Raw genomic sequence first — 57,671 nt, forward strand, 5'->3', positions numbered from 1 at the left:
GTACTTCCCCACCCAGCCGCGTAGCGTACCGGGATTGATATTTAATTCATTAGCTACATCATCCAGGCTCTTCGTCTGTTCCTGCACATACTTTACTGCTTCACGTTTAAATGTCTCGTTGTACCGCTGTCTTGTCTCACTCATGCCCGACACCTCTTTGTTTTAATAGATTCATTATCTGTGTGACACTAAGAGATGTCCACTTTTTATTCTAGGTCCAAAAACCCTGTTATCTATCACGGTCGGTACATCCACTCGCCCCCATCGCATCTCGTAAGCCGGTTTCACCCCGTTATCTCACTTTTTGAGCACATTGCCGACTCTGTAACGGGGTAAAACCCGGTTATCTCTCTCGGGCGGTACATCCAACCGTCCCCATCGCATTCCGTAAGACGGTTTTACCCCGTTATCTCACTTTTTGAGCACATCACCGACTCTGTAACGGGGTAAAACCCAGCTATCTCTCTCGGGCGGCGTCATCAATCGTCCCATCGCATTCCTTAAGCCGGTTTTACCCCGTTATCTCACTTTTCGAGCACATTGCCGACTCCGTAACGGGGTAAAACCCTGTTATCTCTCTCGCGTGGTACAGATAACGTAGACCATATGACACAGATGCAGGTTGCTATATAGAATAGCAATGTGATCGCCAGAATCAACCTAGCAAAGCAGCTCATTGAACTTCCCGCCTCCATACGGACTGCCGCTTCGCGCCGGCATGCTTGGAACAACGCAGCGCAACGCAGCCACCGCCTGACTTCCACCATAAAAAAAGGCTTCAGCGCATGCGCTGAAGCCTTCCTTTCATTTATAACAGATCGCGAATCGCATCTTCCATATCCATCGGATCTGTTGTTGGTTCATACCGTTCGACGATATTACCTTCTCGATCGATCAGAAACTTGGTGAAGTTCCACTTGATCGAATCATCATGCAAGTAATGCGGATACTTCTCTTCCAGAATCTTATTCAACAGCTTAGCATGAAAATGATCTTCATCAAAGCCCTTGAACGGAGCAGCGTTCACCAGTTCTTTGAAGACTGGATGAGCTTCCGGTCCACGAACGTCGGTCTTCTCTGTAATCGTGAAAGTTACGCCATAATTAAGCTCGCAGAACTTCCCGACCTCAGTATTGCTTCCTGGTTCTTGTTCGCCGAATTGGTTGCATGGAAAGCCGATGATTTCCATGCCCTGCTCTTTATAACGTGTATACAGACGCTGCAAGTCCGCGTACTGCGGAGTGAAACCGCACTTGCTCGCTGTGTTGGTAATGATCAACACTTTTCCTTTATACCGCTCAAGTGAAAACTGTTCTCCAGTCAAAGTGGTTACATCGTAATTGTAAATTGACATCGTATGATCCCCTCCCGAAATCTCAACCATTTCCATCAACATCTATCGTAACACGCCAATTTACAATGATCAAATATACGAAACTAACTTTTCAACACCGAGTGTGCACGTTCATTCAGCTTCTGTGGACGCCTATTCACACGAATCTGCGGTATCGCAATCCCAATCAACACAATAGTGATCCCTATCCACCGCAGCACAGATACCTCCTCCTGAAGCACCAATACCGACACGATCACTGCCGCAGGCAATTCGGCTGCCCCAAGAATCGTACTCATGCCAGGCCCTATCTTCGGGATACCTATCGCAAAGAAGACGACTGGAATCACGATTCCTAGCAGTGCCAGTAGAACTCCATATTTCCACAGACCATCGGTAATCGATCCATCGTATAAGAATGCAGGTGAGAACGTCAGCATCACGATCGTCAACGCTCCCGTAACAATCAGGAAGCTCTTCGAGAGTACCGGCACAGTTGTACCTACTTTTCCACTCACAAAGATATATAGTGCAAATGTAATAGCGGACAGCGCCCCAAACAATATCCCTTTTGCCGTCCATCCGCCCCCACTCTGCTCAAGCACACCTCCCGCAAGAATCGTACCTACGAGCAGCACAGCCACTGATATCAGCTTCGCCTTACTCGGAAATTTTCGTTCCACGACAGCTTCTAATATAATTCCTATCCAAGTAAATTGGAACAACAACAGAACCGCCAACGAAGCAGGAAGCTGTTCAACGGCATATCCGTAAAATATACTCGTCAAGCTCATCGGTATTCCCGCCAACAGCAGCGCACCCGCTTGCTTCCAACCGACGCGCACTCGTGAGAAGAGCAGCATGAGCACTAGCAAGAAGCTCCACCCAAAAAAGTATTGCCCGCCTAATATTTGTTGTATCGTATAGCCGTCCGCGATACCCAGCTTAACAATTGTAGATAGCGTGCCGTAGCTGCACGCACCAAGAAACACAAGACTTGAGTACTTTAACATGTTTATCGATGTTGCCTCCTTATTCTTCATTCAAAAAATGCCAACAAAAAACCCCCTGCCGATAACTCGGACAAGGGGCGAACGAAACCAAAGACTTTGCTTTGTTAAAATTCCGCCTTCATGCGATAGCAGAGAACGCTGACGCTGAAGTTTAGTCAATATGAATGCTTTACCTACAACATTGTATTTAGAATCACGGCAATAGTCAACCGCTTGTACGAGAAATGAAGGTCATGCGATCACTCCAGAACAGACTCAATCTTCTTACCTACGTCTGTCAATGCTTTCTCCGCTTGTTCACCAACCGTCATCACTGTCAGCGTCTCGCCGCATTTTGCCTCCAGACTCAGCAGTCCAATTATACTTTTCGCATTAATGGTTTGATTCTCTTTAATCAGCAATACTTCACAAGAGTATGATGATGCTAGCTGTACCAGGGCCCCAGCGGGTGTCGCATGAATCCCACGCGGATTCTTCACCGTGTAGTCTCTTTGACATACATGCATTGCCATTCCCTCCAGTTGTCAATCCTTTACATTACTACTACCACTCTAACATTTCTATCATCTATTCAAAATGAAAAACAACCCAAAATGTACCTGTTCACACATTCTCCATAATAATCGAGATGTCAGATGTACATAAAAAAACAAAGGTTTCAGCCTGATAAGCTGAAACCCTTGATAATAATGGTGCAGTCAAGAGGACTCGAACCTCCACGTCATCGCTGACACTAGAACCTGAATCTAGCGCGTCTGCCAATTCCGCCATGACTGCAAATATTTAAGTTGTTCCACCATCGTGTGGTGCTTAGTTATTATATGACGTTCAGCTACAGAAGTCAAGCCTTGAATATACATTCAAAGCTTTATTCGATTACCCCGCGCCAGAACACCTCCTGAGTCACGGGGTAAATACTTGTACGGAATTCGAACCTACATACTTACATCATTCGACTTAAGAAATGCTTCAAAAATCTTTCCGCCTCAACCTCCAAGCATACACTGCACGTTGGCGCCCCCTCAAGAACTTCTCTCGTTCTGCCGAGCTCGTCTCCTTCGGTATCGATCGTCACATTCAAAGGCAGTTCCTTCACGAAGCTAGGATCGATAGCAACTCCAATCGCAAGCGGATCATGAAGCGCACAGCCACCGATCCCCGGATGTGTACTCTCATAGAAACGAATATAGAACTCGGTCATATCCGCAAAATATCCTCCAACCGCTGGATCGTGCTCGCGCCATTTACTCACTTCGGTCAATGGGAGCAGTGTCTTCATCGTTACATCGAGCCCAACCATCGTAAGTGGAAGATTAGCCCGCATGACGTTATCGGCTGCTTCCGGGTCGCAATAAATATTAGCTTCAGCCGCAGGAGTCACATTGCCTCGAGTGCGTACAGCACCGCCCATAATGACGATCTTGCCGACTAGGCTCGCAAATTCCGGATCTTTCTGAAGCGCGAGCGCTAGGTTAGTCAGCGGCCCCACCATAACAAGCGTTACCTGATGAGGATGCAGATGAACTTGCTCAATGATATAGTCAACAGCATGCTGTTCGGCCGGCCGTCCCGTCGTCTCACAAACAGGAGCGTTACCTAGTCCATGCTCGCCATGAATATGGCGTGGATGATTGAACTTTTTGCGCTCTAACGGATGCTCCGCACCCTTAAAAACAGGAATATTATAATGTCCAAGCTTCTCCAATACGATTAATGTATTGCGTGCTGCTTCATCTACTGTGATGTTGCCGTAGCATGTCGTGATCCCCAACATATTCAATTCAGGCGAGCGCATCGCGTAAGCTATGGCTAACGCATCGTCTACACCTGTATCTACGTCCAATATCGTTAACTTCGATTCGTTATGCACGATATCACACCTTCTCGAATATAGTATGTGTCTCTATCAGTTTACATTTTCTATTTCCTAGTGACAACATACTATTACGACGCAATATCGCCATAACGAGTATCGTTCGATAATGCGCAAAAAAGAACAAGGGTTTCAGCCTGATAAGCTGAAACCCTTGATAGTTGGTGCGGATAAGAGGACTCGAACCTCCACGACCTTGCGGCCACTAGAACCTGAATCTAGCGCGTCTGCCAATTCCGCCATATCCGCATATATGATATTGATTACTTAAAGTGTGCCGCTATCATTTCGATATCGTTCAATCAGTGGCGACAAGAAATATAATATCATGTGCACCACTCAACGTCAACACCTATTTCAAAAAAAGTTTATGCAGATCGAGCGGCCTCATGAACGAGACCCGCATCGATCGTATCATAACTCAAAACACTGCGACGCCTCCATTAAAACTCAATCCAACAGACCTTCTGGAAGCTGACGCGGCTCGTCAGCTGGTTGGTAGCCGTACTGCCGCTTTAATTTGACAATACGTCTACTCTTCTTACGGATCATAACCGTCTGCTCATCCCATGCTACCACGATTCCATAAACATCATTGCTCTCTAATATGTCGCGGACGACACGCACTTCGGTGTCCTCCTGGCGATAACGATCCAACAGCTCATCTGATATCAACTCATCACCTCATTATTCGATCATGATTGTATAGTTATTATAATCTGCATCCATTGAATTGAAACTTACTCCATCAAAAGACCCGAGGATATTCAACTCCCCGGGTCTTTCGGTGTTTTTATCCAGCCAAGCCCTATTCTTGATTCGATTGCGAGCCATTAATGACCTACATGCTCTTTTGAATCGTTCTTTTCAAACCAATAATCCAACACTTTAGCGGACATCACGCGCTTATCAATGTAATCAGCCTGCTGCGCAGAAAACAGCTGACGCCATGGAACATTCAGTTCGGTGCACAGCTTTACTACAGTCAAGAGCTCTGACCAAGCTACATACCTTTTGTACCAGAAAAATTGTGGATGCTCTATCATATAGGGGTAAAGATCGTCGAATTCGGTATGCTTGCAATCCAGTGCCCGTTCAAAATGCACCCTAGCCTCCAATACCTTCCCCTGCATGAATTGAGCCGTCGGTTCATGAACCATCTTCGTCGCCCCCTCTCACAGCTTACCTTTATTATATGCCAAACGAACCGAAGGAGAAATGAAAAGATTTTATATTTCAACTGCAACTATTATTAAAATTCAGCGTTTTATTAATATAGACTCCGACAAACAACGTACAACTATCATATATACAGGAATTTGCACCTATAGAGCTGATTATGGTAATTGTTTATCAGTCATCTGGAAGGGTAATATATATTATGCTCGTCGCGAGACGCACGAAGGAGGAATGAGCGATGCAACTTCCCAAACTCAGAGGCCTCCGGTTAATCGTTATAGGCGGATTGCTAGGTGTCATCTTCGTTAGCTGCGCATCCGTTAAAGACCAAACGCCTCCAATATCCACGTCTACCGCTTTATCACCGCAGTCTGAACTGCCTCAGTCCGAACAATCAAAGTCGAACAAGCCTAAGTCCGATCAAATGTCCATTTCGTCTGATCAAGCATCCGAAGGCCAGCAATCCAACAATCCAGAGCCTGCAGAATATCCGTTTGATCGGAATGATATTCGTTTGAAAAGCATATCGTTGACCAACAGCGCCGATGAAGTAACGACGATATGGGGAGATCCCCTATCCAAAATAACGATGGATGATAATGAACCGATCCAAGTGCTGGAGTATGATGGATTTTCCATCGGCTGTGATCGAACAGGTCATGTCGCCTTTGTGGAAGTATCCGGCGACGGCGTTTCAACAGGCTTTCAAGGTCTGAAGATCGGTGATATGGATTATAATGCAAGAGCAGCTCTTGGCAACCCTGATGAAGACTCTGGTTATGTATGGCGATATATTGAGGACGATGTTCTATTAAGACTAGATCTAGATCCAAAGACAAGTATTGTTCAATCTGTTAAACTGTTTCCCTACGAACAGAAGAGTGTTTATACAAGTTGATTGATACCTGATTGCGGAATATAAGCATACTAAAAAGCCTTGGTGCATGAAATCGCTCATGACCAAGGCTTTTATATTTTTCGCCTATTAAACAACATTTTTCCTCTTTCGATAGACCCAAACACTATATAATACCGCCACCAATATAATTGCCGCCATCGCAGGTAGTGCATATGCCCTCTGCTCTCGGAGCCAGTGTACAGTCGTTTCCCAATGGATGCCAACCACGTGTCCTACGGTTAGAAAGGTACCTACCCAGAGTAGGTTTCCTATCATTGCAACTGAGAAATAGATAGAAAATTTCATGCGAGACATCCCGGCCAAGTAAAATATAATATGACGAAACCCTGGGATGAAATAACCGAATATGATGCTATATGGACCATACTTCTGAAACCATCGTTCTGCGGCTTGAATTCGGGCAGGGGTAAGCATGATCTTCGATCCGAATCGATCGATCAACGGCTTCCCAACCTTTCGTCCAACGAAGTAGCTAATGATCATACCGATCATACTTCCTAACGCACATACGGCGAACGCATGCGGATACTTTAGCGGACCATCAACGGTCATACTTCCTACTACTACCATTACCGTTTCATCTGGAATAGGTAACCCAACTAGTCCCAATGCCATCAAAAAAAACAGAGCAAAATACCCATAATGCGATATTGCCCACATCATCTCGTTCATGTTGACTCTCCTCCACAACCCCATGCAGAAACATGTCTCAGTAACTACTATATAATAACTTGGCAGATGACAGGTTACAGCTATTGTAACATAATGATGGGAGTCATGTCCTTCTGTTTAGATGCATACAGTCTAATAGTGCCGTACAAGCCCAATAAGCTGATCTGATCGACTCCATGACGGCATCGGAAGGAGCAGAATAAGATGAAATCATGGCTGCGCGTGCTGCAGGTTGCATTTACTTATATTGGAACAGTTGTAGGAGCAGGCTTCGCTACAGGACAAGAAATCATACAGTTCTTTACCCGATACGGTCGAGTTGCTGTTATTACGATTCTGATCGCTACCTTTCTGTTTATATGGTTAGGTACCAAGTTAATGATACTCGCCCATCGCTTAAGAGCGAGATCTTATGAGGATGTAAATGTCGCGTTATTTGGACAACGAGCTGGTCAGTACGTCAGTTTTTTTACATTGATCGTGCTCACCTGCGTAAACAGCGTTATGCTGGCGGGAGCGGGAGCCGTGTTTAATGAGCATTTGAATATGAATTATCAAACCGGCTTGCTCATTACCTTGGTCGCTTCTTACTGGATCATCAACCGCGGTATGAATGCGATTCTGCAGCTTAATTCTATCGTCGTACCGACAATGCTGGTTTTCACATCCTTCATCATGTGGGACACCTTTCATCAACCCAATACACTGCAAGGCATCACTATGATTACGGACAAGCCGATATATGCCGCAATTGTCTCTGCTTGTTTATATGGCGCTTTCAATTTGGCAATGGCTCAAGCTGTGCTTGTACCGCTCGGAACTTCAATGCCTGATGAACGCACCATCCGCAGGGGTGGCATATTAGGCGGAATATTAATCGGCTGCATGTTGATTGCTGGTCACATGGCGCTATCCGTTCAGATGCCGGGCATTACACAATTCGATATACCAATGGGGCAGATCGCATATGGGTTAGGTTTCACCGTTCAGATCATCTATATTTTGTTAATATTTTCAGAAATATTTTCGACATTTGTGGCTGATATATATGGTGTAACCTTGCAATTGAAGCATCGATTATCACTTTCTCCGAAGCTGATCACAGCAGGCATCATGTTATTCTGCTTCGTAATGAGCCAATTCGGCTTCAAACCGCTTGTTTCGTTCCTATACCCGCTGTTCGGCTTGCTAAGCGTCATATGGATGGTGCTGCTCATTCGCAAGAGGATCGATCATGATTCCATTACACCTCCCCCACAGGAAGGCAACAGTCAGATACCATCGCATAAGTCGAATTGGAACCTTAGTCTGCTCCCACGTAAGAAGGATGAGAAGCTCTCCGCAAAGAGACCACTGAAATAATCTTCAGAGGCACATCTGCTTTCTGTGAGGGAACGTTTTACTCTATTGTTAGAAAAAAACATCTCCGATCTCACCTGTACAGTGAGAATGGAGATGTTTTCTATTGATCGGATTCAATTATAGTTCAATGATATGAACATCACCCAATACTTGGCTTGCTGCTGCAACCATATGCGGATGGCAAGTCGTCCAGATAACCTGCCGCTGCTCCAGCATATCAGGAAGAACTTGCAGCATCTGATGTAAACGTTCAGGATCAAAGTTTACGAAGATGTCATCCCATACAAACGGCAGTGACACTCGTTCCGACATCACATCTGATAAGGCAAGACGCATAGCCAGATACACTTGCTCCATCGTTCCGCGGCTTAATGCAGCGGAGTCGATGATACGTCCGTCTTCGTGCTGAACTGCCAATTGCTGCGTTCCGAGCGGGGACAGCACTCGATTATAGCGCCCTGCTGTCATGCGAGAGATATACTGTCCTGCGCGCTTATAGACATATGGCTGCTTCTCTTGCTCATATTTCTTGCGAGCAGATGCAATGATCGTCTTCGCAAGTGAATGAACCACATAGCGGCTCGCTTGCTGATGGAGCTCAGCCTCCAATTCGGATGCGCGCTGCATCCACTGCTCCTGCTCCGCTTCTTGACGGAGCCGCTCCTCCTCTTGCCGGAGCCTGCCGGTCTGCTGTTCCGCGTCGCGTATGCTGCGGTCCAGCTCATCCAGCCACTCGTTCAGCTCGCGACAGCGCTGTTCAAGCGCCGCTCTGTCATGCTGGACGAGCAGCGCCTCAAGCGGCGCGAAGCTCTCGCGCTCGCCGCCGCGATAGCATGCGGCGGCAAGGTCGCGCTGCAGCAGCAGGCAGGCCGCGTAGCGCTCGGCCTGCTGCGCGAGCCGCGCAAACGCGGGCGCGTCCTGCGCGCCGGCGCTCTGCCAGAGGCGGGCGAGCTCGGCGCGCAGCGCAGCACTGCGCTGCTCGAGGCGGCGCTGCTCCTGCTCCAGCGCCTCGAGCTCGCGAGCGCGCTGCTGCAGCTCCGCCGCGCGCGCCTCCTCGCGCTCGATGAGCGCGAGCAGCCGCTGCAGGCGCGCTTCCGCGGGCAGGCCGCCGGCTTGCTGTGCGGCGGCTGCCTCGGCGGCGCCTTGCGCTAGCGCAGGCAGCCGCGCCGGCGCTGGCGCGTGCGCGTGCGGCTCAGCCGCGTGGAGCACGCGCACGCATGCCTCGCGGTACGCGTCGAGCTCCGCGCGCAGCCGCCCAGCGCGGGCCTCGAGCCGCGCATGCTTGCGCGCAAGCTCGCTCGCCTGCTCCACGCGGCGGGCGTGCTCAAGCGCGCCCTGCGGGCTCCACGCAGCCGGGAGGCCGCGCGTCTCGAGCCAGCGCTGCCATGCTGTAAGCTGCGTCTCGCGCGCATCCCGCGCGCGGCGCGCTTCCTCATCAGCCGCAGCGGCGCGACGCTCGGCGAGCGTGCACGCCTCGTGTGCCGCCCGCTCTCGCTGCGCCAGCCGCTCGCGCTCTCTCGCCCACGCGCTCACCGCTTCCAGCGCCTCATCCAGGCGCTGAAAGCTCACATCCGCTCGCTCTGCGCCGCCAGCTCCTGCGCGGCTCACGCGCGTATAGGTTCCCGTCTCAGCCGAACGGGAACACTCGCTGCACCGCTCTAACACCGGAGCCAGCTCCCGCTCCAGTGCGCGCAGCATCTCCGCTAACCGCAGCTCCGCACCGCCAACCGTCGAGACGGTGCCCCGCTTACTCCTGCCGCTTCCTGATCTTCTGCTGCTCCACCATAACCAGCCCGCAGACACCGCGCCAAGCAGCGCTACTCCTGCTGCACCCAACACTTCTCCTGCGATACCCAAACCAATCGCACCCAAGATCCCGATGCCACCGATGATGTATGGCGCATATGGACTTATGACCGGTTTCACGCTTGCCTCAACATCTGGGGCAGAATAGTCAAGCCCAGATAATAATTTATTTACGTCATCCCATGAACGGAACAGTTTACTGACACTTGCATCATCAGGAGCATATCCGCTTCCCGATACTCCTGCCCTAGCATGCTGAGCTAGAGAATCCATAGCTTCTGACTTCGTCTCTTCCGCTAATCTGAGCTCGCTGGACGCACGTCGCAGCTCGTCATCCGTTCGAACGGCAAACGCGTCTACATGCTCCAGCTCCTTGCTGTATTCGCGTACGTTTTCCACTATTGTCTGCGACATATCACTAGCGGCAAGCTCCGTCGGTGTCCATTCTGGTCCGCTCTGACGCGCTAGCCGCTGCAGCTCGCTCTCCGCTGCCTCCAGCTCAACTTCCACTTCGTGCAGGTCATCGCGCCAATGCTGCACGGTCTCAGCAAGAGCGATCAGCCTTCTCGATTCAGAGGCGCATCGGAGCAGCTCTTGTGCAGGCTGATCTTCCGCAAGCTGCGCTTGCACCTCAGCCCGCTTCACCTCCAGCTCCTCCAACATATGAGCCGTCTCCTTCAGCTGATGCTGCAGCGCTTGCTCGTTCTCTTTCCATTGCGGCTCCCAATGTGACAGGTCAGGCAGCTCCTGCAGCTCGCTCCTTACCGCAACCAGCTTCACCCATACATCGCTAACGTGAAGCGCACGCTCCATCATCGCCAGCTGACCGCGATCCTCATCACGCTTGGTCAACAGCTGTTCAAGCCGTGAACGCTCCTGTTTCCATTCGGTCTCAGCATCTTGCAACCTGCTTGCCAGCCTCGCTTGTTCTCTCTTGCCTCGCTCCGCTTCCTGCAGCCCTTTCAGCGTTTCATGCAGCAGCTGTGTTCGACCGCGCGGCTTATACAGCTTGTCCATCTCTGCTTGCAGCTTGCGTTCGCTGCCTGCTATCGATCTACCCGCATCAAAGCCTGCATCATACAGCATAGATCGCAATTCTTCACCCTGCAGGGTGTGCAGCGCATGCAGCTCGTCAAGCGTCACAGCGAACAGCTTGTTATATAGATCAGCGTGAAGGCCGCCTAATAGCTCCTGTTCAAGCTCCAATTGACTGCGCTCCCGCATATTTCCGAATGGGTCCACATGCTGAATCCGTACAAACGGTCCATTGCTGCGATCTCGACGTTCAATGATCCATCTTCCGCCGTCGCGATCCTTCGCAGTCAGTCGCCCGGATATCGCTCCCCCGTTCAGCGGCTCATAGCGTTCCATAGCCGTACCGCGCTTTGACCAACCGTACAGCATCGAACAAATATAAGAGAAGATCGTACTCTTCCCCGCCTCATTCGGTCCTACAATAATCGTCATACCCTGTTCTGGCAGATCAAGCACACGTTGATGAAACGAACCGTAGGCTTGCAGCTCCATTCGCTCAATTCTCATGATGACGGCTCTCCTTCCAGCATGTCCACAACGAGACAGAGCGCTTCATTCAGCAGCATGTCAAACTCTTCCGGTGTAAGCTGCTCCGTCCAACGTGAGAGCTGCCGCTGCTGCATAAGCGGCTGCAGCGCTTCTTCCATCCATTGCTTACGTATGGCTTCATCTGTCATGGCATGCTCGGTCAGTCTGATTGCTTCCCCGATAAAATGGTCCGCGTCTCGCCAAGCATCGAGATCGGCTGCCGAACGGCTGTCGATACGCACGGATACAGGCCATACTGCGCGTTCCCCCTGTTCGCTCTGCAGCTGCTCCGCTTCACGCCACATCTCGATTAACTCCTCCTGCAGCGCACCGCTAATGAGCTCCTTATGCAATGCACTGCGTCCCGTTAACGTGACCCTTACGAGCTGAAGCTGTACATCCGTCTCTTCTCGCCACTGGTCAATCGCCTCCCAGAGCTTATCGATCAGCTGCTGCCGCGTATCGATGTCGTCAAGCCGTAACGTCTCTTCTCGCCATCGAATGACATCCAGTCTATGAAATTGAATCGTTGAGCTTCCGTCTTCCTCTACATCCACCACATACGCGCCTTTTTCTCCTGTCTCTTTAATATGCCGACCTTGGAGATTGCCGGGATACACGATCCACGGCTGCTCATGAATGACTTCGCGCTTATGAATATGACCGAGAGCCCAATAATCGTACCCTTTTTCGATCAACTGCTGCTTGGAGCAAGGTGCGTAGGGATCATGATCCTGCCTTCCGTCTACCGTGCCGTGAAGCATCCCTATACGATAGAGACGAGAAGAACGATTAGAGCTGGCTGAATTATGAGCACCATGCTCTGATGCTGATAAATCGTCCAGCTCCACGCTATGTTCCGGTATTGCAGGATACTTCATCGCCAGGTTATCATATACAGCTTGCTTGCCGTACGACATACCGCTGACGACTGCTGCAGGCTCACCTGCTCGATTGAAGACGATGTGGCTTTCAGGCTTGTCCTTTCCCATAACCGTGACGCCGGCAGGCCATTCCCAATCCAAATTCCCGCTCATCGGATCATGATTTCCATGGATAATGAATACGCTCACGCCTTCCTGAACCAGCTTAGCTGCGCCTTGCTGCAGCCGCCATTGCGACCTAAGTGATCTTGCATCCGAATCATGCAAATCTCCGCACAGCAGGAGCGCGTCCGCACGGGTATCCAGCGTCAACTGGACCAGCGCGTCCCAGGCCTCCATACCCGATTGAATCACTTGTTCCCGCAGCCGATCAGGCATCGGCACAAGCCCTTTGAAGGGGCTGTCCAGATGCAGATCCGCCGCATGAACGAAACGAAATGTCCTTGCCATTCGATCCCTCCTGATCCTTTGATGTTACAGTCCAGCCCGTTGCTTATGTATGTATATAGCCAGCTTAGAAGAGTAAAGGGCTGTCACCGCTATTACGCAAGAGACAACCCTGTTCCTATTACGAATGAGATTCATGCTCTCGATACTTCAGATATGCTAGCTTGAGCTCGTTAACTATGCGGCTAAGCGAGTACGCCTGCTTCGCCTTGGCAGAAGCCGCGCGTCCCAATTCATAGCGAAATGCAGGATCCATCATGACCCGTTCCAGCGCTTTACTTAACTCGATCGGGTCGTCTGCAGGTACGAGAAGTCCATTCACTCCGTCCTCGATCTGTTCCGGAATTCCGCCTACATTTGTACCTACCAGCGCTAGATTGCATAATGCAGCTTCCGCAAACACAGAACCAAATGACTCCGCTCGCGAAGGCAGCACGAAAATGTCCGAAAATGGCATGAATTCTTCTGGATGCAGCATGTAACCATAGAAGATGGTTTCATTGTAGATGCCTAGACGCTGTGCCAACGCTTCAAGCTCCTCACGAATCGGACCATCCCCGATAATATGCAGCACATAGGCGTGACCACGGCGCTTCAATTCCGCACATGCCTTCAGCAGGATATCTATCCCTTTCGCTGGAACAAGTCTGCACACTGTAATAAGCTGCGGCACTTCATTCTCATGCGCGATCGGCTTAAAACGCTTCTCGTCATAGCCGTTTGGCAAGACGCTGATTCGATCCACATGTTGAAGATACGGTTTCATATACTGCTTGAATGCTTCAGATACCGTCATTATTTCATCCACCGATGCCTCTAGTTCTCTGTACAACGATGTTAGAAAGCGATGCTCTAGACCGCCTTCCTCAATCTTACCGTTCAAGATTAGCTCACGCTCATAACTGGAATGAATCGTCATGATGACTGGTGTGTTAGGATATAGGCGTTTCATCGCAAGTGCAACAATCGGGTGATGCGCATGTATGAGATCATACGTCTTGGTAAGACGCAATTTTGTCCACCATATATAATCACGAAAAGTTTGGATATATTTTTGTACAATTGCCGATTGCCCATATTCAGTCCAATCAAAGGTCTTGAACTGAATATCTTCACTGCCCTTTCCCCGAATGCGCTTAGGCAGTGAGAACAAGTCCATCTCCCAATGGGGAGGCTGAAACCGATCCATAAGATAGGGAATCATGGAGGACACCCCGCCCGGCTGTTCTGGCGGGAAAAACAAAGCTTGCAACAGTTTCAAGACTGTCCCTCCTTTATATTCACTTCTCGCCCACCACTGATAATGATATATTAGATTACATCTCTTTCATTATTATACTACACTCTGCTCTTCTTTCTCATCTTTGAGCGAATTATCGAGCAATGATAGCTAACTTAGTTCAAGAAGAAGTTGACGATGTTGGTTTAGTTGGACGATTCAGCGGTGAAGAATGGATTGACTTTATTCATCATTCCCGCCTGAAACCTGAAGTAGACGCGAAATGCATTCGCAAGTGGGTTGGAGTGGATGAAGCGATGTATCATTCGAAGCAGTGAGTGAAAGAGGCTGCCCTCGCACAGACGATGTCTGGAGCAAGGACAGCCATTATCATTATTGAATATCTCGTTTATTAAATATGAATATAGCGGCAAGCAGCATAACCATCATATATATGCAGTATATGAGGACAGCTAATCCAAGGGAAGCACCTGTGTATGGCAGTCCATACCCATCAATAAAGTAAGGCTTCCAATCCAAGTTAGGGAAGATAAGCAGCATATACCACGACTTCTTACTCCAAAAGACAACGACCGCCGCAATAATCGATTGCGTAATAATCGGTACCGTTATCGAAAGTCCGATACTTCTTGTTAACACCGCCATCAAGAAAGCCAGCAAACTATAGAAGAACAGGCTGGGCAGGCTGAATATAAGGTCACGAATGACTTCCCCAAATGTAGCACTGTTCTCACCGCTGAACAGGATCAGCCCTGTGATCCAAGCAACAATCACAGTGATTACATATACGACAATTGTGATCATGATTAGATTAACGAGCTTCGACATCATGATCGTCGTTCGACTAGCAGGACGAATAAGCAGCTGCTTGATCGTGCCATCCTTGAATTCATCTGTTATTGTCTGAGCTGAGATAGAGATCATAAAGTACAATGTAATCGCTGAGATGACACTCGCCATAACGTTCATGAAATCGAGAGAACCGAACTCGGAACCGGATTCCATCATAAACAGCCGCATAACCGTTCCGATTCCCACTACCATTAGGATTAGAAAGATAACATAGTACGGAACTTGGCGCTTCGTATATGTCTTCATCCATTCATTACGCACTAGACCTGAGAAATAACTCATACGATTTGACCTCCTTTCGTCATCGACAAGAACGCGTCTTCAAGCGATTCTGCCACCTGACGAACTTCGTATATTTTCAGGCCATGCTGAACCATCAAGCTGACCAATTCGGGAATCTCCTCTTGCTGAAGCGTAACCGTCACTGAGCCCGCTTGCTGATTGGTGGAGTATTGACATTGACGCTCTTGAAGCAGTCGTTCCGCATCTTCCAGCTGAGCAACACGGAACTGTACAGCTTTGCCAGTGGCTTGGTTCACATCCGCATTCGGATCCAATACCCGCTCACCGACGAAGCGACCATTTTGAATGACGACAACTCGATCGCACATCAATTCAACTTCGGACAACATATGGCTGGATACTAGTATCGAGATATTCTCAACCTTCGCAAGCCGACGCAAATAGTCGCGCAGTTCACGAATACCCGCAGGGTCTAAGCCGTTGCTTGGCTCATCCAACAGCAGAATCGAAGGATTATGCAGCAATGCTTGAGCAACGCCTAACCGTTGACGCATCCCGAGCGAGTAGTTCTTTACTTTTTTGTCTAATACTTGAGTTAATTCAACCAGCTTTACGATCTCATCTATGCGTTCCTGCGTCACTTTCGTGCCGCTCATTCTTGCAAAATGAATCAGATTCTGTCTCCCGGTCATGTATTTATACAGCTCAGGATTCTCTACGATCGCACCGACATGCGCCATAGCTTTGGCGCGATCCGTCTTCACATTATGGCCCTCAATGATAACGTCCCCCGCCGTTATAGACATTAGGCCGACCATCATACGGATTGTCGTCGTTTTGCCAGCACCATTAGGACCTAGAAATCCATACACCTCACCACGGCGTACACTGAATGACAGATTATCGACAATGGTCTTACTGCCGATCTTCTTGGTGACATTCCGCAGTTCTACTACTGCATCACTCATTGGCTTACCCCTCTCTCTAACCACAAATATCTAATTGCTATCTATCTAAATATATATAGTAAACGATTGATGCTAGCAAGTGGCTTACATTTTCGTCACATATTAGCTGAAATTGCATTTCCATTGCGTAATGACTGCTTTTTTAGGTAAAATTAATGACACTTCTACATCTATACACCTCTTTAAGGAGTCAAAAGCAATGTCACAACTCAATAATCCACTGCCTCCGGCATATGAACAACAGATGCAATCGATGCTGCAAGAAGAAGCAGATGCCTTCCTTGCAAGTTATTATGCGCCGCGCGCTTACGGTTTACGTATTCATTCACGAAAATGGCCGACACATCCTATCGCTCGCGAGCGAACAAAAATCCTGTTTCAGCTGCGATCGATTCCATGGTGCGAGGAAGGCTATTATTACGAAGCGAACTCACGCCCCGGCAAGCATCCTTATCATGCTGCTGGCTTCTATTATATTCAAGAGCCTTCAGCCATGTCTGCTGTAGCGCTGCTTGATCCGCAGCCAGGTGAATGTGTACTGGATCTTGCCGGTGCCCCCGGCGGTAAATCAACACAGATCGCAGGTAAACTTCAAGGCGAAGGCCTATTAATCGCCAATGAAATTCATCGGGAACGTTCCCGAATACTAGCTGAAAATGTAGAGCGTATGGGCTGGAGCAACGTCATCGTCACGAATTCGGATCCGGATACGCTCGCTGAACGTTTTCCGGAAGCGTTCGACTGCATCATGCTCGATGCGCCTTGCTCAGGAGAAGGCATGTTTCGCAAGGATCCGGATGCGATCGCCGAATGGTCGCCAGAACACGTCGCCTTATGCGCGGCGCGCCAATGGGACATCATTCAGGCGGCAGTCCGCATGCTTCGTCCCGGCGGGCGAATCGGCTATTCCACCTGCACCTTCAACGAAGAAGAGAATGAGCGCATCATCGAGCGCTGGCTAGAAAATTATCCTGCGTTCCAAGTCGAACGCATGGAACGCATCTGGCCGCACCGTCACGAGGGAGAAGGTCATTTTGTCGCCGTATTGCGGCTCACGCATACGGACGGCGACCTTCTCGGTCTTGATGCTGCGGCCAATGACGCCTCGCTCCCGCTCGCAAGTCAAGAGCGGAAGCGAGACAAGAAGCGTGCTGGCGGTCGACCATCCCAGGTCGAGCGTACGCACGCAATGAACGCGAAGGAGGCGTATGCGCTCTTCGCGAGCTGGGCGCAAGAGGCGCTGCCTGCGTGGGAGCCCCCGCCAGGGGAGCCGATCCTGTTCGGCGATGAGCTGTACTGGCTCCCCGCCTCCCCGGCTGGCAGCGCGCTGCGCATGCGGCACGAGCGCCTGAACGGGCTGCGGGTTCCCCGTCCCGGCTTGCATCTTGCGCATATGCGCAAGATGCGTGTCGAGCCCGCCCACGCACTTGCGTTAAGCCTGAGCGCTCCCTCCGACGCGGCAGTGGCGTTAGACTTAGATTCACAGTCCAGCGATGTGTCGACCTACTTGAGCGGCAACACCCTGCAATTGCCTGAGAAGATCTCGAAGGCTAAGGGCTGGGTACTTGTTACAGTGGACGGCTTGCCGCTTGGCTGGGGTAAAGCTTCCGATGGCATCCTGAAGAATCACTACCCTAAAGGATTGCGTTTGCAATCTCTTTAATACACCGCAGCCTCACCAGAGAGCATAAGTAATCTATTCCCTGGTGAGGCTGTTGGATTATGTGCGGACAGTCAGCCTGTTATCCTGCCTATCTATTAGCCATTCTATTAATTGTCCAATCACTCTCCTATCATCCATCATATTCTATGAATATAGTATGAAAGGAGATGATATATTGGTACGAATTCTCGATTATGCTGCTGTTCAGCCATTGAGCAGATTTAATTTATCTGAATCATTTATTATCAAACAAACACCAGAAAGGTCGCTTCTAGCAACGATTCGAATAAGAATACCTTCTTCGGATGCTCAACCTAATCGCGTTGAGTTAGTCGCAACTGTTGGAGTTCGAGGGATTACGGGTATCGCTCAAATTCTATTCCGAATCTTCCGTGATGAGAAGGAGATCTTTAATACGGTACAAGGTATTGAATCAGCTGATTCTGAACAAAACTACGCTGTCACATTTCAAGGGATTGACAAGAATGTAAGATCAGGATGTCATGTTTACACCGTAACCGCTGAGAATCTAACTCCAAATACTCGAGCAGATGTCGTCGGGCCGATTTCATTTAGTGGACTAGCTGTTGAAACGAGAACCTAATCTGAATACATCACAAAGACCGCTATTTCTATGGATACAAACAGAAATAGCGGTCTCTTTGTTGTTATTCGATTGGTCGACTAACGCAGTGGATTGTTTAGGCTAATACCCAAATCCTGATCATACCGGGCAAATGTCCAATTCGAGTCAAGGCTGCTGCATATGATACTCTATACCGAATGACGGACGTATTCGATGCAACCGCCAGTGCCCAGAAACTACGTGTAACCGATTCGGTGTGGACCGACTACTTGCAAAGGGAGGAATAAATGATGAACGCTATTGACGGTAGACACCACCACTTCCATAACCAATTAGGTATTATTTTGGTATTGTTCATCCTGTTGGTAATCATAAGCGTAGTGTTCTGCTGCTGATTCCAACATAAGAACGCTGCCACGTACAAGAAGGGGACTATGTCCCCTTCTTTCCTTGTGACAACCTATTTTTTTGAAAGAATATATTTCTGAAGTGCAGCATGTACCCCATCTTCATTGTTGCTTAAGGTAACATCATCAGCCGCCGCTTTGACATCAAGCGGTGAATTGTCCATAGCAACCCCGATTCCCGCATACTGAATCATGGTTACATCATTATAATAGTTGCCTATTGCCAATATATTCTCACGTGGAACTTGCTGCTGCTCTGCTAAGTTCATCAGCGCATTCCCTTTCGTTGCTTCGGGATGCATGACGTCGATGAAATAATCGCCCGAGCGAATAAAATGCAGCTTGTGATCCCAAAGATTCATCTCTGCCTCTATTTCGTCTATCTTATCCTTTTCACCCGACATGGTTAGCTTCAGTGCCGGCTCCTGCAATTGATCCCAGCCTGGAAACAGCTTCGGCTTAATCAAAAATTGAGAGTAGATGTGCAGTACTTCGCTCGTCAGCACTTCCAGGCTGTCCACATACAGATCAAAGGCTGTATTCACATCAAAGTGAATCTGATGCTTGCGGCAATAATCCATATATCTGTCTAAATCTTGTCCCTGCAGTTCAAACAGATTAAGCTCTTTTCTGCTCTTGGATGCGACTGTAGCAGCACCGTTATGTGTAATGACAATGCCTTCAAGACCTAATTCGTCCAGATACGGCAGCGTGCTGGACGGACTGCGCCCTGTGCACAGCACAATTTCAACTCCGGCTTCTGCAACTTGACGAATCGTATCTGCATTTCGCTTGGACAGAGTGTGATCATCATGCAGCAGCGTTCCGTCCATATCAATGGCAACAATCTGTATACTCATTTATAATTTCCTCCGTAGCTTACTTTTCCAAATCATTATTGATCGCCTCTTAGGCCAGATAACTCATCTGAGGTTAACTCCCGCCATTCACCAAGCTTCAATTCGGGATCTAATCGCAAGGATCCCATCGTTAATCTCTTCAGATATACTACCTTCTTGCCAACCGCTTCAAACATTCGCTTAACCTGATGGAATTTGCCTTCGGTTATCGTCACCTCAATGTGAGAGATGCCATCCACATCCGAAGCGGCATCGTATTCAAGTATAACGAGCTTGGCCGGTTGAGTGTGGTACCCGTCGTCCAACACAACTCCTTGCTGGAACGCTGCAATGTCAGCCTCATCTACTCTTCCACTGACACGAGCGTAATAAGTCTTCGGCACATGCTTCCGCGGAGATAAGAGCTCATGCGCGAGCTTACCATCATTAGATAATAAGAGCAGTCCCTCTGTATCCTTATCCAATCTTCCTACCGGAAACGGTTCAAACACCTGCATGTCCGCAGGAAGCAAGTCAATTACCGTTCGTTCTCGCGTATCCTCTGTTGCCGATATGACACCTGGCGGCTTATGAAGCATGATATATACGAACTCTCGGTATTGAATCGTTTGCCCATCCAAATTCACGATGTCGATATCGGGATCAATTTGCTTGCCGCTATCCTTTATGACAGCTCCGTTAACGGTAATCAGTCCGATTTTGGCCCACTTTTTGATTTCGGAACGAGTTCCGCAGCCCATATGACCAAGTAGTTTATCCAACCTAATCTTCGCCATCGTTTACGTCCACCTCCAAGCAGCTGGGTATTCATTTTTCAAGATGTGATCTAAGCGCTTCGCGAAGCCTAACGGACTCCCTTCAAGCATAACTAGCACATAGCCCTTTACTGCTTGGCTAGCATGTTCAATTCCCAGATCTTCTCGATATGACAGCGTATCCCCTCGCAGGTAAGGAATGACATCAGGATCTGACGCACTGAAATGGTACTCTCTCGCCGCATCACCTTGGCGGAGCCCCATCGCAAACGCATGTGCTGGTTCAAAGCGTCCGTTCATGCACGTGCCCAGAAACCAACCTGGTCTTATCACTTTAAGCTTAGTCAATATTTCATGCGATACAGGACAGGAGTATAAATAGTCCTTAATCGCAACATTAGGCATAGTTGGTACATGGCTCATATTGTGCTCGCAAAATGTAGAAAAAGCATCTATCTGATCCTGATCCGGTGAACGCAATCCCTTCGGACGTACCTTGGTCTTCATCATGCGTGAATCCTGCTTCTTCATGTCCCGCTTACTCTTCACCCCGATGAATGGAGCAGATGGCTCGATAGGAGTCGGTGGCAGCTGTGAATGATTAGCTTGAACCGGTTCGCCAAGCCGTTCCATCACAGCAACATAGTGCCCCTCACCTCGTACAAGATGAGGCCATATACGAGCTGTACCTGCTACGGCTTCAATCGCCGAGGGTGAAGCTTCCCATTGATGCTCATGTATACAATCCCGAGCCCAATCCTCACGCCCTGAAGCAAATCCGTGATTCAGATCAATCGGAACTACTCGGTAATCTTTATGCTTGGTCAAGAAACGAGCGATAGAGGCTTCATTCTCCTCCGGTGAGAACGTGCAGGTCGAATATACAAGTCTGCCGCCAGGCTTCACTAACTGAGCTGCACTGTCCAGAATCTCCTGCTGCATCGCTGCATATGTCAATACAGGCTCTCGTTCCCAGGCACGCACCATATCGGGATCCTTGCGAAACATACCTTCTCCGGAGCAAGGTGCGTCTACTAGCACCTTATCGAACCACTGCGGCAATGCTTCCGCAATGCGCTCCGGACGCTCGTTAAGCACAATTGCGCGTGTAACGCCATAAAGCTCCATATTGCGAGCAAGCACCTTTGTGCGGTCAGGATGAATATCATTGGTGACTAATACCCCCGATTTCCCTATCCCTGCCGCGATCTGTACAGACTTGCCTCCTGGAGCCGCGCATAGATCAAGAACACGGTCCCCTTCCTGCAAATTCATCAAATTTACGGGTGCCATAGCACTCGGTTCTTGGATATAATAGAATCCGGCGTGATAGAATGGGTTCTTGCCGGGCCTAGCTTCCGGCGGTGTGTAATATCCATCCTTCGTCCAAGGGATTCGTTCGGTTAGTTCAGGCATCAAGACTGCAAGTTTGTCCATATCCAGCTTGATCGTATTGATGCGCAGCCCTGATGCGGGCTCTTCATTATAGCTGTTAATAAAGGCGGAATAATGTTCCCCCATTCGGTATTTCATCGCTTCCACAAATGCAGTCGGTAGCGCAATCATGCTTTCATCCTTCCATTTATGCGATTAGCCTATCTATGCCATACCGTAACAGCATATCATGATTTACCGCTGGAATAAAAGTTTGAAGGAGAGCGTGCAAGTAATATCGTCACATCATCATATTCATACGGCAATTCCGACTTATTCTATCGCAGCTCATACATACAACGAATGTACATATTCAGAAAGGGGGAGCCGCATGCTCACAATTGAACATCTGTCACATACTTTTCAGAACGGGGCGGAAATGACGAAGGTACTTCACGATCTAAGCTTTCGTGTTGAACAAGGCGACATGGTCGCTCTATTAGGAAGCTCCGGATCAGGGAAGTCAACGCTGCTTAACCTGATGGCAGGCTTGATGAAGCCTACTGAAGGTCGCATATACATAGCAGGCCACAATATCGTAGAAATGAATGAAAATCAGCTTGCTGAATTTCGCCGCTCTCATATAGGCTTCATATTTCAGTCCTATGAGCTCATTCCCAATCTCACAGTTCGAGAAAATATCGAGCTTCCGCTCGTATTCCAAGGCGTATCGCCTAGAGAAAGAAAAGAAAAAGCACTCAAGCTCCTGGAACAAGTTGGGCTTCCTGATAAAGCTGAGATGTTCACCTCCCAGCTCTCAGGCGGTCAGCAGCAAAGAGTCAGTATCGCACGATCGCTTATAACGGAGCCTTCCATTATATTTGCGGACGAGCCTACCGGAAACTTAGATACGAAGACTGAGCAGGAAATTATCGCAATTCTAAAGCATTTGAATAAGACGATGGGTACGACCTTTATCATCGTCACACATGAGCATGAGGTTGCTGCTCATACGGAACGTGTGATCACGTTAAGAGACGGTTATCTCGTCGAGGAAGGCGCACCTGAACCTTCAGACGCACCTATCGAAGATGCAATACTAGTCACTACAGGAGGCGAATCTTCATGAGATTCCTCGATTATATGCGCTTCTCCGGTGACCAGCTGCGACGCAGAAAGGTCGTCACAGCTCTATGCGCCATGGGCATCTCCATCGGATGCTCGGCCATCATCGTCGCTTTAAGTTTGGGTGAATCTGCTCAATCGTACGCGGAGAAGCAGATGAACTCCTTTTTCAAAGTCGATGAAATAACGGTCACGCCCGCTTCCGCTATCAGTAAGGAAAATGCGGACCCTGATCTTGTCAAGCGCGGGATGCTTACAAAGCAAAAACTTGAAGTCATTCGCAGCTTGCCGCATGTGACAGCCGCTGCTCCATTCGAGCGATTAGACTATATGAACATTTACACTGGCGATAACAAGAACGGTTTCGTAGAAGTTATTGCAACTGATCTGAATGAGTTGCCGGCATTCGGTCATCAATTTAATCAGGGCGGTCCATCCGATGTGCCGTATACCGGTATTGCATCCTACGGCGCAACGTTCGGACTTGTTAATCCTGAAGCGATGGAGGCGTTGCAGCGCAAGATGGATCAGGATCCGTTCAATGACGAGTACTACCAGCAGTGGCGGCAGCTTAGATCCTTTCCTACCCCAATCTATCAGAAGCAGCTTCGTCTTGAACCTATGTCAATGACTTCGGACGGCAAGCGATTGTCCGCGAATATTCGAATAACATCTGTGCTGCAGAAGCCGCCAAATGTTACGGATGACATGGCTCGTGAAGATAAGAAGCTGTACGTGTCTGAGGAGACCGCGCTAATGCTGGTTGATCAATTGAAGCTTCAGCGTGAAGGCGATACTGCAAAGACCGAAAAAGGTACATATAATACGGTCCTCGTTAAAGTCGATGATCAGAAGAATGTGAAACAAGTAGAAGATCAAATCCATAATTTAATGCTGGATACAAGCAATAATCTGTATCAACAGGAACGACTTCAGGATGAATTCTCGATCATTCGGACGGTTGCATTAGGTGTAGGATTGTTCATACTCTTTATCGCTTCGATCTCTATCGTAGTCGCCATGACGATGTCAACTTATCAGCGCAGACGTCAAATTGGCATTATGAAGGTTCTCGGTGCTAATCTGAGGCAGATTCGAAACATGTTTATAATAGAAGCCGCCTTGCTTGGACTGCTTGGTGGTCTTATTGGCGTCATGTTCTCCTATTGGATCGTTTGGGGGATAAACGGAGCGGCTGCTATGGCAACTTCCTCCGGTGAGAGCTTTATATTTATTCCAATGTACGTTATTCCGGTCGGACTATTTTTTGCAGTGCTTACAGGAGTGCTATCTGGTATCTATCCTGCCATCACTGCATCCCGAACAGACGCATTGACCGCCATCAAACGTGATTAGCAGCGGAAACAATCAGGGAGGTTATAGAAAGATGAAGAAGAAGATCAAGTGGATGGCCGTCATCGTTATCCTTGGCGCAATCAGCTATGGACTATATCAATTCGGCAACCCATCCAAATCCGATATGGCAGCAAATACTGCGGAAGAGCAGATTACATTTCCAGTTACACAGGAAACCTTAATCAATACGATTGAAATTAAGGGCAAGTCCAGCTACGAGCAGGAAACGATCGTGTACGCTCCTTTCACGGGCAAGGTAAAGCAATGGAATGTGAAGGATGCGCAGCAGGTAAAGAAGGGTGAACTCCTGTTCAATCTAGACCCTTCAGACTTACAGAAAGAAATAGCCCAGAGCGAAGCTTCCTTGAAGAAGATGAAGCTGGAGGATCAATTGAGCGAATTCCAAGCTTCGATCGGGGAAGAAGGGGAAGTTAGCGCCACAACAGAAGCGGAGTCCAAGAAGCAATTCATCGATAAAGAAGCGGCAAAGCTCCAGCGCGAGCTTAATCAGGTAAACCTGTCGATCCAAGAGCAAGAGATCTCAGACAAGCGCAGCAAGGTTGAAACGGCTATTTACTATGCTCCGACAGATGGTATTTTTCTATATGACGATGCCGCAAACTTACCGCAATATGTACAGGAGAATGCCCGCATCGGCAAAATTGTGGACACGAAGAAGCTGCAGCTTGTCAGTCTAGTCGGAGAACAGGATATATTCATGATTAAGCCGGGCATGCCAGTTGATGTCAAGATCAATGCGCTCAAGGACGTCCCTCTGAAAGGTACGGTCACAAAAGTATCCAAGTTCGCGAAGCCAGGAACCGATCAAGCGGCGAATCAAGCCGCGCAATTTGAAGTGATTATCAGCTTAGAGGCTAACGAGAATATGATTGCTGGCTTGAGTCTGACCGGGCTCGTAGAAACGTCGCGCATCGAAAATGCCATTGTCGTACCCACTATCGCGGTTATGAAGGACCAGGAAGGCTCATATGTTATGCTCAAGCTGCCTGACGGCTCAACGGAGCGCCGCTCCATTAAAACCGGAATGGAAACACCGGAAAAGACTGAAGTGTTGACAGGCCTACAGCCAGGAGACACGGTTGTACTGCAATAGGCACAAAAAAGGTACAGACGCCCTAGTAAACATATAGGGAGTCTGTACCTTTCTTCTTGTTTCCTTTATTCCACTGTCTTAGGCTCTGACTTAGCCTTACCAATTAACTGCATCAGATCTTCCTCTAAACGCTTCAAGCCGATCATATCGTTCTGCTCCCAGAGCGCAATGAATCGACTCTGGAATTGAATCGCTTCGGAGATCTTATGATGGTAGTACAGCTCTTGAATGAAGGTCAAGCAGTTCTGAACGATCTTCGACTTATCTTCAAAGCTCCGCTGCGCGTCCAATATCTCATGGCGGATGCTTGTCATTTCGTTATCAAGAATAAACGCTGCTTCCGCAGCCTTCTTCAACCGCTCTTTCACATCCTCCGGCAAGCTGTCCTTGTACTTGTAATTCAGGGAATGCTCAATGGTTGCCCAGAAATTCATGGCCAGCGTACGGATTTGAATTTCAGCCAAGACGATCTTCTGCCCTACCGCCGTCTGGACCGGATATTCAACGATCATATGGAAGCTTCGGTAGCCGCTTTCCTTGAAATTCGTGATGTAGTCTTTCTCATACAGCACGTTCATATCTTTGCGCTCACGAATCAATTGGGCAACATAGCGAATATCCTCGACGAATTGGCACATGATACGAATTCCAGCTATATCCTCAATGCCAGTGTCTATATTCTCGAGCGGCACGTTCAGCCGCTTCGCTTTCTCCAGAATGCTAGATATCCGCTTCACTCGTCCAGTTACGAATTCGATTGGCGCATATTCTTCACGCTTCTTCAATTCGGTGCGCATCGTTTTGAATTTGACCTTCAGCTCTTCGATGGCCTGCTCATAAGGCAACAAAAATTTTCCCCAGTCTATTCCGTCCATATGAATGCCTCCTGTCCGTCCCAACCGTTCATCGCCGTACCGGCTCACGGTACTGTGTACATATTATTTATGGTCTCTTCCTACCGCTTCCGAGATATGCTTGTATCCGTCTTTCTGCAGCAGTCGCTTAAGGCCTGCTGCCAGTTCGCGGTTCACTTCAGGTCCGCGATAGATCAGAGAGGTATATATTTCAACTAAGCTTGCGCCCGCACATATATGTCCATAAGCATCCTCAGCACTAAAGACGCCGCCGGATCCAATGATCGGCAGCTGGCCTTCTGTCATGCGATAGATCTGCTTAATCACTGCTCTAGAGCGTTCCGTCAACGGTTTACCGCTCAAGCCGCCGTTCTCAAGACGATGCGGGTGAGTAGCTCCCATACGCGATAATGTCGTATTAGTCGCGATAATTCCGGATACCCCGCTGCCCTTAATCGTCGCTACCATATGCTCCAGCTCTTCTTCCGTCACATCAGGCGCAACCTTTACCAGTATGGCTTTGCTCTTCCCGTTTAAATCATTCTGAGCTTGCATTTCCTTAACCGCAGCTTGCAGCAGCGTGCGGAGCTCATCACCATGCTGCAAATTGCGCAGGTTCGGCGTATTAGGAGAGCTGATGTTAATGACGAATAAATCCGCTTCATGATACAGCTCACGTATACACTTCAAGTAGTCCTCTTGCGCTTGCTCATTAGGTGTTACCTTGTTCTTGCCGATATTGACAAACACAGGTATCGGACGCTGCTTCAGCTGCGATAATCGTTCACGCATTCTCACAGCGCCTTCATTATTAAATCCCATTCGATTAATGAGTGCATCATCCGGAGGCAAACGGAACAAACGCGGCTTATCATTGCCAGGCTGTCCTACCGGCGTTACGGTACCTACCTCCATGAATCCGAAGCCCACAGATGAGAAGCCTTCAACAGCTTCTGCATTCTTATCCAACCCAGCAGCTAAGCCAATTGGAGTATGGAAATGCAATCCGAATAGATCACTCGCGAGCATAGCATCTTCTTGTACACCATACATGCTGCGCAGCATGGCAAGGGTACCAGGCAGTTTAGCGGCTGAAGCCATCCCGCCTATAACGAGATGATGGGCCCGCTCCGGATCCAGTTTAAAAAATAAAGGTTTGCCAATATTGCGGTATAACAACGATTCCACTCCGTTCTTGATTGTCGATGTTATCTATTCTAACATAGAAACCATTTTTAAGTTAGAGGTAGCTGCTAAGTCCCCCGCTTAACATTTACCCTATGGAACAGTTTACTGTGTTCATGCTGAAAAGAAAAGAGTTTACCTCGTGCTCTATGTACTAGTCATATCGCCCAAAAGCGTATACAATACTCTGTATAATATATATTCGGTAAAGAAAGGTGATTAGCTATGACAACTAAGCGTATGCCCCCTACTAGACCTACGAAACAGGATGAATCTCTTAATAAGAAAGCTATGATCTGGGTCGGTTCCATCGTTCTGTTGCTCATCGTTGTCATTTCGGTGTTAATTATTGTTAATGGTTAAGCACTACCCGTACTTATATATAGTCATAAAAGTGGGTGTTCCTAAGTCTTTTGACTTTTGGGACACCCACTTTGCTATCTACAAGGTCCGGTAGCGGACACACGAACCACTATTTGTAGCAAACACCACTAATTCGCCATACTAGCGGACCGTAGAGCCGTTATTTGACCTGAATAAGCCGTTTAGTGCTAGTTTTGAAGCAAATAGCGTCATCTGTGTCCGCAATACCTCAAAAAGCACCCTGAAATCATGAAATAGTGGCGCCTGTGTCCGTTCAACCGCGGGTCATACGGCCTTACTGTCACTGTATGTGCTATCGGACAAAAAAACCGCTAATCCAGCCTTATCGACTAACTAGGTGAGCGGTTTCTTAAATTCACCCCAACCATTTATATACTTTATTCGGATTCCCTTGCCCTGGTGTTAAAGGAACTTGATATCGATCTTCTTTCGTCGGCTTATGCTCCTTAACCGGAAGTTTGCCATTCGTAATTTGAACCTCGGTGCCTATGGGCACCATATCAAACAATTCCTCGATATCTTCCTTCGACATACGCACACAGCCCAATGATTCGTTCTTGCCTACACTATCCGGCTCATTCGTACCGTGAATGGCATATAACGTATCGGAAAGCGTCATCCCTCGGCTTCCGAATGAACCATTCGCTCTTCCATTCGGATTCACAACCTTCTCCGTTATGATGAAACTTCCTTCCGGCGTACGATCTCCACCTAAGCCAACTGTATAATTGCGTATGATCTGATCGCCGCTAATGACTGCAAGCCGCATGGTCTGCTTGTCTACAACGATGCGCAGAGCCTCTTGAAAAGGCGAATCTACCGTTTCAGGCGATTGGAACAGCTCATCCTCTGCGAGCTTAGCATCAGTTGGAGAGCCTGCGGCCTTCCACGCCACTACAGCTTGCTCGTACAGCGGTATTAATTCTGGATCAACGCCTGCAATCGCGTTGTTGGGGTATGCACCAGCCAACTCTCCCAGCTTAGGCGGCGGAGTTGTGCCCATACGAACGGCAGCAACGACAATGGACCGTGCGAGCAGCTGCCGCTGCTCTTGCTGCGCCCAGTTTGCCGCTAAGGTGCTTACCTTGCTCTGCTCCGCTTCACAATAGCAATCCTTCGTATTGATCGCTTGTACCTCAGCTTCGCTCGACTTGTCCGACGGCTCAACTACATACCATGGTTTAGGTTGAAGTGTCCATAGCTTCCAAGAATCTTCCTCAGGCTGCGATACCACATATGAAGGCTTGTCCGAAGCCGTAGTGCGCTTGACAGCGCTTAACAGCGATGCGGCAAGCTCTTTCTCCTGCTCACCGCTCAGATATATGCCTGCTTCAGGTGCCGATTCAGTCGTGGCGACCGGAACACTTGGCTCGATGTCCGGCGAAGCAGGCGGCTCGTTCGGAGCATGAGCCTGTTCACTTGGCACCGAGGTTAACAGCCCGGCGATCAGCAGCAGCAGCAACGATGCGCGCACGATCCAACGTCTGCGCATCGACTTCTGCTCGCGCAGGCGCTTGGCCTCCTGCTTCATCATCAGCCTCTCGGTTGCCGCTTCTATAGGAAGCGGTACATTTTCAAAAGCCTTGTATATGTCTCCGGCTTGATTATAACAATAATGAGCTTTGCTCATCTCACCCGCACGTTCATACTGCTTCCCCAACAGATACCATGCCATTCGGTTGTCGGGATGAGCTTCAATATACTTTTTCATATAGGCTTGATCTTGCTCGGTAAACTGAGATTTACCCGCTTGCTTCGACATGAGTATCCCCCTATCCCGAAGGCAGCTAGCAGCCAAACTGCACCCTTCATGTTATGTATCGGCATTTAAGGGTCGATGTTCAATACCATCTTTAACAAACTGCTTCCCATAAACGCACAAAAACTCTGCCGAAGCAGAGTTTTTTATTAATAACCGATTAGGTTGGAGTGCAGTAAATTAGTTGAATGGTTTATCCGCAATCTTGATCGAGTCTGTAGGACAACCATCGCATGCATCCTGCATGTCTTCATGCAGATCTTCCGGAATTTCTGTCACACCTTGGTTGTTGTCGCCTTCATAAATAACTTCCGCGATACCTTCATCATCATAATCATAAATATCGGGTGCAGTCGCTCCACAAGCCCCGCAGGCAATGCATGTATCTTTTTCAACCCAAGTATATTTCGCCATTATTAGTTTCCCTCCTGAATAAGTACAACTACATCTCTGTCTAACGATATCAATATAATACAAACAGTGGTGGAATTCAAACCCTAACCATACTTTTTTATAAAATGAATATTACCTTAGTCCTCTTGCTTAGCTTCCCACTCCCGCAAAAAATCAGTCTGCAGCGAAGTTCCTCGCCGTTGATGGTTGCGGAGCAACGAGGAGGAGTCCTCACCGACCATCCCGAGCGTAATTAATGCATTCTCCCCGAATTTGTCTCGGATCTGATCCATGATCTCATTTAATTTCTCTTTCTTCGGTGCTTTCTCGTATGAAAATAAATCCAGCTGAACAGCCGCTTCATCCTTCTGTACCAGGTTCTGTCCTGTTATACCCAGCAGCCTAATCGGCTTCCCAGCTTCCCAATGCTTAAGATAGAGCTTCCATGCCTCTTCCACAAACACACTGCTGTCATCACTTGGCGCATCTAACGTATGCGAGCGCGTAAAGGTCTTCATCTCCGGTGTTCGCAGCGTCAGTTGAATGGTGTAGGCCATCATTTGCTGCTTGCGCATCCGCCTCGTCACCTGATCCGCCAGATTCAGCAGCACGCGCCGAACATCCTCCGGCGTATCCACATCACGCGGCAGCGTGGTGGTATGACCTATCGATTTGCTCGGTTCCCGTTCCGGGTTCACGGGATCGTCATTCCATCCGTTCGCCGCCTGTCTCATCGCATCGCCATAGATGCCAAATGCGTTGCGGAGCCGTTCTTCGTCCGCATGGGCAAGCTCGCCGATCGTGCGAATGCCCATGCGTTCCAGCTTGCCCGCCGTCTTCTGCCCGACGCCGAACAGCTCATGGCACGGCCGCTTCCATAGCAGGGCTGGCACATCGCGGATTCGCAAGACCGTGATGCCATTCGGCTTCTTCATATCCGAAGCCATCTTCGCAAGCAGCTTATTCGGCGCAACTCCAACCGAACATGGCAGTGACAGCTCCTCACGAATTCTGCGCTGCAGTTCCTCCGCTATTTCCATCGGTGTGCCGAACGACTTAGAGCCTGTGATATCCATATAACACTCGTCAATCGATACCGCCTCCACCAATGGTGTATACGAATGAGTGATATCTAGAAAGGCGCGCGAATATTTGCGATATAGATGAAAGTCCGGTCTGATTAAGATAATTCCCGGACAGAGTCGCTCGGCTTGTCTTACCGTCATACCGGTTCGGACCCCCCGCTTCCGGGCAGCGTAAGAGCAGGTGACGATAATCCCTTTACGAAGTTCAATGCTGCCGGCAACCGCGGTAGGCTTCCCTTTATATTGTTCAGGATCTTCAGCTTCATGAACAGAACAATAGAAAGCATTCATATCGACGTGTAGTATTACCCTTCCCTTGGTTGGATAATAGCTGTTAACATCTCGCTGGTCCTTGTCCATGACCTACCCTCCCTTTCCTCGACTTGCGCCGGCTCTCACCTCTTAATTGTAGCGAAATGAAAGACATTTGTGTGTATTTGTCCTCAACATTACTAAAAGTTTTAACCTTTCTTCCGATTAGTCTATACATCCCGTTTGCGAGTGCTATAATATGAAAATAATTGCCATGTACGTTTTTTATACAGATTCAGGCTGCGCATTCCCTTTAGTCATGCACCACGTCAACACGTTTCATCAGTATGCTAAATCGATAACGCCATCATCATGGCAATCCGTTTCATCAGAGTGCTGAATCGATTAAGCCACTATCGTGACAATCCGTTTCATCAGAGGAGGGTATATTATGTCTACTTCAATAGCTATTTTCGACACCACGTTAAGAGATGGTACTCAAAGTGAAGGCATTAGCCTTTCTGCTGACGATAAGATTAAGATCGCCCGCAAGCTCGATACGCTTGGCGTTCATTATATTGAAGGCGGCATTCCAGGAAGCAACGGCAAGGACATTGAGTTCTTCAAACGAGTCAAGAACTACAATTGGAATGCGAAGCTAACCGCATTCGGCAGCACCCGACGCAAGCAATCCTTGGCTGAGCATGATGTCAGCCTGAATCGGATCATTGAAGCTAATGTGCCTGCTGCTACTCTTGTCGGCAAGTCGTGGGACTTTCACGTCCACACTGCGCTGCAAACGACACTGGAAGAAAACCTTTCGATGATCTATGATTCTATCGCCTACTTAAAGCAAGCAGGTCTCGAGGTTATGTTGGATGCCGAACATTTCTTCGACGGCTATAAACATAATAGCGAGTATGCGATGTCTGTCCTTGCTAAAGCAAAGGAAGCAGGCGCCGATTGGATCGTCATGTGCGATACGAACGGCGGCACTATGCCACATGAGATTCGCTCCATCGTACAATCTATCGCTGAATCCGTTGATGTAAAGCTCGGCATTCATACGCACAATGACTGTGAGCTCGCCGTCGCTAACGCATTAGTCGCCATTGAAGTCGGTGCTCGCCAAGTGCAGGGAACGATTAACGGCTATGGCGAACGCTGCGGCAATACGAATCTATGCTCTGTCATTCCGACGCTTCAGCTTAAGCTTGGATATGACTGCCTGCCTGCGCAGAAGCTAAGCCAGCTTACAGGAGTCGCGCGCTATGTCAGCGAGATCGCCAACGTCCATATGCCTGTGAACCAACCATTTGTCGGCAATGCGGCTTTCGCGCATAAAGGCGGCATTCATGTGTCCGCTATTCTCAAGGACTCGCGTACCTATGAGCATATTCAGCCCGAGCTCGTAGGCAACAAACAGCGAGTGCTTGTCTCTGAGCTAGCGGGTCAGAGCAACGTGCTGTCTAAGGCGCAGCAGCTTGGCTATGAGCTTGATCCGAGCAATCCGCAGACGCGCAGCATCATCGATCGGATTAAGGAGCTCGAGCATCAGGGCTATCAATTTGAAGGCGCCGATGCTTCACTTGAGCTGCTGCTTCGCCAAGCAACAGGTGTCGATCAAGAGCCATTCTCCTTCGCTTCCTTCAAGATCATGGCTGAGAAATCACTCGACCGTGCCGGTGGCTCTGAAGCCATCGTGAAGCTGACAATCGACGATGAACAGCTACACACCGCCGCAGAAGGAAACGGCCCTGTCAACGCGCTCGATAACGCTTTGCGCAAAGCGTTGGAGCGTCATTATCCGTCCATTCATGACATGCACCTTACAGACTACAAGGTGCGCGTACTGGACGAAAATGATACGACAGCCGCCAAAGTTCGCGTCCTGATCGAATCAACGGATTTCAACAATACGTGGAGTACCGTGGGCGTATCGTCCAATGTCATTGATGCGAGCTGGGAAGCGCTCCTCGACAGCTTCCGTTATGCGCTTATCGGCAAGGAGAAGCTGACTCCCCCTTCCGAACGTAAAGAGAACTTCGGCATTGCGAATCACTGATTCGTCTAAGCTTACCTTATCACATAATTAAGAGTACCTGCTCCATTACTCGGAGCAAGCGGTCACCTGACCCTTGCTCGAGTGAAGCAGGTACTTTTTTGTTTGGCTTCTTATTTCAGGTGCGATCTCCAATATTCCCAAGCCTGTAAATAGTCATTCAGATCATGCGGATGAACTCGCGCACATATCCCTATTCGACAGTATAGCTGAAAGATAACCTCGTCAATAAGTCTTGACCTGTCAACCGGCTTGTGTGCGAGCAATTCATAAGCGCTAAATAACGTATCCATATTCAACTCGTCCGGTGAGGAACAATAGGCATAGGTGAAGTCATATATCAATGGACCGGCCATCGGAGATGGGTCGATGACACCCACTAATTCGGATTCACGATACACAAAATTGTGAACCCCCGTATCGCCATGCAGCAAATATTTGCGATCAACTTGAGAGATGTTTTCTACCAATGCATTGACTTTGTTAGTGTCCTCGATCGACAAGATATCTCCTACATTATTCCTCGCACCTTCCAGACTCCGCTCATTGAATTCACGGCAAGAATCACGCGGCATCGTTAACCTTCCTATTTTATCCATGCAGGCAGCGGTTTCATAATGATTCAGAAGCTCTGTTACTAAGCGAGACATCCATTTTCCTTTGGAGCCGCGATTATAATGTGTTGTACCTTCTATATAGGAATACACGATAAAAGTCTTAGCGGGATCTGTATAGATAAGCTTCGGCAAAAGAGGACTCTCGATCGTAGCTTGATGAAATTGTTCAACAAAACCGATGCTTTCGGTATGATCCATCTTCAATACATACTTAGGTTCTTCGTTTACAGCTAATGTGTAGACAAGTCCATCAGTAGTTCCATTCAATTTAGCCATCACTTCAGCCTTATCGTCAATCACTCCGCTTTCATGCAGCCTTCCTATGATGTCGTTAACATTGTGTTTATGTAATGTCACTGAATTATACCTCCTATGAAATTCCATATACACATTATAGGACAGAGAACCACAGGAATACGAAGCATCATTTATTTATACTCAAATATTCTAAATACCGCCAACCAAGTCATTACCGATGAACCAGTCACTGTGTCTTAGTAGGTAATGGACTCAGGAGACGCTATTTGTGAAAATTACAGTGTAATTCGCGACTTTGCGGACTCAGAAGACCTTATTTGCTTCAAAATGAGCAATTACCAGTAGATTTCGCTCAAATAGCGGAACCACGGTCCTTTAGGATTACTAATAGGTATCATTCTACTGGAATAACGGCCTGTGTGTCCATTTCATATAAACGTAACTCGCATTGCCAGATTATCAAGTGAACACCTATTTGTATCACTATTTACCCTGCAAGAGCTTTATAAGATGGAACAAAAAGATTGTTTTCGTGAGTCATCAAGCATTGGCTTCGGTTTTGAGCCTTTTTTTATACCATAATTTTCTTGTCAGCAAAAAAAGCCTGCGGCGCGCCACAGGCTTGATTAAAAAAAGAGCATCAATCTTCAATTAGCGTAACAGACAACCCTACTTCAAACATGCGGCTCCAAGGGATATAGCAGTCATCGATTTGTATCCTGTACGGCGGGGCATCCAAATGCTGGACAGCAAACCGCTCCAGCTCCCGACGCACCAGCTCGGCAACCTTGCCCCGCTGACCATCGATCGAGAAGTAGTCATACCCCATTGCTGGAAGCACTTCCGTCGTTACTTTTCGCCGTACCTCTGAACAATATCCGCCATCCTCCAGATAGCGGTGCGCCAGGAAATTCCGGTGGGATTGGGTATTGCCGTAGACTGCAAAAAGCATGGCCTGAGCGAGAACTGTTCCTAGCGTATTAGAGCTCGTGTTCCAACCGGCATAGCCTGCCAATTCATACAGCAGCCCTTGCTGACGGAGAAGCTTGATCAGCTGCAAATCGCCGCCATTAGCAAAAGCCACGTCAGCGATGGCACACGGCTTTCCGTACTCCCGAACCAAATACCCCGCCGCTTCAGTCAGTTCTGTCAGATTCCGCAAAACCTGATAGTCCGCCCCCGCTTCCCACTGGCTGACCGACTCGAGCATCAGTCCGCCTGCCGCATTGATGCATAATACAAAATCCGCATCCTGCCAAGATTCACAAAGCAGTCCACCGGCTGCCAGGATTTGATATTTAACACTTTCGTGCAGCATTCGGTCTTCGTATAAAGGAATTATGTAAGGAGCATTTATCCCAGCATATCGCAAAGCGACGAGCGGACGGCGACCTTTGAAGCGGTTGATCATGCGCGCTAACAGCGTGCACCCGACTTCATCCGCCCCCGGATACATATAAGCTTCCAATTCAACATGGTTGCTCCGAACATGCTGCCGTATCGCTTGTTGATCCAGAGCTGTCCAGCCATAAGGCGCCGAATCGTCCTGCGGAATGATGAGAAAATCGATCGTCCCATCCCGCAAAAGCTCGACAGTTCTCCGATTGGCCGCCAAATTGACGGCACGCCGGTCCAGGTAGTCTTTCAAAATCTCCTGCGGCAGACGAGCCTTGATAGCAGCCAACTGTGCTTGTTCTTCCTCCGTAGCCCCCCCCAATTCAAGCCGGTGCCGCAAATAACCGCTTTGAAAAATATCTCCGCCCCACTGCTCGTAATAGTCAGGCTCTTCATCGCTGCTTGGATAGCTGGGACAACGCATAATTAAATGAAATGCATACACCTTTATTGATGGATTAATCTCTTTTAGCCTGCGTAATTGGTCAAGCCTCGCCATACACGAATCCTCATCCATGTAATGCAAGCGAGATGGCACAATGCCGCCATAAAGGAGAGTATCCAAGGAGAGTATGGCGCCCTCTGCATCTTTCGCCTTCGCCATTAGCCACTCCCAGAGAGCCTCCACCTGGCCCGGCTGTTTTTTGAAACCCATCAGATCCCGATCCGGTCTTATTAATTTTACGTCCGTCCCTTTGGCTAGTTCCGCCGGAAAATCAAAATTACACGGCCGTTCATCTAACGGAATATATAATATATTCTTCATCGGCGATTCTCCTTGTGACAGATTTGGGATGCTTCAGCCCTTTATAGCTCCAGCAATACCTTCCATGTAATACTTTTGGGTGAACAAAAAAACGACAATAATCGGAACAACGGAGATGACCGTCCCAGCCGCGATCCACCCAAAGTTGTATGAAAACTGACCGTTCAAATAACTCAGGGCAGAAGCCAGAGGATACATCTGTGGATCATTCAAAACGATAATTGGCCAGAGGAAGTTATTCCACATCCCCATAAACACCAACAAGCCAATAACAGCAATGGCAGGCTTTACAATCGGCAGTGTCAGTTGCAGCCAAATCCGGAATTCTGAAGCTCCATCCACCTTACCTGAATCGCGGATTTCGAGCGGCACACCCATAAACGCTTGACGCATCAGAAAGATATTAAAAACCGACACAGCAGACGGTAAAACAACCGACATGTATGTCCCCATAATCCCGAGGGCATTTATCGTCAGATAATTCACTACCAGACCCGCAGCTGCTGGAATAACCATGGTTGCCACAAGCAAGGTAAATAACATGTCTCTGCCTTTAAAGCGGAACACGGCCAACGGATACGCTGTCAGACAGGAGAAGAAGATGTTAAGAACCACGCCAAGCACGGAAATGATGACGGTATTCCATATATATCGGGGAAAGTCCATGTAATTCCACACATTCACGTAGTTTTCAAAGTCAATGGACGTTGGAAAAATAACAGGCGGATTGGTAAACACATTCTTCCCCGGCATAAGTGATACGCTGAACAGCCAAAGGAACGGCCCCATCATGAAGATGGCGAACATAAGAAGAGAGACATACATCAGCAACAGCTTTATGACCTTCGTCAGTTTGATTTTTCTCATCATGACATCCATTAATATGGATTGACACCACCCTTCTTGTTAAATCTGAAGACAAGGATGCTCAGCAGTCCGATTAGGACACTCACAATCAAACCCAAAGCAGCAGAATATCCAAAGTTGAACTTTTGGAAGCCCTGCTGGTAAATGTACAAGCTCGATGTCAAAGTCGCGGTTCCCGGTCCGCCTTTCGTCAGTACAAACACTTCGTCGAATACGCGAATCGCCCCCATCAACGAAATGAGCGTACAGAAGAATACGTAAGGCTTGAGCAGCGGAATAGTAATTTTAGTTATGGTTTGTAATCGACTAGCCCCATCGATGCGGGCGGCTTCCACCAGATCGCTTGGAATAGACTGAAGCCCCGCCAAGTAAATCATCATATAGTAGCCAAGTCCTTGCCACAGCGTTATGAACATGACAGTCCATAACGCCGTATCTGGATTAGATAGCCAGTTCACCTTTTCATCTATGAGCCCGATGGATTCAAATAAATAGTTGACGACTCCATTCGGACTTAACAACCAGCCCCAGATGATAGCAACTGCGACCATCGAGGTTACGACGGGAATGTAATACGCTGTTCGGAATAATTTAATTCCATACACTTTGCTGTTTACTAGAATAGCCATTAAAATGGACAGGATTTGAATGAAAGGAACAATAATTACATATTTCAAAGAATTCCACAGCGAAGTAATGAAGTTTTCGTCGTTAAAAGCCCGTTTAAAGTTATCCAGCCCAACATAAGTCGTATCCCCTATGACGGAATAATCTGTTAAAGCAAGCGGCACGCTGTAAATGATAGGCCAAAAAACGAACATAGCAAGCAATAACAACCCGGGGGCCATGAATAACCAGGCCATCAAAGCTTCGGAGCGTTTCCACCTGGCGAATTTGGATGTTTGGTTCAAGATGACAACACCGCCTTAATAGATTTGTAGAGCTGATAAAAGCACAAAGATCTGCTGTCTAACTCAAAAAGCGCTTTCAAATTAAAGTTTACTAGGATATTACATCATGATTAATAACTGGAATTGCAACAAAGTAGAATTATTATAACACCATTTGGAGATTGCATCCATCTGATTTAATGCAAAAGAAAAATATATCCTCCAAACTCAATAAATCGACAAAAAAATACCTTTTTTGTTAAAAAACATCATAGATTTTTCTTCTACAATGCACTAAAATCAATCTCTAGTCAGACTGTAAGCGTTATCAAAATTTACTTGCTTTACTCTATTTTCATATTCATCCAACCTAAAAACTCAAAAAGGAGATGGAAACATGCGCAACAAACGAAAATCGTTTATATCTTTATTTCTAATCCTCGTACTATTAGTAGTCATGACCGCCTGCGGCGGTAAAGATTCCAATTCAAAAGAAACTAAATCCGGCCAATCTGGTGATAAGGTAACCGTGGAATTTTGGACGATATCTCTCCAACCAACCTTTAATGATTATTTCAATGAGCTGATCGCTGACTTCGAATCGAAAAATCAAAACATCAAAATAGATTGGAAAGACTTCCCATTTGATGCCATCGTGAACAAACTATTGACCAGCATAGCAAGCGACAGCGCTCCGGGTGTTGTGAACCTAAACACTGAGTTTGCCAATCAAATGGGCTACCGCGGTGCTCTTGTAGATTTCAATACCGTCTTATCTGACGAAGAGAAGGCTGAATTTTTCCCGGGGATTTATAATTCTACGATGATTAAGGATAAAGCCTATGCCCTTCCATGGTATACAGGGACCTCGGTCATGTTTATGAATAAAGGCTTGATTGAGAAAGCAGGTTTGGATGCTAATAATCCTCCAAAAACAAAGGAAGAGTTAAATGAGTGGTCTAGACAAATTAAAGAGAAAACCGGAGCATACGGATATGTTGTAGGCTTGGGCATGAATTCTATAATAGAAGAGGGAATTAGCATTTTGAATGAAGATAAAACGAAAGCTGCTTTTAACACCCCAGAAACAATTAAACACATTGAGGATAACTTGGCTATCATAGATGAGGGTATAGCTCCGAAGGACAAAATTAATTATGATAAATTGCTGCAGATGATGGCCAGCGAAGAAATTGCCATTTTAACGTCCGCGCCTTCATCTCTAAACCAGTTGAAAACATCCGCACCTGACGTCTATAAGCAACTCGTGGCTGCACCAATACCTGTGGGTAAAGGAAATACGCGGACTTCCGCAACGATGAATTTGACTGTACCTTCTTCCTATCCTCATCAGGAAGAAGCCATTGCATTTGCTCGTTTCGTAACTAATGCAGAGAATCAGTTAAAATTCTCCAAAGTGGCAAATACGCTTCCTTCTACGATTAAATCAGCAGAAGATCCATTCTTCTCCGAAAACGACGGTTCACTCGAAGGTACGGCCAAGACCATTTCCGTTCAAAGTTTGGATAAGGCATCCGATGTTATGTTTGGAATTGAACAATCTTCCGAGATCGCTGAGATCATAAATCTTCATATAGAAAATATCGTTCTTAATGGCGGCGATATCAAATCTGAGTTGGATGCTGCGGAAAAGAAAATCAATGATCTTTTGAAATAACTGTCGAAGGGGCATCCCAGGTCAATGGACCTTTTGGGATACCCCTTTTTTTAATTTTTTTCGATTAACCTGTAAATTCCTGAACCCATTAACTTATGCGATTTGCTGTGCGGATGCTTGCTGATTGGTCGTTCCATTTACTAAATGATTCTTTCCATGTGAGGGCTTGCCCAAGTAAAGAAGAGTAGCCCGGTTACTAACATATCAAAATCGTTCAATGTCTCCCTTAACCGGAGACACCCCTTTCCGACTTCAGCGCTCCTTAATAAGCGCCTCAATTTCCTTCTCTATATCCTTCACAGGACGCATGCCGATGTACACTTGACGAATCACACCGTTCTTATCGATCAGAAAGTTGGTTGGAAATGCAATACCATTGTAAGCCTGAAACACATCGCCCTTCGTATCCATCGGGACAGGGTTGATCATATCAAACTCATCGATAAATCCACTTGCCTTCTGAGCGGAATCGCCGCTCGATGTCACATTGACCGAGTACATATCAAGATCGTCCTTGTATTTGGCATACAATCGGACTAGATCTGGAGCCTCCGCCCGACACGGTCCGCACCATGAAGCCCAAAAGTTAAGAAATAACGGCTTATCGCGCTTGCCGCCGACTTTATAAGTTTCACCATCCAAGCCAACCAACTCAAAGGATGGCGCCATATATCCGACACGGGGCGCTTCTTCTTGCGACACCTGCACTGAACTAACAACATCTCCTTCTGCAGTCCCGCTGTTGTCCCATATACCAATTGCAACCAATACTATCGCTAATAAAAGTACCCATGTACTCTTCTTCATCGCCTATACCTGTCCCCTTCTATTTACTGCTGATTGATAACATTATACCCTTATTTTCTCAAAAACACGACAAGCATGAGCAATGATCTATGGGGACAATATAAACATGAATATGCGGTAACTCAATCACAGGAGGAAAAGTCATGTCTTCAACTTCAAGCACCAAGCGCTCTCCATGGTTGGAATATGCTGCTCTTGCGTCCGTTCCTTTAGTTCTTGTTCTTGGAAATTCCTTGCTTGTCCCCGTGCTGCCGGATGTAAAGCGTCACCTTAATCTTACAACGCTTCAAACCAGCCTAATTATTACCTTGTTCTCTGTGACAGCCGGGGTCATTATCCCGTTTGCTGGATACTTATCCGACCGCTTTGGCCGTAAGAAGGTCATGATCCCTGCCTTGATCATATATGGCGCCGCAGGTGTACTTGCCGGATTCGCAGCGGTATGGGAATCCTATAGTATCCTGATTACAGCACGGGCACTGCAAGGATTGGGAGCAGCAGGGACCGCACCAATCGCGATGGCGCTTGTGGGCGATATGTACGACGGTGCGGAGGAAACCCGCGCATTAGGTCTAATCGAGGCATCGAACGGTACTGGTAAAGTTATTAGTCCGATACTTGGTTCCGCACTTGCACTATGGAGTTGGGTGGTGCCGTTTTTTGCGTTTCCATTCTTCTGTCTCGCTTCCTTATTGATGGTAATCTGGCTGATTAAAGAACCTAAACAAACCGAAGAACCACCTAAGATACGTGAGTATATTGCAAAGATCGGCAGCATATTTAAAGAGCAGGGCAAGTGGCTTATCCCCGCCTTTATCGCTGGATCCTTTGCCTTATTTATCTTGTTCGGCATATTGTTCTACCTATCCGATGTGCTTGAAGAGATGCCGTACAACATTAAAGGCATTAAGAAGGGGCTCATACTCGCCATTCCCTTGTTATGCATGGTTATTACTGCCTATACAACCGGAAGTATAATTAAAAAGAATGGCAAGCTCATCCGCCTGTTGTCCAATCTTGGACTTGCCTTAATGGTTGTCTCGTTGGCAATCTGCATATTCTGCTACAACTATATGATCGTGTTCATAGCGCTGATCACGGTAAGCTCGATCGGCACCGGCCTGCTGCTGCCAGGCTTGAATACGATGATAACTGGCGCAGTTGAGAAGACGGAACGAGGAATGATTACCTCATTATATAGCTCCATGCGCTTTTTAGGCGTGGCATTAGGGCCGCCGCTATTTGGTTGGATCATGGGGATATCCCCGCGAATCATCTTCATTATGGTAGCTTCACTGTCTCTTATTGCCCTGGTGCTCGTGTTTATATTTGTGAAACCGGAGAACGAAGTTGCCTAATGACGACCATATGTGCTCCAATAGAAACAGAGGTGGAGTCCCATGCCAGAAATAGACGACAAGATCATCCTTATCGAATCCATACGAATCATTCAAGAAGCGCAAGAAGCGCTTCTTCACCATGCTAGGAGTCTATATCCGCACGAGTGCTGCGGAGTGCTGTTGCGTTCGAATAACGAAACACAGGAAGCTTACTCAACATTTGTCCCATTGATAAATAATGCCAAGAACACACTGCACAACTTCGAGCTCGAGCCAACTGAGCTATTAAATATCATATTTCGCTATCCAAAGGATAAATGGGACATGCTGTTTGTTCATTCTCATCCGAACGAAGCACCTAGACTGTCAGATGCCGACTTAACTGGAATGTCGCTATCCTCATCGCTGTTCCACGGGCTGCTTATTATTTCATTGCAGAACGGACTGCACGATCCCGTCTACGCTTACTATAACTCCGTGAATGGCTAAACCCGGCTTAGCCAACTGCAGCATATCGTATTCATTCCTTCGTCATATCCCGACCTCGTTCAGTATCCGCATACCAATAGGTTGACTCTCTCCTTCCGTCTTGAGACAAGCAGCCTTCATGTTCCTTGAATCAGCATACGATGTCATATTTTATAACATATATTACATTATTTATGTCGTTATATGTCTGGACAGCCTTTTTGGGTGATCAATTATGAAATGTATGTCATGTATAATTACATATTCTTCAAAGTGGAACGTTTGACTGTATGGTTTGCGATGAAGTATGATATGTGTTACAGATCAAGCATAATAAGACTTAAGCGAGGTGAATAGCCTTGGGGATAAGCAATATTTTCGCATAGGTGAACTAGCGCGTGAATCATGTGTCAGTCAACGAACTATTGATTATTATACATCAATCGGTTTAATCGAACCTGCCAAGCGTACAGATACCAACTATAGGTTATATCATTACGAAACGTTAGACAGATTAAAACGTATTACACAATTAAAGCAGGAAAAGTACTCTCTCGATGAGATACGAGCCTACTTCGAGCAATTGAAGCATGTTGCCTCTGAATCCGATATCGCCAACCGGCTAACCAACCTGCAAGTACATCTGCAGCAGGTGGAACGTGATGCCAGGGAGCTTAAACCTATACTGGAGCGAATGAAGCCGAAGCAGATGCAATCGCTCATACAGCGGATCGGCCCGCAAAGCGCGGCCTGCATCGAAGTGCTAATCGCTCTGCTTGATAAGCAGCAAATGCTTTAATCTCACACAACTTATGATCTAGAATCAGGGAGGCTGTTATATGAATACCAGTTTTATGTACCTATTAATTCTTCTAGCATTCGGCTTGTCGATCTGGGCGCAATTCCGCGTCAAAGGGACATTCAAGGAATTCTCAACGACACATATAGTAAGCGGAATGACAGGATATGAAGCAGCTCGCCGCATGCTTGATGCCAACGGCCTTCACGACGTGCCTGTCGAGCCGGTACAAGGCGCACTGACCGACCACTACGATCCGATTCATCGTGTTGTTCGTCTGTCCGAGCCTGTATATTATGAGAACTCGATCTCCGCGGTCTCCGTTGCATGCCACGAAGTAGGCCATGCGATTCAGCACAAGCTGTCTTACCCGATGCTCGTCCTGCGCCACCGTATGTTCCCTGTTGTTAACTTCGCATCAGGACTTGCGCCGTTTCTCTTGCTCGCAGGGTTTCTGTTCAATGCAATGAATCTCGTCGGTGTCGGTATCATCTTCTTCTCGGCAGCAGTCGCATTCCAACTGGTTACACTCCCAGTTGAATTCAATGCCAGCAGCCGAGCTCGCAACTTGATGATCTCCGAGGGCTTCATCACGAACGATGAGGAACGCGGGGTTGCGAAGGTATTGAACGCCGCTGCTTTAACTTATGTGGCAGCAGCTTTGATCTCTGTACTCGAGCTCATTCGATACATTATGATCTTCCTCAATAACCGCGATTAATTCCATTTCAATAACAAAGCCCTGACCTTCCGTCTTGCGGATGTGTCAGGGCTTTTATCATTTGTTCTTTATGCCGTATTTCTGTTCAATGTTCTGAATATGTTCCTTAAAGTAATCTAATAGGAAACGATAGAATGCCTGAGTAACAAGCGGCAGCTTCTCATCCGCTCTGCGAATTAATCCTACAGTTCTGGTAACCTCAGGCTCCGAAATACGCACACACACCGGCTGAAGCTCAGAGGTATGTTGAAGCGCCATATCAGGCAGCAGGCTAACCCCCATTCCAGCAGCAACTAAACCGCGAATCGTATCTGTCTCTTGCCCTTCAAAGCCAATTCGCGGCGTGAAGCCCGCCTTTATGCATGCGTCCCACACGATCGGCCGCAGAGAGTAGCCTTGGCTGAACAGTACAAATGTATCATCTTTCAGCTGCGACAGCTTAATTTCACTTTCTCCAGCCAATGGGTGATTAGGAGGCAATATTGCTGATAATTCCTCCGTAAGAATGATGTCGCCCGTAACTTCATCAAGATCTTCCGGGACCGGTGAGATAAACGCCAGATCAACCTCAGCGCGAGTAATATCACGAATTAAAGAGGGATACATTCCCTGCTTAAAACGGAACTTCACATTCGGATGATGCTTGCGAAATGCCGCAACAACAGAAGGTATGAGATGGACGCCTAAGCTATGTGGAAAGGCAATTCTGATCTCCCCCAGCTCCGGATCCATAAATTCTTGAACTTCTTGCACTGCTCGATCCAGTTCTTTCAGAATGACTTCTGATCGTTTCAAGAACAGCTGTCCTACCGGCGTTAATTGCAGGTTTCTCCCTTTCTGCAAGAACAGCTTAACACCCAGCTCCTCTTCGAGTTGATGAATCTGCCTGCTAACCGCTGATTGGGCAACATGCAGTTCTTCTGCCGCTTGAGTGACATGTTCCTTTTGTGCAACCTTCACAAAATAAACCAACTGCCTTAACTCCACAATCGATCAACGCTCCGTTTCTCATAATTCTCGATCCATGTATGCCATAAGCATTTGATAAATGGTGGTCATTCCATTAACGTCGATGCACGAAACGCATTAATCCCATGATGATAAACCCAGCAGCTAATCCACCGAGATGCGCGCTCCAGCTCACATTCGTCATGATGAACGACTGGATCACACCGATTGCCAGTATCACGTATATCGTTTTACGCGAAGCTTCATCCAAGGCTCTACGTTGAAATATCCCAATAAACAGATAAGCTCCGTACACGCCGAATATTGCGCCAGAAGCCCCAGCGGAAATCGTCCCCCAGTCAGACAGCCATAATGCCGCTGCATTGCCTAAAACACCGCTCAGCAGATAAAGAACAGCATATCTAAAGTGTCCTAGCGCACGTTCCAATGGCGGAGCAAATACGAACAACGCAAACATATTGAACAGCAGATGTTCGAACCCGATATGCAGGAACATCGCAGTGAATAATCGCCAGGACTGATTTGCAAAGTAGTCAAATTTCCCAACCGCGCCAAATTCCATCAAAGTGCGCATATTCGTTGACCCGCCGTTCAAGCTTAACACGATAAACATCGCGATATTGATAATCAACAAGGCAGTCGTCACAGGATACTGCTTAATGTAGGTACGCCAATTCTCATACCGAATAAATATCATATCGATTCCTCACTTTCTTGCAATATATCGTTCTATATCGGACACCTTAATGATAGCGATGCGACATTGGACATCAGCAAGCGCCTCGCGATATAATAAAAAAGAATTACCATAAATTTGATCTATAATTAGGAGGCTTTAATCATGACAACCGAACGCACTGGCGTTGCTACATTGAAAGGCAATCCCATTACCCTCGTAGGACCAGAACTGAAAGTCGGCGACCAGGCTCCTGATTTTCAATTGAACAAGTCCCTTATGGACATCGTAAGCCTGAACGATTTCGCAGGCAAGATCAAGTTGATTAGCGTAGTACCGTCAATTGATACTGGTGTTTGCGACATGCAAACTCGCCGATTCAACGAAGAGGCCGGTAAACTTGGAGGCAGCCTCGTTATACTGACTGTCAGTGCAGACCTTCCATTCGCGCAAGCCCGCTGGTGCGGAGCTGCCGGCGCAGACCACATCGTTATGCTCTCTGACTACAAAGACAATAACTTCGGTAAGGCGTATGGTGTTCTGATTAAAGAAATCCAACTCGATATGCGTTCCATCTTCGTTCTTGATGCGAACAACACGATCCGTTATGTTGAGTACGTAAGTGAGATGTCAGATCATCCGAATTACGAAGGCGCGATTGAAGCAGTGAAAGCTCTCGTATAATGCTTCATGAGACAAAAAGCGAGAGAAGAGTATAATCTCTCCTCTCGCTCCTTGCTTCTTATATAGACCTTAACTTGAAGTTACGAATGCTGAGAGTTTCTTATCTAAGATCGAGAATATCTCCAGGATAACACGATAGTTCGCCCCCAGATCACCCAGGCCACCGCGCGATGCAGAGTATACATCCACCGCAGATCTGACAGGTCCTACCGATACGATCGACACCGTAATATCCATTGTACGACCAAAAAAGGTGCGTTTCTCCAGTGTAATTTCACCGACACTTTGCACTTCATGCAGTATCTTGTAGCCTTTAATCTTCTTCAAGGTCGAAGTTACTTCATCCCAAGCCTTATCCTTGGATAATTGATAGTAATGCGTTTTCAATTTCGGATCTTTTGCGCGGTCACTGCTCGTCTCAAAGCTTCGAACAATACCTGCAAGCGTACGTTTGAGTGACAAAAGCTTGCTCCTCCTTTACTCAACTGCCGTTGTTCACTTCATTCAGTTTATCATTGAATAGCCTTGGAAGGAAGAGCAAATGCATACCATTATGAAAACGAAGCGATAATTTTACGAATTATTTTCAATATTTTTCCTTTACATTGATAATATTCCGACTTTTCGTTTTGCATATGCATATAAAAAGCACCTTTAATAAGGAACCAAGTCCACATTAAAGATGCTCTTTCAAGTACCTTCCCCGCCAATGCCGTTCGACTTTAATGTTTCTGAACCCGCTCTCGCAGGTGGGTGTCCGCAAAGACAACTTTGACTACTCGCTCGTAACGAGCTTGCCAGCATTGCCTCGATATTGAACTCCCGTGAAACAAACATTGGTTCAAAACAACGAAAGCCGTCACGCACATCGCAGGATTTATCATTATTATAAGCTCACTTTCGACAAAAGTAAACCCAGGGTGCTTGTCGAAATATTAATAACATAATCCAAGCTTGTCCTTTCTCATAAGGACTAATCGGCTTGTTTTACTTCTCCATCATTATCAAGATTCAATTCATCCGCCTCTTGAGCAGCCTTCTCTTCCGCTTCTGCTGCCTTATACTTTTCATGCTTATCCTGCATCTTCTGATAAGTCGCATAGAAGTTAAAGAACGCATAGTAAGCGATTACGGCGCCTGCAAAAAAGATGAGAACAACCGGATATCGAACCCCAATATAGAGCAAGCCTACGCTGACTATAGTAGTCAGGATAACACGTAGTGGACTAAATATGGTGATCAAAATACTGTTCTTCAGGATTTGAAACGATTTCATATGGTAATGAGCTACCATCGAGAAGAAGTTAAACATCGAAATAAACAGCATAATCAGCAATCCAAGCATAACCCAGCCAACGATCTGAAGCGATTCAAACTGTGTCATGTAAACGGTGTAGTCAACATACATGATAACAATCAGCAAGGTGTAGAATATGCCGCCGATCATAGCCTGCTTGTAATTTTCTTTGTACGATTTGAAAAAAGTTTTTAGCAGTTTAACGTCCGTATCTCCCATTACCCATTTACGCGCTACCGAAAACATGGCAGCAGTAGCTGGAAATAATAAGAACGGGGCAGAAATCCCCATCGCCCAGCTCATCTGTAACGATTCGTTCGGAAAGTTGTTTGCCATCATCACTAGTTTCGTGAACAAAAAGAAGAAGAACGGCGCCGAGCACAGCAGCCACAGCAAATTTGTCACCGTGAAACGCATAATCCATTCTGATAGACGGTAAAAACCACCCATAAGCCCTCTAAATTCCAATCCAAACTCCCCTTCCTACATCCTGTCTTTATTACTATAATACAAACACAAACCGTAAACCAGTGCCTATTTTAACACACTCTAGGTATTGGTCTATGCCAAGCTAGCGTCTATTCCATATATTGTATCGTGTTACAGAGAACTAAAAGTTAAGGAGGTTGTAACATGAACCAAATCGGTTGCGGTGGCGGTTGTGTTGGCCCGGGTTTTGGAGGTTTTGGAGGAGGCTTCGGCTTCGGTGGATGTAATTCACTCGGTGCAATTCTCGTCTTGTTCATCCTGCTCGTAATTATTAGCCGGGCGTTCATTTGCTAATCACCCTGTCTACAATTGAGTAGGAGGGGACGGCTGTCCCCTCCTCTCACACCACCTAGCATGCGGGTTCATTCTATACGGTTCCATAAGGATAACAAAGGTTCAGGTAAGTCATTCGACTACCTCGGTCCGTCGTATAAATGACGTCCATGCTGGATTTAAGAGAAAACAGGACAGATCCAAAGATCTGTCCTGCGATTAGCATTGTATAGAATCCTCAAGATTTCATCCTTGAACTCAAGCAGCCTGTCATTCAGCCTCGACTGGCTTCAACTCATCTGCTTTCGCGTCCGCCTGCTGCGTTTTGCCGCTCATAACATCGAAGATTTGCGATTTGATTGTATCGGAACGTGTCCCGAAGATCGCCTGAATATTGTTGCCTACTTCAAGCACGCCGGCAGCTCCCAGATTCTTGAGTTGGTCTTTGCTCACATTGCCTTTGTCCTTCACTTCGACCCGCAAACGGGTAATGCAGGCATCGAGGTGAACGATGTTTTCTCGACCGCCGAGCGCGGCTAAAATATGGCGCGGCAGTTCGTCCTGCTGAGCGGCTCCGCTTCCTCCCGCGCCCTCTGTCTCGGTTTCCGCATCTTCTCGTCCCGGCGTTTTAAGGTTGAATTTACGGATGACGAAACGGAATCCGAAGTAGTAGATGACCGCAAGAATCAAACCTACGATGATAACGTACCACCATTCAGTCCGGTTTGGAATTACCCCGAAGATCAAGAAATCGATCAAACCTCCTGAGAAGGTCATCCCGATCTTAACACCAAGCAGCTGCATCGCCATGAATGATAAACCAGCGAATACGCAATGCACTGCAAACAAAGCAGGAGCGACGAACAGGAACGAGAACTCGAGAGGTTCTGTAATCCCTGTCAAAAACGATGTCAGCGCGGCCGAGCCCATAATACCAGCCACATATTTTTTGTGCTGAGGTTTGGCTTCGTGGTAGATCGCCAGCGCCGCAGCAGGAAGCCCGAACATCATGAACGGGTATTTACCAGTCATAAAGGTACCGGCTGTAAACTCCACCCCATCGCGAAGCTGAGCCATAAAGATTTGCTGGTCCCCGCGAACCAACTCTCCAGCTTTATTAACATACTCGCCAAATTCAAACCAGAATGGGGAGTAGAAAATATGATGCAAACCAAACGGAATAAGAGCTCGTTCCAATGTCCCGAAAATAAATGCGGCCAAGGGAAGGTTTTGTTCTAGCATGAAGTGGGAAGCCGCGTTCAAGCCGTGTTGAACATACGGCCAGATGACAACCATCAGCAAACCAAGCAACAGCGAAGTTGCTGCTGTCATGATCGGAACGAACCGTTTGCCGGCAAAAAATCCGAGATAGGACGGAAGCTCGATCTTATAGAATCGATTGTACATAGCGGCGGCCAATATACCGACGATTATCCCGCCGAATACGCCAGTGGCGAGCGTTGGAATACCCAATACGTTGGCATAAGCTGGATTGGTACCGATCATATCCGGCGTTATGCCGATGACCGAGCCCATCGTCACGTTCATGACGAGGTAGCCAATGATCGCAGCTAGTCCTGCAACACCCTCGCCCCCTGCCAAACCAACGGCAACGCCGACAGCGAACAGCAAGGCCAGGTTCGTGAACACGATCTGCCCGGCGTTCATCATAACGGTAGCCACAGAATGAACGACACTGTTATCCATTGCTGGGACTAAATCTAAGAAGTCAGGACTGATCAGCATATTGCCGATCCCGAGAAGCAGTCCCGCTGCGGGAAGCAGCGCGACTGGCATCATCAGCGCCTTACCGACTCTTTGCAAAACACCAAATAATTTCTTGAACATTTACATCCTCCTATTTTTACCTTCTAATTGGTACCGTTTACTTCTGATCGAGGACAGGTTACGATTCAAAGCACCAGAAAGGGCACACCTCGTCTTAAAGATGCAAATAAAAAAAGAGCCAAGAGAAGGAGTCTATCAAGAGAAGGAGTCTATGTTAAATAGATCTACTTCTCTTGGCTCTTGCCCATTAGTATAATGGTAACACGCCAAATATTAATCAGTATTTTGTTCCTTGAACATAATAATTCAAGCATCCAACTTCGTCAATAGAAAATATGAAAGCGCAATTATTTACCAAAAACCTCAGATAAGGAATTTTCTGAAAGCTACACAGAACAATAGAATATGTAGCTCAGATTATGAATTAGGATGATGCTGCTAATCCTTGCGATGCCCCTGCCAAACGAACAGCGTCTCTTAAGTCGCCCTTATAAATCAGCTTAAGTCTGCTGCAATTACGAAAATCTTCTGGTATGACCCACTCAGCATCCTTCTCAATGATAGGATCACCATTATCCTGAAATAATGATGCTACGAACTGCGAGCAGAAGTAAGCATTCCTTCGCTCAATCTTAATACGAAGCGCGATCCCAAGTATTCCAATTAAATTATACCGATACTTCTTACGGTTCTCTTCAATGTATTGGACACGACTATATATCCGCTTGTACATCGCTTCATTAACGGTACAGCTATAGATTGCGCATCTAGTGGTCCTGTTAGCAGAACGGATGAGATCACCCACCACTTGCTCACGAAGAAACCCGCCAGACAGTGGATTCCAGCGCTGTGTTCGTCCAAAGCTGTATATTTCAGATAATTGCAAATCAAATGCTATGGATGCATGATTGAGCTCGTTTCTCGTATATAACCGTATCATCTGAGAAAAGTAGGTACCCGTATCGGTTAGAACTATAAAAACTTCCCTTTCGCCCACAATATCCCACCAACTTGTTTAATTTATTTAACTCCATAATAAGGTCAATACATACGTTAATTAAACGACCCTAAGTCTTAAATCAACCTAGACCAAAGTAGGATTATAAACCAATTAAACCATTAATTACTTCAATAATACAGATATATATGATGAAATGGGTGTCGTTTTTGATATAAATGTCTCATGTGGTGAAGCAGCAAGAGAATAGAAAACAAAAAAACAGTCAACCGATAACGATTACCAGTTGACTGTTTCATGCTGTTATTATTCGGAATCTGTGCGATTGCTGCCACGATTCTCGTTTGTACGGCGAGGACGACGATCTCCGCCGTTCCAGTCGCGGCGCTCACGATTATCACGATTATCACGATTATCACGATTATCACGGTTGTCACGGCTGCCGCCGCTTCCATTGCCGCGATATCCGCCGCCAGAGCGGTAACCATCACGGCTGCCGCCATTGTAATCGCGGTTATAACCGCCGCCTCCGCCTTCACGACGACGATCGCCTTCGCGATAGTTGCCGCCAGAGCGTCCACCACGACCATATGGGTTAGACATCTTGCGTCCATTCGAGCGCACATCCGGCTTGCGGCGTTTCGCACGAATCGGATCTTCCGGTGTCAATTGAACGTCTACTTCCTTCTTATCGCCAGTCAACAGCTTAAATGCTGCGGACAACAACTGAACGGAATCGTATTGATCAAGCAATTGAATCGTAAGTGCCTTGTATTCAGTAAGCTCTCCTTGCTCCAGAACTTCAAGAAGTCGTTCGCCAATGATGCGTTGCTTACCTTCGATTGCTTCCGCCAAGCTTGGAACAGGCTTGCGTAGAATACGGTGACGAGTTACTCGCTCAATAAAGTGCAAGTGGTCAATCTCTCGAGGTGTCACAAAGGACCATGCGCTTCCTTCTTTACCTGCGCGTCCTGTACGACCGATACGGTGTACATAGGACTCTGGGTCCTGTGGAAGGTCAAAGTTGATTACATGTGTTACGCCGGATACGTCCAAGCCGCGCGCTGCAACGTCTGTAGCGACGAGTACGTCGATGCTGCCATCGCGGAACTTGCGCATAACCGCGTCACGTTGATTCTGTGACAGGTCGCCATGCAAACCGTCAGCGGAGTATCCGCGTTTCTGCAAGCCTTCGGCGAGCTCATCAACACGGCGCTTCGTGCGTCCGAATACGATCGCAAGCTCTGGTGATTCCATATCAAGCAAACGGCTCAGTGCATCGAACTTCATACGTTCAGGCACTTCGATGTACGCTTGCTCAATCAACGGAGCGCTAACTTGCTTCGGCATAACGGAAACATGCTGCGGCTCTTTCAGGAATGTATTCGCCAGCTTCTGAATGTTAGGAGGCATAGTAGCGGAGAACAGCATCGTCTGGCGCTCTTCAGGCACCAAGCTTAAGATGCTCGTAATATCCTCCATAAAGCCCATGTCCAGCATTTCATCCGCTTCATCCAATACGACTGTCTGCACTTCGTCAAGGCGGATTGTCTTGCGGTTGATGTGGTCAAGGAGACGTCCAGGTGTTCCGATAATGATCTGAGGGCGCTTCTTCATAGCGCGGATCTGACGACCGATGTCTTGTCCACCATAAATCGGCAAGGAGCGGATTCCTTTGAATCGGGAAAGCTTCCCGATCTCTTCCGCTACCTGTATTGCAAGTTCGCGTGTTGGTGTCATAACGAGTGCAACAACACGATCTTCTGCAGGGTCAATCTTCGAGATAAGCGGAATACCGAATGCCGCTGTCTTCCCTGTACCTGTCTGTGCTTGTCCGATCATATCGCTGCCAGTCATCGCAATCGGAATAGCTTTCTCTTGTATCGGGGTCGACTCTTCAAACCCCAACTCAGTGATGGCTTGTAGAACCTTCGGTTCCAAACCAAATTCTGCAAATGTCTTCAAAATATTCAAGCTCCTTCATTGTGGACAATCCACTCGCATATCTGTATTCTTAAGTAGCGTCTTATAGGTGACGTATAGCACATCAAGGCTACCGTCTCATCATATACAATGCGGTTATGAAACAAATTCCATTCACCCGCGTATTCGTTCATGTGTACAATTCAAATATTGAAGCATACTCAAGAATATCTAAATCATTATAACACAAATCTAAACTTTAATACCAGTAAGTAAGTCACTAATTCCATTGTTTCGGGGTGAATTCGTTTGAAAAGGCTGTTAGAAATGTTGGTCATCATTGCGGGAGCAGCCAGCATGGCTATTGCGTTTAACTTTTTTCTTGTTCCCCATCATTTTCTAAGCGGCGGTGTATCCGGCGTATCGATGATTACGAACTATTTAACAGGTGCGAATATCAGCGTGATCTATTTTGCGCTCAATATTCCACTTGTCATCTGGGGATGGTTCATACTCGGCAGACGCTTCGTCACTTACAGCTTGTTAAGCGTAGTTACAACATCTTGGTTCATCTCCATCTTACCGGTCAAGGCATTATCACCAGAGCCGCTGCTGAGCGCGGTATTCGGCGGTACCTTCGTCGGAATCGGGATCGGCATCTCACTTCGAGTAGGCGGTTCTACGGGTGGATTCGACATCATCGGTTCGATTATTACGCGCTATCGTGATTTCCCGATTGGGAATATCTCAGTTACAATGAACTGTATCGTCATCCTTTCTCACGGCCTCATTTCTCAGAATTGGGAGCTAGTACTTTACTCGATGGTGTCGATCTATACAACTGGAAAAATAATGGATATGATCTTCATCAACCACTACAAGGTTACGGTATATATCATCACCAATCACAAGGATGAAATGCTGGAAAAGATGTTATGTCTGCCGCACGGCGTTACATGCATCAAAACACAAGGCGCTTTCTCCAATGTGGAACGAGATATGCTCATGACCGTAACGACACGTTATGAGCTTCAGGAGCTGAAGCGAGTCATAAGCGAAGCAGACCCAAAAGCATTCGTAAACATTGTTGAAACAGTCGGCGTACTCGGCAACTTCCGTAAGCCGCGTTCGATTTAATATATCCATATTGTACATGAGAATCACGAAGGAGCTGGGCCTAAAGCAGAAATCTATGCTTTAGAGCGCCAGCTCCTTTTGTATGTAAATTCTTATAGCTTCATCAATGCAATTGGTCTGCCTTCCAGCGCGAAGATAAAGCAACAGGCCGCCTCTACCGAATGGAGAGACAGCCTGTAATGTAAATCGCGTTGTATATGATTATTGGGACAAACGGTTTGCGAGCTCGTATAGCTCCATGTTGAATTCTTTCTTCGTGTTGACAACGAGATCGATATCCGTTGCCACAAGCTCACCGTTGATAATACCGCAGCCTTTAGCGGAATCTCCCTCCATCAGACGGCGAACTGCGAAGTCGCCCAAGCGGCTTGCGAGAATTCGGTCTGTAGGGGTAGGCGCTCCACCGCGTTGAATATGGCCAAGCACGGTAACACGCGGCTCAACAGATGGTGCGCGTTCAATGATGCCGTTGACGATATCCTCGCCTTTGCCTACGCCTTCTGCCACGATAACGATGCTATGACGCTTACCCGCCTTAAAGTTTTGTTCCATACGGCTAGCTACATCGTCAAGGCTGAACGGTACTTCAGGCACGAGAATCGATTCCGCGCCGCTCGCGAGACCCGCGTAAAGAGCGATGTCACCGCAATGGCGGCCCATTACTTCTACAACGGAAGAACGCTCATGCGAGCTCATCGTGTCACGAAGCTTGTTAACCGCGTCAACAACTACACTTACCGCTGTATCGAAGCCGATTGTATAATCAGTAAATGAGATATCATTATCAATAGTGCCTGGAAGACCCATCGTTTTGATTCCCAACTTGCTGAGTTTGTTAGCTCCATGATAAGAACCGTCACCGCCAATGACGATCAAACCGTCAATGCCGTGGGAGCGCAGAATTTCCGCACCCTTTTGTTGTCCTTCAGGTGTTCTGAACTCCTGGCAACGAGCGGATTGCAAGATAGTTCCACCGCGTTGAATGATATCCCCTACGCTGCGAATATCCATTTGACGGAGATCATTGTTAAGCAAGCCTTGGTATCCACGTTGAACACCATATACCTCGAGACCATGGAACAACGCAGTACGTACAACAGCACGAACAGCAGCGTTCATCCCTTGAGAATCTCCTCCGCTCGTGAGAACGGCAATTTTTTTTACAGCAGACATGGTATTTCCTCCCTCTATTCTCTTTACATATGATTGCGTATCCAGCGGCTGTTCACCCAGAAAAACACCCTCATCATAGGGCTGCCTTTCATTAATCGCTTGGATACATGGAGCACCTCAGTTTGTTCTCTCACTTTCGGATCGGACAAGTACAACGCGAGAAGACCTTCAATAACCATTCGATGGAAGCGCTGATGCTCCAACTCCTGGATACTCTTAATCGCTTTGTCTGCAAATTGCTCGATCCGCATAATGACAGTTTCATCATCTTCGTAGTAATTACAGAAATTCAGATCGCCGCCAATACGGTCTTCTTCCTGGTCTATCAAGTAATCAAGCAGGATATGAAGCCCATTCACATAAGGAAAGTATGCATTCCGGATACACACCGCATCCTCTACGCATGCATCCTTGTTAAGTGCGGCAGCAAACAACTGGAACATGCCAAGCGTTGAACCTGTAGCAGCAGCGAATTCATTCCATTTGATATCTGGATAGATCGCAGCATGCGGCTCCCACCACTCCCACAGCTTCGCTTCTCGCTCATTCCGGTGGATATGCTTATAAATCTGCAGCTCGGTGTACAGCTTAACCAGAGGGACCAATTCACCTCTCACCGCTTTATACCCCGGCAGCAGAGCAATGCTGTCTCGACACTGCTGAACGAGCGAATGCAGATAGCCGCAGTCATCTTGATCGTCCCGCAGAGCATAATAATTGACAAGCTCAACTTCAGGTTGAACCGCATCAAGCATCGATTGATGAAGCAATCGAAAATCTTCTGGGTCCAACGACGTGCTTCGATCACATAGATTGTCTAAATAATCACTTATAGTTTGAAAAGCGACAATCAGTGGTATCAGAATATGGCGGCCGCTTGGCCGCAACGCAGCATACACTGCTCCACCTTGGCAATGAAACTTTTTGGTTTCGATACTGGCAAGTGCTTGCTTCTTTAATTCCTCATTTGATATTGATTCCGCAAGACGTGTCCATCGGGTCAACTCGGACCGAACTTCCGGCAATATGTACTTGTACACCTGATACATAAGCCCTAAGGGCCCCCGAGGTGCTCCAATATGCGTTTGCCCTTGACGATCCAAGAAATACCTCCGTTCTACACGCTGTCTAAACCGTGTGTTCATCCACTCATTTTAGTCAAAACTATTATATTACGAAGTGACAGATTGCACAAACTCTCTCTCCACTAATGGTGGAACTTGGCATCGATGTCCTGCTGAGTGCGATACCATATGTGCAGATCATTAATTATACTTGCATATTCAGCAATGTCACTATTTAGTTTGCACGATTGTTCAAAATTTTCTTCATGGAACAGTTCATTCTGTTTGTGAATAATAATCTGTTCTATGGCTTTGATGCGATCAGGAATGCGCCCTCTTATCTGCTCCCACATCTCTAGAAGACTGCTCTGCTCCTGCAAGCTCAAATTTTCCCATGGCTCGTTCAATTCCGGTAAAGGTATGCCTAATCGTTCGTTCATCTGAAAGTGAGTACTGACCACACATAATCCCCCAATTCAAACATATAGCGTGAATATACAAGAGAAAGCCGTATCTGCAAACTACTCCTGTATATGGAACCATGATATACTGAATATTGCTTTATATTCCGAACAGCCCTCAAATCTGTTGCTTCATATGATAAACCTGTCCATGGAGCAGCCAGACTGCTCCAGCAACGCGTTACAGGCAATCGAGTGGCCCAAAGGAGCTTATCCATCATGATCACTTCGAAGCAGAAAGAGATTCTATCACTGCGTGTGTTTACTTTTTCCGTATTTATGACATCAGCAGTCATTGTTTCCTATATGCCGCTTTATTTTAAATCACTTGGATTCACAAGTGTACAGATCGGACTACTTTATTCATTGGGACCGTTAATTTCTATTGTATCAAACTTTATATGGGGCGTCACAAGCGACCGTATGCAAACGATAAAAAAAGTGCTCCTCATCCTGCTCCTCAGTCAAATCGTAATCTCAATCGTTCTTGGACTTGCAACAACTTACGGTGCTGTGATTGTGCTGTTAGCCGCCTTCAACTTCTTCTACTATCCGATATCGCCATTGACCGACAGCTTAGGTATCGTGACTGCGCAAGCACACCG

The 57,671-nt window shown here is 47.3% G+C and carries 55 protein-coding genes, 2 tRNA genes and 1 other RNA gene (1 of these 58 running past the window's edge); 19 read left to right on the forward strand and 39 right to left on the reverse strand.

The window, feature by feature from the left end; all coding sequences use genetic code 11:
* From ACXX53_RS00005 to ACXX53_RS00045, 9 genes are all read right to left on the reverse strand, one after another.
* Window positions 1-144: transposase (locus ACXX53_RS00005; RefSeq protein WP_458567635.1), on the reverse strand; the 144-nt coding region annotated here is incomplete at its 3' end.
* Window positions 145-808: 664 nt separating this feature from the next.
* The gene (locus ACXX53_RS00010; RefSeq protein ID WP_458566558.1) at window positions 809-1,354 is read right to left on the reverse strand and encodes a glutathione peroxidase; all 546 of its coding nucleotides are present in this window, start codon (window positions 1,352-1,354) and stop codon (window positions 809-811) included.
* A gap of 83 nt (window positions 1,355-1,437) precedes the next feature.
* Entirely contained in the window at window positions 1,438-2,352 is a 915-nt protein-coding gene (locus ACXX53_RS00015; protein WP_458567636.1) for an EamA family transporter, read from the reverse strand.
* Between the two features lie 233 nt (window positions 2,353-2,585).
* Entirely contained in the window at window positions 2,586-2,852 is a 267-nt protein-coding gene (locus ACXX53_RS00020) for an HPr family phosphocarrier protein (RefSeq protein WP_458566559.1), read from the reverse strand.
* A gap of 184 nt (window positions 2,853-3,036) precedes the next feature.
* Window positions 3,037-3,123 (reverse strand) — tRNA-Leu (locus ACXX53_RS00025).
* Between the two features lie 166 nt (window positions 3,124-3,289).
* Entirely contained in the window at window positions 3,290-4,216 is a 927-nt protein-coding gene (locus tag ACXX53_RS00030) for a nucleoside hydrolase (protein ID WP_458566560.1), read from the reverse strand.
* A gap of 165 nt (window positions 4,217-4,381) precedes the next feature.
* A tRNA-Leu gene (locus ACXX53_RS00035) sits at window positions 4,382-4,468 on the reverse strand.
* A gap of 201 nt (window positions 4,469-4,669) precedes the next feature.
* Complete coding sequence (locus ACXX53_RS00040; protein WP_458566561.1) at window positions 4,670-4,894, reverse strand: hypothetical protein; 225 nt, start codon at window positions 4,892-4,894, stop codon at window positions 4,670-4,672.
* 158 nt (window positions 4,895-5,052) lie between these two features.
* Window positions 5,053-5,379 (reverse strand): hypothetical protein, encoded by a 327-nt coding sequence (locus ACXX53_RS00045; RefSeq protein ID WP_458566562.1) that lies wholly within the window; start codon window positions 5,377-5,379, stop codon window positions 5,053-5,055.
* A 257-nt stretch (window positions 5,380-5,636) separates the two neighbouring features.
* On the opposite strand from ACXX53_RS00045, the gene ACXX53_RS00050 reads away from it, so the two are divergent.
* The gene (locus tag ACXX53_RS00050) at window positions 5,637-6,296 is read left to right on the forward strand and encodes a DNA uptake lipoprotein (protein WP_458566563.1); all 660 of its coding nucleotides are present in this window, start codon (window positions 5,637-5,639) and stop codon (window positions 6,294-6,296) included.
* An 87-nt stretch (window positions 6,297-6,383) separates the two neighbouring features.
* On the opposite strand, the gene ACXX53_RS00055 is transcribed toward ACXX53_RS00050, so the two are convergent.
* Window positions 6,384-6,989 carry a DedA family protein gene (locus ACXX53_RS00055; protein WP_458566564.1) on the reverse strand — a complete coding sequence of 202 codons (606 nt, stop codon included), beginning with the start codon at window positions 6,987-6,989 and terminating at the stop codon, window positions 6,384-6,386.
* A 204-nt stretch (window positions 6,990-7,193) separates the two neighbouring features.
* On the opposite strand from ACXX53_RS00055, the gene ACXX53_RS00060 reads away from it, so the two are divergent.
* Window positions 7,194-8,351 (forward strand): YkvI family membrane protein, encoded by a 1,158-nt coding sequence (locus tag ACXX53_RS00060; protein ID WP_458566565.1) that lies wholly within the window; start codon window positions 7,194-7,196, stop codon window positions 8,349-8,351.
* Between the two features lie 117 nt (window positions 8,352-8,468).
* On the opposite strand, the gene ACXX53_RS00065 is transcribed toward ACXX53_RS00060, so the two are convergent.
* The 3 genes from ACXX53_RS00065 to ACXX53_RS00075 form a co-directional block, all read right to left on the reverse strand.
* On the reverse strand, window positions 8,469-11,699 hold the full coding sequence (locus ACXX53_RS00065) for an AAA family ATPase (RefSeq protein WP_458566566.1): 3,231 nt from the start codon (window positions 11,697-11,699) through the stop codon (window positions 8,469-8,471).
* On the reverse strand, window positions 11,696-13,054 hold the full coding sequence (locus ACXX53_RS00070) for a metallophosphoesterase family protein (protein ID WP_458566567.1): 1,359 nt from the start codon (window positions 13,052-13,054) through the stop codon (window positions 11,696-11,698). The genes ACXX53_RS00065 and ACXX53_RS00070 overlap by 4 nt, the downstream gene beginning before the upstream one ends.
* Window positions 13,055-13,172: 118 nt before the next feature.
* The gene (locus ACXX53_RS00075) at window positions 13,173-14,312 is read right to left on the reverse strand and encodes a glycosyltransferase family 4 protein (protein WP_458566568.1); all 1,140 of its coding nucleotides are present in this window, start codon (window positions 14,310-14,312) and stop codon (window positions 13,173-13,175) included.
* A gap of 122 nt (window positions 14,313-14,434) precedes the next feature.
* Here ACXX53_RS00075 and ACXX53_RS00080 point away from each other — a divergent pair, with 122 nt between their 5' ends.
* Window positions 14,435-14,608: a hypothetical protein gene (locus ACXX53_RS00080; RefSeq protein WP_458566569.1), complete on the forward strand. Its 174-nt coding sequence runs from the start codon at window positions 14,435-14,437 to the stop codon at window positions 14,606-14,608.
* A 55-nt stretch (window positions 14,609-14,663) separates the two neighbouring features.
* Here the strand turns inward: ACXX53_RS00080 and ACXX53_RS00085 are convergent, their stop codons facing one another.
* Together ACXX53_RS00085 and ACXX53_RS00090 are read right to left on the reverse strand one after the other, a co-directional pair.
* The gene (locus ACXX53_RS00085) at window positions 14,664-15,425 is read right to left on the reverse strand and encodes an ABC transporter permease (protein WP_458566570.1); all 762 of its coding nucleotides are present in this window, start codon (window positions 15,423-15,425) and stop codon (window positions 14,664-14,666) included.
* Window positions 15,422-16,354, reverse strand: a complete 933-nt coding sequence (locus ACXX53_RS00090; protein ID WP_458566571.1) for an ABC transporter ATP-binding protein — start codon at window positions 16,352-16,354, stop codon at window positions 15,422-15,424. The genes ACXX53_RS00085 and ACXX53_RS00090 overlap by 4 nt, the downstream gene beginning before the upstream one ends.
* 199 nt (window positions 16,355-16,553) lie before the next feature.
* Between ACXX53_RS00090 and ACXX53_RS00095 the strand changes: the two genes are divergently transcribed.
* Window positions 16,554-18,017 carry an RsmF rRNA methyltransferase first C-terminal domain-containing protein gene (locus tag ACXX53_RS00095; protein ID WP_458566572.1) on the forward strand — a complete coding sequence of 488 codons (1,464 nt, stop codon included), beginning with the start codon at window positions 16,554-16,556 and terminating at the stop codon, window positions 18,015-18,017.
* A 175-nt stretch (window positions 18,018-18,192) separates the two neighbouring features.
* Window positions 18,193-18,621: an exosporium protein C gene (locus ACXX53_RS00100; protein WP_458566573.1), complete on the forward strand. Its 429-nt coding sequence runs from the start codon at window positions 18,193-18,195 to the stop codon at window positions 18,619-18,621.
* A gap of 442 nt (window positions 18,622-19,063) precedes the next feature.
* Here ACXX53_RS00100 and ACXX53_RS00105 read toward each other — a convergent pair whose 3' ends face one another.
* Genes ACXX53_RS00105 through ACXX53_RS00115 form a run of 3 tightly spaced genes read right to left on the reverse strand, consistent with a single transcriptional unit; the run spans window position 19,064 to window position 22,191 of the window.
* Complete coding sequence (locus tag ACXX53_RS00105) at window positions 19,064-19,870, reverse strand: Cof-type HAD-IIB family hydrolase (RefSeq protein ID WP_458566574.1); 807 nt, start codon at window positions 19,868-19,870, stop codon at window positions 19,064-19,066.
* Window positions 19,871-19,905: 35 nt separating this feature from the next.
* Complete coding sequence (locus ACXX53_RS00110) at window positions 19,906-20,646, reverse strand: pseudouridine synthase (RefSeq protein WP_458566575.1); 741 nt, start codon at window positions 20,644-20,646, stop codon at window positions 19,906-19,908.
* Window positions 20,647-20,649: 3 nt separating this feature from the next.
* Window positions 20,650-22,191: an RsmB/NOP family class I SAM-dependent RNA methyltransferase gene (locus ACXX53_RS00115; protein WP_458566576.1), complete on the reverse strand. Its 1,542-nt coding sequence runs from the start codon at window positions 22,189-22,191 to the stop codon at window positions 20,650-20,652.
* A gap of 199 nt (window positions 22,192-22,390) precedes the next feature.
* Between ACXX53_RS00115 and ACXX53_RS00120 the strand changes: the two genes are divergently transcribed.
* From ACXX53_RS00120 to ACXX53_RS00130, 3 genes are read left to right on the forward strand one after another with little or no spacing between them, the layout of a single operon-like run.
* On the forward strand, window positions 22,391-23,128 hold the full coding sequence (locus tag ACXX53_RS00120; RefSeq protein ID WP_458566577.1) for an ABC transporter ATP-binding protein: 738 nt from the start codon (window positions 22,391-22,393) through the stop codon (window positions 23,126-23,128).
* Entirely contained in the window at window positions 23,125-24,480 is a 1,356-nt protein-coding gene (locus tag ACXX53_RS00125) for an ABC transporter permease (protein ID WP_458566578.1), read from the forward strand. Before ACXX53_RS00120 ends, ACXX53_RS00125 begins: the two co-directional genes overlap by 4 nt.
* Before the next feature lie 31 nt (window positions 24,481-24,511).
* Complete coding sequence (locus ACXX53_RS00130; protein ID WP_458566579.1) at window positions 24,512-25,594, forward strand: efflux RND transporter periplasmic adaptor subunit; 1,083 nt, start codon at window positions 24,512-24,514, stop codon at window positions 25,592-25,594.
* 65 nt (window positions 25,595-25,659) lie between these two features.
* Here ACXX53_RS00130 and ACXX53_RS00135 read toward each other — a convergent pair whose 3' ends face one another.
* Together ACXX53_RS00135 and ACXX53_RS00140 are read right to left on the reverse strand one after the other, a co-directional pair.
* On the reverse strand, window positions 25,660-26,469 hold the full coding sequence (locus tag ACXX53_RS00135; RefSeq protein WP_458566580.1) for a GTP pyrophosphokinase: 810 nt from the start codon (window positions 26,467-26,469) through the stop codon (window positions 25,660-25,662).
* A 63-nt stretch (window positions 26,470-26,532) separates the two neighbouring features.
* Window positions 26,533-27,627 carry a quinone-dependent dihydroorotate dehydrogenase gene (locus ACXX53_RS00140; protein ID WP_458567637.1) on the reverse strand — a complete coding sequence of 365 codons (1,095 nt, stop codon included), beginning with the start codon at window positions 27,625-27,627 and terminating at the stop codon, window positions 26,533-26,535.
* 231 nt (window positions 27,628-27,858) lie between these two features.
* Between ACXX53_RS00140 and ACXX53_RS00145 the strand changes: the two genes are divergently transcribed.
* Window positions 27,859-27,996, forward strand: a complete 138-nt coding sequence (locus ACXX53_RS00145) for a hypothetical protein (protein ID WP_458566581.1) — start codon at window positions 27,859-27,861, stop codon at window positions 27,994-27,996.
* A gap of 376 nt (window positions 27,997-28,372) precedes the next feature.
* Here ACXX53_RS00145 and ACXX53_RS00150 read toward each other — a convergent pair whose 3' ends face one another.
* The 3 genes from ACXX53_RS00150 to ACXX53_RS00160 form a co-directional block, all read right to left on the reverse strand.
* Window positions 28,373-29,779, reverse strand: coding sequence for a L,D-transpeptidase family protein (locus ACXX53_RS00150; RefSeq protein ID WP_458566582.1), 1,407 nt, complete (start codon window positions 29,777-29,779; stop codon window positions 28,373-28,375).
* Between the two features lie 177 nt (window positions 29,780-29,956).
* The gene (locus tag ACXX53_RS00155; RefSeq protein WP_458566583.1) at window positions 29,957-30,190 is read right to left on the reverse strand and encodes a ferredoxin; all 234 of its coding nucleotides are present in this window, start codon (window positions 30,188-30,190) and stop codon (window positions 29,957-29,959) included.
* 116 nt (window positions 30,191-30,306) lie between these two features.
* The gene (locus tag ACXX53_RS00160) at window positions 30,307-31,614 is read right to left on the reverse strand and encodes a DNA polymerase IV (RefSeq protein ID WP_458566584.1); all 1,308 of its coding nucleotides are present in this window, start codon (window positions 31,612-31,614) and stop codon (window positions 30,307-30,309) included.
* A 343-nt stretch (window positions 31,615-31,957) separates the two neighbouring features.
* Between ACXX53_RS00160 and cimA the strand changes: the two genes are divergently transcribed.
* Entirely contained in the window at window positions 31,958-33,571 is a 1,614-nt protein-coding gene (cimA, locus tag ACXX53_RS00165) for a citramalate synthase (protein ID WP_458566585.1), read from the forward strand.
* 110 nt (window positions 33,572-33,681) lie between these two features.
* Here cimA and ACXX53_RS00170 read toward each other — a convergent pair whose 3' ends face one another.
* From ACXX53_RS00170 to ACXX53_RS00185, 4 genes are all read right to left on the reverse strand, one after another.
* The gene (locus ACXX53_RS00170; RefSeq protein ID WP_458566586.1) at window positions 33,682-34,542 is read right to left on the reverse strand and encodes a phosphotransferase; all 861 of its coding nucleotides are present in this window, start codon (window positions 34,540-34,542) and stop codon (window positions 33,682-33,684) included.
* Between the two features lie 541 nt (window positions 34,543-35,083).
* On the reverse strand, window positions 35,084-36,604 hold the full coding sequence (locus ACXX53_RS00175) for a DUF4127 family protein (protein WP_458566587.1): 1,521 nt from the start codon (window positions 36,602-36,604) through the stop codon (window positions 35,084-35,086).
* A 33-nt stretch (window positions 36,605-36,637) separates the two neighbouring features.
* Window positions 36,638-37,483 carry a carbohydrate ABC transporter permease gene (locus ACXX53_RS00180; protein ID WP_458566588.1) on the reverse strand — a complete coding sequence of 282 codons (846 nt, stop codon included), beginning with the start codon at window positions 37,481-37,483 and terminating at the stop codon, window positions 36,638-36,640.
* Window positions 37,483-38,319, reverse strand: a complete 837-nt coding sequence (locus ACXX53_RS00185; protein ID WP_458566589.1) for a carbohydrate ABC transporter permease — start codon at window positions 38,317-38,319, stop codon at window positions 37,483-37,485. The genes ACXX53_RS00180 and ACXX53_RS00185 overlap by 1 nt, the downstream gene beginning before the upstream one ends.
* A gap of 439 nt (window positions 38,320-38,758) precedes the next feature.
* Here ACXX53_RS00185 and ACXX53_RS00190 point away from each other — a divergent pair, with 439 nt between their 5' ends.
* Window positions 38,759-40,039: an ABC transporter substrate-binding protein gene (locus ACXX53_RS00190; RefSeq protein ID WP_458566590.1), complete on the forward strand. Its 1,281-nt coding sequence runs from the start codon at window positions 38,759-38,761 to the stop codon at window positions 40,037-40,039.
* Between the two features lie 252 nt (window positions 40,040-40,291).
* Here ACXX53_RS00190 and ACXX53_RS00195 read toward each other — a convergent pair whose 3' ends face one another.
* Window positions 40,292-40,846: a TlpA family protein disulfide reductase gene (locus ACXX53_RS00195; RefSeq protein WP_458566591.1), complete on the reverse strand. Its 555-nt coding sequence runs from the start codon at window positions 40,844-40,846 to the stop codon at window positions 40,292-40,294.
* Window positions 40,847-40,989: 143 nt separating this feature from the next.
* Between ACXX53_RS00195 and ACXX53_RS00200 the strand changes: the two genes are divergently transcribed.
* The 4 genes from ACXX53_RS00200 to ACXX53_RS00215 all read left to right on the forward strand — a co-directional run bounded on the left by ACXX53_RS00200 (window position 40,990) and on the right by ACXX53_RS00215 (window position 44,174).
* Window positions 40,990-42,204: an MFS transporter gene (locus ACXX53_RS00200; protein WP_458566592.1), complete on the forward strand. Its 1,215-nt coding sequence runs from the start codon at window positions 40,990-40,992 to the stop codon at window positions 42,202-42,204.
* A 42-nt stretch (window positions 42,205-42,246) separates the two neighbouring features.
* Window positions 42,247-42,675 carry a Mov34/MPN/PAD-1 family protein gene (locus ACXX53_RS00205; protein ID WP_458566593.1) on the forward strand — a complete coding sequence of 143 codons (429 nt, stop codon included), beginning with the start codon at window positions 42,247-42,249 and terminating at the stop codon, window positions 42,673-42,675.
* Between the two features lie 328 nt (window positions 42,676-43,003).
* Window positions 43,004-43,453, forward strand: a complete 450-nt coding sequence (locus tag ACXX53_RS00210) for a MerR family transcriptional regulator (protein WP_458566594.1) — start codon at window positions 43,004-43,006, stop codon at window positions 43,451-43,453.
* Window positions 43,454-43,493: 40 nt separating this feature from the next.
* On the forward strand, window positions 43,494-44,174 hold the full coding sequence (locus tag ACXX53_RS00215) for a zinc metallopeptidase (RefSeq protein ID WP_458566595.1): 681 nt from the start codon (window positions 43,494-43,496) through the stop codon (window positions 44,172-44,174).
* 57 nt (window positions 44,175-44,231) lie between these two features.
* Here ACXX53_RS00215 and ACXX53_RS00220 read toward each other — a convergent pair whose 3' ends face one another.
* On the reverse strand, window positions 44,232-45,161 hold the full coding sequence (locus ACXX53_RS00220; RefSeq protein WP_458566596.1) for a LysR family transcriptional regulator: 930 nt from the start codon (window positions 45,159-45,161) through the stop codon (window positions 44,232-44,234).
* A 76-nt stretch (window positions 45,162-45,237) separates the two neighbouring features.
* On the reverse strand, window positions 45,238-45,840 hold the full coding sequence (locus ACXX53_RS00225; protein ID WP_458566597.1) for a rhomboid family intramembrane serine protease: 603 nt from the start codon (window positions 45,838-45,840) through the stop codon (window positions 45,238-45,240).
* A 144-nt stretch (window positions 45,841-45,984) separates the two neighbouring features.
* Between ACXX53_RS00225 and tpx the strand changes: the two genes are divergently transcribed.
* Window positions 45,985-46,503, forward strand: coding sequence for a thiol peroxidase (gene tpx, locus ACXX53_RS00230; protein ID WP_458566598.1), 519 nt, complete (start codon window positions 45,985-45,987; stop codon window positions 46,501-46,503).
* Between the two features lie 69 nt (window positions 46,504-46,572).
* On the opposite strand, the gene ACXX53_RS00235 is transcribed toward tpx, so the two are convergent.
* The 3 genes from ACXX53_RS00235 to ACXX53_RS00245 all read right to left on the reverse strand — a co-directional run bounded on the left by ACXX53_RS00235 (window position 46,573) and on the right by ACXX53_RS00245 (window position 48,268).
* Window positions 46,573-46,965 carry a DUF1499 domain-containing protein gene (locus ACXX53_RS00235; RefSeq protein WP_458566599.1) on the reverse strand — a complete coding sequence of 131 codons (393 nt, stop codon included), beginning with the start codon at window positions 46,963-46,965 and terminating at the stop codon, window positions 46,573-46,575.
* Window positions 46,966-47,199: 234 nt separating this feature from the next.
* Window positions 47,200-47,383: non-coding RNA, 6S RNA (ssrS, locus tag ACXX53_RS00240), on the reverse strand.
* Between the two features lie 93 nt (window positions 47,384-47,476).
* On the reverse strand, window positions 47,477-48,268 hold the full coding sequence (locus tag ACXX53_RS00245) for a YesL family protein (RefSeq protein WP_458566600.1): 792 nt from the start codon (window positions 48,266-48,268) through the stop codon (window positions 47,477-47,479).
* A gap of 165 nt (window positions 48,269-48,433) precedes the next feature.
* On the opposite strand from ACXX53_RS00245, the gene ACXX53_RS00250 reads away from it, so the two are divergent.
* Window positions 48,434-48,583: a YjcZ family sporulation protein gene (locus ACXX53_RS00250; RefSeq protein ID WP_458566601.1), complete on the forward strand. Its 150-nt coding sequence runs from the start codon at window positions 48,434-48,436 to the stop codon at window positions 48,581-48,583.
* A gap of 249 nt (window positions 48,584-48,832) precedes the next feature.
* Here ACXX53_RS00250 and ptsG read toward each other — a convergent pair whose 3' ends face one another.
* The 3 genes from ptsG to ACXX53_RS00265 all read right to left on the reverse strand — a co-directional run bounded on the left by ptsG (window position 48,833) and on the right by ACXX53_RS00265 (window position 53,273).
* A complete protein-coding gene (ptsG, locus tag ACXX53_RS00255; protein WP_458566602.1) occupies window positions 48,833-50,410 on the reverse strand; it encodes a glucose-specific PTS transporter subunit IIBC in 1,578 nt (525 codons plus the stop codon).
* A 364-nt stretch (window positions 50,411-50,774) separates the two neighbouring features.
* Window positions 50,775-51,290, reverse strand: a complete 516-nt coding sequence (locus ACXX53_RS00260; protein ID WP_458566603.1) for a hypothetical protein — start codon at window positions 51,288-51,290, stop codon at window positions 50,775-50,777.
* A 324-nt stretch (window positions 51,291-51,614) separates the two neighbouring features.
* Window positions 51,615-53,273 (reverse strand): DEAD/DEAH box helicase, encoded by a 1,659-nt coding sequence (locus tag ACXX53_RS00265; protein ID WP_458566604.1) that lies wholly within the window; start codon window positions 53,271-53,273, stop codon window positions 51,615-51,617.
* 285 nt (window positions 53,274-53,558) lie between these two features.
* Between ACXX53_RS00265 and ACXX53_RS00270 the strand changes: the two genes are divergently transcribed.
* Window positions 53,559-54,368 carry a YitT family protein gene (locus ACXX53_RS00270; protein WP_458566605.1) on the forward strand — a complete coding sequence of 270 codons (810 nt, stop codon included), beginning with the start codon at window positions 53,559-53,561 and terminating at the stop codon, window positions 54,366-54,368.
* A 201-nt stretch (window positions 54,369-54,569) separates the two neighbouring features.
* Here the strand turns inward: ACXX53_RS00270 and pfkA are convergent, their stop codons facing one another.
* From pfkA to ACXX53_RS00285, 3 genes are all read right to left on the reverse strand, one after another.
* Window positions 54,570-55,541, reverse strand: a complete 972-nt coding sequence (gene pfkA / locus ACXX53_RS00275) for a 6-phosphofructokinase (protein ID WP_458566606.1) — start codon at window positions 55,539-55,541, stop codon at window positions 54,570-54,572.
* A 23-nt stretch (window positions 55,542-55,564) separates the two neighbouring features.
* The gene (locus tag ACXX53_RS00280; protein ID WP_458567638.1) at window positions 55,565-56,590 is read right to left on the reverse strand and encodes a tetraprenyl-beta-curcumene synthase family protein; all 1,026 of its coding nucleotides are present in this window, start codon (window positions 56,588-56,590) and stop codon (window positions 55,565-55,567) included.
* Window positions 56,591-56,748: 158 nt separating this feature from the next.
* Window positions 56,749-57,045, reverse strand: a complete 297-nt coding sequence (locus ACXX53_RS00285) for a hypothetical protein (RefSeq protein WP_458566607.1) — start codon at window positions 57,043-57,045, stop codon at window positions 56,749-56,751.
* A gap of 240 nt (window positions 57,046-57,285) precedes the next feature.
* Between ACXX53_RS00285 and ACXX53_RS00290 the strand changes: the two genes are divergently transcribed.
* Window positions 57,286-57,671 carry the 5' portion of an MFS transporter gene (locus ACXX53_RS00290; RefSeq protein ID WP_458566608.1) on the forward strand. 796 nt of this gene lie beyond the right edge of the window, so 386 of the gene's 1,182 nt are visible here — the first part of the coding sequence; it begins with the start codon at window positions 57,286-57,288; its stop codon lies off the right edge, out of view.

It is taken from the genome of Paenibacillus marinisediminis, from assembly GCF_054343325.1.

Coding starts and splice junctions, on each gene's coding strand:
- ACXX53_RS00250 (WP_458566601.1), top strand. CDS start 48,434: ATGAACCAAATCGGTTGCGGTGGCGGTTGTGTTGGCCCGGGTTTTGGA.
- ACXX53_RS00260 (WP_458566603.1), bottom strand. CDS start 51,290: ATGATACGGTTATATACGAGAAACGAGCTCAATCATGCATCCATAGCA.
- ACXX53_RS00225 (WP_458566597.1), bottom strand. CDS start 45,840: ATGATATTTATTCGGTATGAGAATTGGCGTACCTACATTAAGCAGTAT.
- ACXX53_RS00130 (WP_458566579.1), top strand. CDS start 24,512: ATGAAGAAGAAGATCAAGTGGATGGCCGTCATCGTTATCCTTGGCGCA.
- ACXX53_RS00200 (WP_458566592.1), top strand. CDS start 40,990: ATGTCTTCAACTTCAAGCACCAAGCGCTCTCCATGGTTGGAATATGCT.
- ACXX53_RS00120 (WP_458566577.1), top strand. CDS start 22,391: ATGCTCACAATTGAACATCTGTCACATACTTTTCAGAACGGGGCGGAA.
- ACXX53_RS00055 (WP_458566564.1), bottom strand. CDS start 6,989: ATGAACGAGATGATGTGGGCAATATCGCATTATGGGTATTTTGCTCTG.
- ACXX53_RS00285 (WP_458566607.1), bottom strand. CDS start 57,045: ATGAACGAACGATTAGGCATACCTTTACCGGAATTGAACGAGCCATGG.
- ACXX53_RS00045 (WP_458566562.1), bottom strand. CDS start 5,379: ATGGTTCATGAACCGACGGCTCAATTCATGCAGGGGAAGGTATTGGAG.
- cimA (WP_458566585.1), top strand. CDS start 31,958: ATGTCTACTTCAATAGCTATTTTCGACACCACGTTAAGAGATGGTACT.
- ACXX53_RS00065 (WP_458566566.1), bottom strand. CDS start 11,699: ATGAGAATTGAGCGAATGGAGCTGCAAGCCTACGGTTCGTTTCATCAA.
- ACXX53_RS00135 (WP_458566580.1), bottom strand. CDS start 26,469: ATGGACGGAATAGACTGGGGAAAATTTTTGTTGCCTTATGAGCAGGCC.
- ACXX53_RS00105 (WP_458566574.1), bottom strand. CDS start 19,870: ATGAGTATACAGATTGTTGCCATTGATATGGACGGAACGCTGCTGCAT.
- ACXX53_RS00060 (WP_458566565.1), top strand. CDS start 7,194: ATGAAATCATGGCTGCGCGTGCTGCAGGTTGCATTTACTTATATTGGA.
- ACXX53_RS00020 (WP_458566559.1), bottom strand. CDS start 2,852: ATGCATGTATGTCAAAGAGACTACACGGTGAAGAATCCGCGTGGGATT.
- tpx (WP_458566598.1), top strand. CDS start 45,985: ATGACAACCGAACGCACTGGCGTTGCTACATTGAAAGGCAATCCCATT.
- ACXX53_RS00205 (WP_458566593.1), top strand. CDS start 42,247: ATGCCAGAAATAGACGACAAGATCATCCTTATCGAATCCATACGAATC.
- ACXX53_RS00095 (WP_458566572.1), top strand. CDS start 16,554: ATGTCACAACTCAATAATCCACTGCCTCCGGCATATGAACAACAGATG.
- ACXX53_RS00180 (WP_458566588.1), bottom strand. CDS start 37,483: ATGGATGTCATGATGAGAAAAATCAAACTGACGAAGGTCATAAAGCTG.
- ACXX53_RS00215 (WP_458566595.1), top strand. CDS start 43,494: ATGAATACCAGTTTTATGTACCTATTAATTCTTCTAGCATTCGGCTTG.
- ACXX53_RS00085 (WP_458566570.1), bottom strand. CDS start 15,425: ATGAGTTATTTCTCAGGTCTAGTGCGTAATGAATGGATGAAGACATAT.
- ACXX53_RS00155 (WP_458566583.1), bottom strand. CDS start 30,190: ATGGCGAAATATACTTGGGTTGAAAAAGATACATGCATTGCCTGCGGG.
- ACXX53_RS00280 (WP_458567638.1), bottom strand. CDS start 56,590: ATGTATCAGGTGTACAAGTACATATTGCCGGAAGTTCGGTCCGAGTTG.
- ACXX53_RS00150 (WP_458566582.1), bottom strand. CDS start 29,779: ATGTCGAAGCAAGCGGGTAAATCTCAGTTTACCGAGCAAGATCAAGCC.
- ACXX53_RS00195 (WP_458566591.1), bottom strand. CDS start 40,846: ATGAAGAAGAGTACATGGGTACTTTTATTAGCGATAGTATTGGTTGCA.
- ACXX53_RS00125 (WP_458566578.1), top strand. CDS start 23,125: ATGAGATTCCTCGATTATATGCGCTTCTCCGGTGACCAGCTGCGACGC.
- pfkA (WP_458566606.1), bottom strand. CDS start 55,541: ATGTCTGCTGTAAAAAAAATTGCCGTTCTCACGAGCGGAGGAGATTCT.
- ACXX53_RS00270 (WP_458566605.1), top strand. CDS start 53,559: ATGTTGGTCATCATTGCGGGAGCAGCCAGCATGGCTATTGCGTTTAAC.
- ACXX53_RS00050 (WP_458566563.1), top strand. CDS start 5,637: ATGCAACTTCCCAAACTCAGAGGCCTCCGGTTAATCGTTATAGGCGGA.
- ACXX53_RS00010 (WP_458566558.1), bottom strand. CDS start 1,354: ATGTCAATTTACAATTACGATGTAACCACTTTGACTGGAGAACAGTTT.
- ACXX53_RS00110 (WP_458566575.1), bottom strand. CDS start 20,646: ATGGCGAAGATTAGGTTGGATAAACTACTTGGTCATATGGGCTGCGGA.
- ACXX53_RS00185 (WP_458566589.1), bottom strand. CDS start 38,319: ATGGCCCCCGGGTTGTTATTGCTTGCTATGTTCGTTTTTTGGCCTATC.
- ACXX53_RS00175 (WP_458566587.1), bottom strand. CDS start 36,604: ATGAAGAATATATTATATATTCCGTTAGATGAACGGCCGTGTAATTTT.
- ACXX53_RS00190 (WP_458566590.1), top strand. CDS start 38,759: ATGCGCAACAAACGAAAATCGTTTATATCTTTATTTCTAATCCTCGTA.
- ACXX53_RS00160 (WP_458566584.1), bottom strand. CDS start 31,614: ATGGACAAGGACCAGCGAGATGTTAACAGCTATTATCCAACCAAGGGA.
- ACXX53_RS00115 (WP_458566576.1), bottom strand. CDS start 22,191: ATGATTGCGCTACCGACTGCATTTGTGGAAGCGATGAAATACCGAATG.
- ACXX53_RS00090 (WP_458566571.1), bottom strand. CDS start 16,354: ATGAGTGATGCAGTAGTAGAACTGCGGAATGTCACCAAGAAGATCGGC.
- ACXX53_RS00145 (WP_458566581.1), top strand. CDS start 27,859: ATGACAACTAAGCGTATGCCCCCTACTAGACCTACGAAACAGGATGAA.
- ptsG (WP_458566602.1), bottom strand. CDS start 50,410: ATGTTCAAGAAATTATTTGGTGTTTTGCAAAGAGTCGGTAAGGCGCTG.
- ACXX53_RS00080 (WP_458566569.1), top strand. CDS start 14,435: ATGATAGCTAACTTAGTTCAAGAAGAAGTTGACGATGTTGGTTTAGTT.
- ACXX53_RS00070 (WP_458566567.1), bottom strand. CDS start 13,054: ATGGCAAGGACATTTCGTTTCGTTCATGCGGCGGATCTGCATCTGGAC.